57 protein-coding genes and 3 pseudogenes are annotated in these 57,671 nt (G+C 38.0%); 40 read left to right on the top strand and 20 right to left on the bottom strand.

What is annotated here, in order from left to right; all coding sequences use genetic code 11:
• Nucleotides 1–811 precede the first annotated feature (811 nt).
• Nucleotides 812–1,216 carry a MerR family transcriptional regulator gene (locus CUU66_RS17485; RefSeq protein ID WP_101644500.1) on the bottom strand — a complete coding sequence of 135 codons (405 nt, stop codon included), beginning with the start codon at nt 1,214–1,216 and terminating at the stop codon, nt 812–814.
• Nucleotides 1,217–1,426: 210 nt separating this feature from the next.
• Here CUU66_RS17485 and CUU66_RS17480 point away from each other — a divergent pair, with 210 nt between their 5' ends.
• A complete protein-coding gene (locus tag CUU66_RS17480) occupies nt 1,427–2,467 on the top strand; it encodes an NAD(P)-dependent alcohol dehydrogenase (RefSeq protein WP_101644499.1) in 1,041 nt (346 codons plus the stop codon).
• Nucleotides 2,468–2,655: 188 nt separating this feature from the next.
• Here CUU66_RS17480 and CUU66_RS17475 read toward each other — a convergent pair whose 3' ends face one another.
• Complete coding sequence (locus CUU66_RS17475) at nt 2,656–3,564, bottom strand: LysR family transcriptional regulator (RefSeq protein WP_101644496.1); 909 nt, start codon at nt 3,562–3,564, stop codon at nt 2,656–2,658.
• 428 nt (nt 3,565–3,992) lie between these two features.
• On the opposite strand from CUU66_RS17475, the gene CUU66_RS17470 reads away from it, so the two are divergent.
• The 5 genes from CUU66_RS17470 (at nt 3,993) to CUU66_RS17450 (ending at nt 7,208) form a co-directional block, all read left to right on the top strand.
• Entirely contained in the window at nt 3,993–5,165 is a 1,173-nt protein-coding gene (locus CUU66_RS17470) for an MFS transporter (protein ID WP_101644494.1), read from the top strand.
• A gap of 180 nt (nt 5,166–5,345) precedes the next feature.
• Nucleotides 5,346–5,540, top strand: coding sequence for a hypothetical protein (locus CUU66_RS17465; protein WP_257968053.1), 195 nt, complete (start codon nt 5,346–5,348; stop codon nt 5,538–5,540).
• Nucleotides 5,541–5,595: 55 nt separating this feature from the next.
• Nucleotides 5,596–5,961, top strand: a complete 366-nt coding sequence (locus CUU66_RS17460; protein ID WP_101644493.1) for an HPr family phosphocarrier protein — start codon at nt 5,596–5,598, stop codon at nt 5,959–5,961.
• A gap of 271 nt (nt 5,962–6,232) precedes the next feature.
• Complete coding sequence (locus CUU66_RS17455) at nt 6,233–6,643, top strand: NUDIX hydrolase (RefSeq protein ID WP_101644491.1); 411 nt, start codon at nt 6,233–6,235, stop codon at nt 6,641–6,643.
• Nucleotides 6,644–6,947: 304 nt separating this feature from the next.
• Nucleotides 6,948–7,208 carry a hypothetical protein gene (locus tag CUU66_RS17450; RefSeq protein ID WP_101644490.1) on the top strand — a complete coding sequence of 87 codons (261 nt, stop codon included), beginning with the start codon at nt 6,948–6,950 and terminating at the stop codon, nt 7,206–7,208.
• 476 nt (nt 7,209–7,684) lie between these two features.
• Here CUU66_RS17450 and CUU66_RS17445 read toward each other — a convergent pair whose 3' ends face one another.
• Nucleotides 7,685–8,056, bottom strand: a complete 372-nt coding sequence (locus CUU66_RS17445) for a VOC family protein (RefSeq protein WP_101644488.1) — start codon at nt 8,054–8,056, stop codon at nt 7,685–7,687.
• Between the two features lie 310 nt (nt 8,057–8,366).
• Here CUU66_RS17445 and CUU66_RS17440 point away from each other — a divergent pair, with 310 nt between their 5' ends.
• Nucleotides 8,367–8,741, top strand: a complete 375-nt coding sequence (locus CUU66_RS17440) for a MaoC/PaaZ C-terminal domain-containing protein (protein ID WP_101644486.1) — start codon at nt 8,367–8,369, stop codon at nt 8,739–8,741.
• A 273-nt stretch (nt 8,742–9,014) separates the two neighbouring features.
• Nucleotides 9,015–9,959 carry a bile acid:sodium symporter family protein gene (locus CUU66_RS17435; RefSeq protein WP_101644484.1) on the top strand — a complete coding sequence of 315 codons (945 nt, stop codon included), beginning with the start codon at nt 9,015–9,017 and terminating at the stop codon, nt 9,957–9,959.
• Between the two features lie 371 nt (nt 9,960–10,330).
• On the opposite strand, the gene CUU66_RS17430 is transcribed toward CUU66_RS17435, so the two are convergent.
• The 4 genes from CUU66_RS17430 to CUU66_RS17415 all read right to left on the bottom strand — a co-directional run bounded on the left by CUU66_RS17430 (nt 10,331) and on the right by CUU66_RS17415 (nt 12,647).
• Nucleotides 10,331–11,152: an STAS domain-containing protein gene (locus CUU66_RS17430; RefSeq protein ID WP_101644482.1), complete on the bottom strand. Its 822-nt coding sequence runs from the start codon at nt 11,150–11,152 to the stop codon at nt 10,331–10,333.
• Nucleotides 11,153–11,336: 184 nt separating this feature from the next.
• Nucleotides 11,337–11,813: a DMT family transporter gene (locus CUU66_RS17425; RefSeq protein WP_101644480.1), complete on the bottom strand. Its 477-nt coding sequence runs from the start codon at nt 11,811–11,813 to the stop codon at nt 11,337–11,339.
• A gap of 12 nt (nt 11,814–11,825) precedes the next feature.
• Nucleotides 11,826–12,254, bottom strand: a complete 429-nt coding sequence (locus CUU66_RS17420; protein WP_101644478.1) for a DMT family transporter — start codon at nt 12,252–12,254, stop codon at nt 11,826–11,828.
• Between the two features lie 78 nt (nt 12,255–12,332).
• Nucleotides 12,333–12,647 carry an ArsR/SmtB family transcription factor gene (locus CUU66_RS17415; RefSeq protein ID WP_101644477.1) on the bottom strand — a complete coding sequence of 105 codons (315 nt, stop codon included), beginning with the start codon at nt 12,645–12,647 and terminating at the stop codon, nt 12,333–12,335.
• 577 nt (nt 12,648–13,224) lie between these two features.
• Here CUU66_RS17415 and CUU66_RS17410 point away from each other — a divergent pair.
• The 5 genes from CUU66_RS17410 (at nt 13,225) to pdxR (ending at nt 17,063) form a co-directional block, all read left to right on the top strand.
• Nucleotides 13,225–13,566: a hypothetical protein gene (locus tag CUU66_RS17410; protein WP_101644476.1), complete on the top strand. Its 342-nt coding sequence runs from the start codon at nt 13,225–13,227 to the stop codon at nt 13,564–13,566.
• A 200-nt stretch (nt 13,567–13,766) separates the two neighbouring features.
• Entirely contained in the window at nt 13,767–14,171 is a 405-nt protein-coding gene (locus CUU66_RS17405) for a VOC family protein (protein WP_257968052.1), read from the top strand.
• Nucleotides 14,172–14,697: 526 nt separating this feature from the next.
• Nucleotides 14,698–15,096 (top strand): VOC family protein, encoded by a 399-nt coding sequence (locus tag CUU66_RS17400; RefSeq protein ID WP_101644474.1) that lies wholly within the window; start codon nt 14,698–14,700, stop codon nt 15,094–15,096.
• Nucleotides 15,097–15,335: 239 nt separating this feature from the next.
• Nucleotides 15,336–15,530, top strand: coding sequence for a hypothetical protein (locus tag CUU66_RS17395; RefSeq protein WP_101644473.1), 195 nt, complete (start codon nt 15,336–15,338; stop codon nt 15,528–15,530).
• 96 nt (nt 15,531–15,626) lie between these two features.
• The gene (gene pdxR, locus CUU66_RS17390; protein WP_101644517.1) at nt 15,627–17,063 is read left to right on the top strand and encodes a MocR-like pyridoxine biosynthesis transcription factor PdxR; all 1,437 of its coding nucleotides are present in this window, start codon (nt 15,627–15,629) and stop codon (nt 17,061–17,063) included.
• A 300-nt stretch (nt 17,064–17,363) separates the two neighbouring features.
• Here pdxR and CUU66_RS17385 read toward each other — a convergent pair whose 3' ends face one another.
• Nucleotides 17,364–17,831: a YfmQ family protein gene (locus CUU66_RS17385; protein WP_101644472.1), complete on the bottom strand. Its 468-nt coding sequence runs from the start codon at nt 17,829–17,831 to the stop codon at nt 17,364–17,366.
• 1,729 nt (nt 17,832–19,560) lie between these two features.
• Between CUU66_RS17385 and CUU66_RS17375 the strand changes: the two genes are divergently transcribed.
• The 6 genes from CUU66_RS17375 (at nt 19,561) to CUU66_RS17345 (ending at nt 24,156) form a co-directional block, all read left to right on the top strand.
• Entirely contained in the window at nt 19,561–20,349 is a 789-nt protein-coding gene (locus CUU66_RS17375) for a class I SAM-dependent methyltransferase (protein WP_257968051.1), read from the top strand.
• 562 nt (nt 20,350–20,911) lie between these two features.
• Nucleotides 20,912–21,379, top strand: a complete 468-nt coding sequence (locus tag CUU66_RS17365) for a GNAT family N-acetyltransferase (RefSeq protein WP_101644468.1) — start codon at nt 20,912–20,914, stop codon at nt 21,377–21,379.
• Between the two features lie 144 nt (nt 21,380–21,523).
• A complete protein-coding gene (locus CUU66_RS17360; RefSeq protein ID WP_101644467.1) occupies nt 21,524–21,778 on the top strand; it encodes a hypothetical protein in 255 nt (84 codons plus the stop codon).
• A gap of 459 nt (nt 21,779–22,237) precedes the next feature.
• Entirely contained in the window at nt 22,238–22,630 is a 393-nt protein-coding gene (locus CUU66_RS25470; protein ID WP_101644465.1) for a DUF3231 family protein, read from the top strand.
• Nucleotides 22,602–22,970 carry a DUF3231 family protein gene (locus CUU66_RS17350; protein WP_101644463.1) on the top strand — a complete coding sequence of 123 codons (369 nt, stop codon included), beginning with the start codon at nt 22,602–22,604 and terminating at the stop codon, nt 22,968–22,970. Before CUU66_RS25470 ends, CUU66_RS17350 begins: the two co-directional genes overlap by 29 nt.
• Before the next feature lie 625 nt (nt 22,971–23,595).
• Complete coding sequence (locus tag CUU66_RS17345; RefSeq protein ID WP_180955340.1) at nt 23,596–24,156, top strand: GNAT family N-acetyltransferase; 561 nt, start codon at nt 23,596–23,598, stop codon at nt 24,154–24,156.
• A 61-nt stretch (nt 24,157–24,217) separates the two neighbouring features.
• On the opposite strand, the gene CUU66_RS17340 is transcribed toward CUU66_RS17345, so the two are convergent.
• A complete protein-coding gene (locus CUU66_RS17340) occupies nt 24,218–24,610 on the bottom strand; it encodes a DoxX family protein (RefSeq protein ID WP_101644459.1) in 393 nt (130 codons plus the stop codon).
• A 418-nt stretch (nt 24,611–25,028) separates the two neighbouring features.
• Here CUU66_RS17340 and CUU66_RS17335 point away from each other — a divergent pair, with 418 nt between their 5' ends.
• Together CUU66_RS17335 and CUU66_RS17330 are read left to right on the top strand one after the other, a co-directional pair.
• The gene (locus tag CUU66_RS17335) at nt 25,029–26,030 is read left to right on the top strand and encodes a DUF3231 family protein (protein ID WP_101644456.1); all 1,002 of its coding nucleotides are present in this window, start codon (nt 25,029–25,031) and stop codon (nt 26,028–26,030) included.
• Nucleotides 26,031–26,932: 902 nt separating this feature from the next.
• Nucleotides 26,933–27,604, top strand: a complete 672-nt coding sequence (locus CUU66_RS17330; protein ID WP_101644454.1) for a 5'-methylthioadenosine/S-adenosylhomocysteine nucleosidase family protein — start codon at nt 26,933–26,935, stop codon at nt 27,602–27,604.
• Between the two features lie 242 nt (nt 27,605–27,846).
• Here the strand turns inward: CUU66_RS17330 and CUU66_RS17325 are convergent, their stop codons facing one another.
• The 3 genes from CUU66_RS17325 to CUU66_RS17310 form a co-directional block, all read right to left on the bottom strand.
• A complete protein-coding gene (locus CUU66_RS17325) occupies nt 27,847–29,253 on the bottom strand; it encodes a PQQ-dependent sugar dehydrogenase (RefSeq protein ID WP_101644451.1) in 1,407 nt (468 codons plus the stop codon).
• A gap of 1,236 nt (nt 29,254–30,489) precedes the next feature.
• Nucleotides 30,490–31,350: a VanW family protein gene (locus tag CUU66_RS17315; protein WP_257968050.1), complete on the bottom strand. Its 861-nt coding sequence runs from the start codon at nt 31,348–31,350 to the stop codon at nt 30,490–30,492.
• 638 nt (nt 31,351–31,988) lie between these two features.
• Complete coding sequence (locus tag CUU66_RS17310; protein ID WP_101644447.1) at nt 31,989–32,552, bottom strand: hypothetical protein; 564 nt, start codon at nt 32,550–32,552, stop codon at nt 31,989–31,991.
• A gap of 429 nt (nt 32,553–32,981) precedes the next feature.
• Here CUU66_RS17310 and CUU66_RS25010 point away from each other — a divergent pair, with 429 nt between their 5' ends.
• Together CUU66_RS25010 and CUU66_RS17305 are read left to right on the top strand one after the other, a co-directional pair.
• On the top strand, nt 32,982–33,104 hold the full coding sequence (locus CUU66_RS25010; protein WP_257968049.1) for a hypothetical protein: 123 nt from the start codon (nt 32,982–32,984) through the stop codon (nt 33,102–33,104).
• 6 nt (nt 33,105–33,110) lie between these two features.
• Nucleotides 33,111–33,701 (top strand): alpha/beta fold hydrolase, encoded by a 591-nt coding sequence (locus CUU66_RS17305; RefSeq protein ID WP_257968048.1) that lies wholly within the window; start codon nt 33,111–33,113, stop codon nt 33,699–33,701.
• A 315-nt stretch (nt 33,702–34,016) separates the two neighbouring features.
• Here CUU66_RS17305 and CUU66_RS17300 read toward each other — a convergent pair whose 3' ends face one another.
• A complete protein-coding gene (locus tag CUU66_RS17300) occupies nt 34,017–34,295 on the bottom strand; it encodes a hypothetical protein (protein WP_101644445.1) in 279 nt (92 codons plus the stop codon).
• A 283-nt stretch (nt 34,296–34,578) separates the two neighbouring features.
• On the opposite strand from CUU66_RS17300, the gene CUU66_RS17295 reads away from it, so the two are divergent.
• The 6 genes and pseudogenes from CUU66_RS17295 to CUU66_RS17270 all read left to right on the top strand — a co-directional run bounded on the left by CUU66_RS17295 (nt 34,579) and on the right by CUU66_RS17270 (nt 39,486).
• On the top strand, nt 34,579–35,226 hold the full coding sequence (locus CUU66_RS17295; RefSeq protein ID WP_101644443.1) for a pentapeptide repeat-containing protein: 648 nt from the start codon (nt 34,579–34,581) through the stop codon (nt 35,224–35,226).
• A 351-nt stretch (nt 35,227–35,577) separates the two neighbouring features.
• Nucleotides 35,578–35,814, top strand: a complete 237-nt coding sequence (locus CUU66_RS17290; RefSeq protein ID WP_101644441.1) for a hypothetical protein — start codon at nt 35,578–35,580, stop codon at nt 35,812–35,814.
• A gap of 229 nt (nt 35,815–36,043) precedes the next feature.
• Nucleotides 36,044–37,243 (top strand): annotated as a pseudogene (locus tag CUU66_RS17285) (IS256 family transposase).
• A gap of 731 nt (nt 37,244–37,974) precedes the next feature.
• Nucleotides 37,975–38,319, top strand: coding sequence for a n-acetylglutamate synthase (locus CUU66_RS17280; RefSeq protein ID WP_180955339.1), 345 nt, complete (start codon nt 37,975–37,977; stop codon nt 38,317–38,319).
• Between the two features lie 249 nt (nt 38,320–38,568).
• Complete coding sequence (locus tag CUU66_RS17275; protein WP_101644438.1) at nt 38,569–39,042, top strand: DinB family protein; 474 nt, start codon at nt 38,569–38,571, stop codon at nt 39,040–39,042.
• 66 nt (nt 39,043–39,108) lie between these two features.
• Complete coding sequence (locus tag CUU66_RS17270; RefSeq protein WP_101644437.1) at nt 39,109–39,486, top strand: hypothetical protein; 378 nt, start codon at nt 39,109–39,111, stop codon at nt 39,484–39,486.
• Between the two features lie 245 nt (nt 39,487–39,731).
• On the opposite strand, the gene CUU66_RS17265 is transcribed toward CUU66_RS17270, so the two are convergent.
• A complete protein-coding gene (locus CUU66_RS17265) occupies nt 39,732–40,370 on the bottom strand; it encodes a dienelactone hydrolase family protein (RefSeq protein WP_101644435.1) in 639 nt (212 codons plus the stop codon).
• Nucleotides 40,371–40,751: 381 nt separating this feature from the next.
• Between CUU66_RS17265 and CUU66_RS17260 the strand changes: the two genes are divergently transcribed.
• Both CUU66_RS17260 and CUU66_RS17255 read left to right on the top strand, forming a co-directional pair.
• Nucleotides 40,752–41,372: a DUF2441 domain-containing protein gene (locus CUU66_RS17260; protein WP_101644432.1), complete on the top strand. Its 621-nt coding sequence runs from the start codon at nt 40,752–40,754 to the stop codon at nt 41,370–41,372.
• A gap of 63 nt (nt 41,373–41,435) precedes the next feature.
• Nucleotides 41,436–43,079, top strand: coding sequence for a catalase (locus CUU66_RS17255; RefSeq protein ID WP_101644430.1), 1,644 nt, complete (start codon nt 41,436–41,438; stop codon nt 43,077–43,079).
• Nucleotides 43,080–43,214: 135 nt separating this feature from the next.
• On the opposite strand, the gene CUU66_RS17250 is transcribed toward CUU66_RS17255, so the two are convergent.
• The gene (locus tag CUU66_RS17250; protein WP_101644428.1) at nt 43,215–43,643 is read right to left on the bottom strand and encodes an NUDIX hydrolase; all 429 of its coding nucleotides are present in this window, start codon (nt 43,641–43,643) and stop codon (nt 43,215–43,217) included.
• A gap of 804 nt (nt 43,644–44,447) precedes the next feature.
• On the opposite strand from CUU66_RS17250, the gene CUU66_RS17245 reads away from it, so the two are divergent.
• The 3 genes and pseudogenes from CUU66_RS17245 to CUU66_RS25005 form a co-directional block, all read left to right on the top strand.
• The gene (locus CUU66_RS17245) at nt 44,448–45,335 is read left to right on the top strand and encodes a DMT family transporter (protein WP_101644426.1); all 888 of its coding nucleotides are present in this window, start codon (nt 44,448–44,450) and stop codon (nt 45,333–45,335) included.
• A gap of 199 nt (nt 45,336–45,534) precedes the next feature.
• Nucleotides 45,535–45,909: a hypothetical protein gene (locus CUU66_RS17240; protein ID WP_101644424.1), complete on the top strand. Its 375-nt coding sequence runs from the start codon at nt 45,535–45,537 to the stop codon at nt 45,907–45,909.
• 111 nt (nt 45,910–46,020) lie between these two features.
• Nucleotides 46,021–46,171, top strand: a pseudogene (locus CUU66_RS25005) (GntR family transcriptional regulator); the annotation flags it as partial.
• Nucleotides 46,172–46,220: 49 nt separating this feature from the next.
• On the opposite strand, the gene CUU66_RS17235 reads toward CUU66_RS25005, so the two are convergent.
• Nucleotides 46,221–47,216: an MBL fold metallo-hydrolase gene (locus CUU66_RS17235; RefSeq protein WP_101644422.1), complete on the bottom strand. Its 996-nt coding sequence runs from the start codon at nt 47,214–47,216 to the stop codon at nt 46,221–46,223.
• 263 nt (nt 47,217–47,479) lie between these two features.
• On the opposite strand from CUU66_RS17235, the gene CUU66_RS17230 reads away from it, so the two are divergent.
• Entirely contained in the window at nt 47,480–48,031 is a 552-nt protein-coding gene (locus tag CUU66_RS17230) for a 2'-5' RNA ligase family protein (protein ID WP_101644419.1), read from the top strand.
• Nucleotides 48,032–48,045: 14 nt separating this feature from the next.
• A complete protein-coding gene (locus CUU66_RS17225) occupies nt 48,046–48,543 on the top strand; it encodes an NUDIX hydrolase (RefSeq protein ID WP_101644417.1) in 498 nt (165 codons plus the stop codon).
• A gap of 688 nt (nt 48,544–49,231) precedes the next feature.
• On the opposite strand, the gene CUU66_RS25000 is transcribed toward CUU66_RS17225, so the two are convergent.
• A complete protein-coding gene (locus CUU66_RS25000) occupies nt 49,232–49,360 on the bottom strand; it encodes a hypothetical protein (protein WP_257968047.1) in 129 nt (42 codons plus the stop codon).
• Nucleotides 49,361–49,664: 304 nt separating this feature from the next.
• Between CUU66_RS25000 and CUU66_RS17215 the strand changes: the two genes are divergently transcribed.
• Entirely contained in the window at nt 49,665–49,982 is a 318-nt protein-coding gene (locus CUU66_RS17215; RefSeq protein WP_101644413.1) for a hypothetical protein, read from the top strand.
• Nucleotides 49,983–50,855: 873 nt separating this feature from the next.
• Here the strand turns inward: CUU66_RS17215 and CUU66_RS17210 are convergent.
• On the bottom strand, nt 50,856–51,152 hold the full coding sequence (locus CUU66_RS17210) for a putative quinol monooxygenase (protein WP_101644412.1): 297 nt from the start codon (nt 51,150–51,152) through the stop codon (nt 50,856–50,858).
• A 36-nt stretch (nt 51,153–51,188) separates the two neighbouring features.
• On the bottom strand, nt 51,189–51,824 hold the full coding sequence (locus CUU66_RS17205; RefSeq protein ID WP_101644410.1) for a nitroreductase family protein: 636 nt from the start codon (nt 51,822–51,824) through the stop codon (nt 51,189–51,191).
• A 423-nt stretch (nt 51,825–52,247) separates the two neighbouring features.
• Between CUU66_RS17205 and CUU66_RS17200 the strand changes: the two genes are divergently transcribed.
• Together CUU66_RS17200 and CUU66_RS24995 are read left to right on the top strand one after the other, a co-directional pair.
• A complete protein-coding gene (locus CUU66_RS17200; RefSeq protein ID WP_101644408.1) occupies nt 52,248–53,249 on the top strand; it encodes an LLM class flavin-dependent oxidoreductase in 1,002 nt (333 codons plus the stop codon).
• A gap of 406 nt (nt 53,250–53,655) precedes the next feature.
• Nucleotides 53,656–54,145, top strand: a pseudogene (locus CUU66_RS24995) (hypothetical protein).
• 796 nt (nt 54,146–54,941) lie between these two features.
• Here CUU66_RS24995 and CUU66_RS17190 read toward each other — a convergent pair.
• Nucleotides 54,942–55,781: a patatin-like phospholipase family protein gene (locus CUU66_RS17190; RefSeq protein WP_101644406.1), complete on the bottom strand. Its 840-nt coding sequence runs from the start codon at nt 55,779–55,781 to the stop codon at nt 54,942–54,944.
• 397 nt (nt 55,782–56,178) lie between these two features.
• Here CUU66_RS17190 and CUU66_RS17185 point away from each other — a divergent pair, with 397 nt between their 5' ends.
• The gene (locus tag CUU66_RS17185) at nt 56,179–56,958 is read left to right on the top strand and encodes a YoaK family protein (protein WP_257968046.1); all 780 of its coding nucleotides are present in this window, start codon (nt 56,179–56,181) and stop codon (nt 56,956–56,958) included.
• Nucleotides 56,959–57,671 lie beyond the last annotated feature (713 nt).

Below are 57,671 nucleotides of genomic sequence, written 5' to 3'. Positions count from 1 at the left end.
AGGTATTGTCCAGCTCCGGACTGACACCGCGGGTCTAGCCAATCGCCATCAAAAGGCAAAAGCGGCCTTTTTCTGTCGCTCATCTTATGCCTGGCTAACGCACGAAGCACAGGATGTGCGAGCCAGGCGGGGCCACAGGACGTGGCGTTACGAGCGTGGTAAGGGCGACTAAGCTTCTGTCTTCGCTGTCGCTTGCCAATCAGCAAGTCTTCTTTATCAGGTGTCTGACTTTCTCTTAGATGTGGCTTTTAACCAGACTCTTCACCACAGTTCTTATAAAAGAACTACCTTGAAAGTCACCGTCATGCGCCTTTCTATCAAGGGAGACCCCACAGGCGTCAACGCCGAGGAGGCTCCCGGACCGCCCCTAAGGTCCGCGAGTGCCTGCTAGCTGCAATCAACAGCCATGTTTAACAGAGCTATTAAAAAATAAAGGAGCGTATTAAGGCCGCTTTATTACTTTTTTGCTACTGGAATTAAAGGGACGGAAACGGGGCACAAAATGTCTACTGTATGGGTTTTTCTAAAAAGTCAATGGAATAGAATTAGTCAACACTTTAATATCTGGTACAAAACGGCAGGGGAGTCTTTTTAACACTTGAAAAAGGATCATTAGAACTATGGGTACGTTAATGTAACAATGGAAGGCTGCTGCGGCAGCCTATTTTCTTTGTTTCTTAGGAGATCAGGGCCGGTGTAGGATATAAAATTTTAGTTCAAGTGAATGTTGAGGAGGCATTAAAATTCAGGAGGCTGCCACGACAAAAGAGCAGCCTGAACTTAAGTCAACAGCCATGGCGGCTTTCTGTAATTAAAAATTACCTATTTTATCGTTTTTATGTATATTTTCCGTTCCTGCATTTAATGCAGTCATGTAATAATCGCATTTATGATTTATGAGTGCCATTGTCTTATTTAGTTCTGCCAGTTGTGCTTCTACTGCAGCTTTTCGCTCCAAAAACATGTCATATCTTTGCTGCAAGGTTGAATCGCCCTCAGAACACCATTCAATGAACCCCTTAATGTCCTTTATAGGCATCCCGGTAGATTTAAGACATTGAATGATTTTTAATGCATCAATATCAGAATCTTTAAATAAACGGGTGCCACTGGGAGTCCGTTCTACAAAAGGCATGAGGCCCTCTTTGTCGTAGTACCGCAGGGCATATACTGTAAGATTTAATTCTTTTGCAACTTCGCTGATAGAATACGTCACCGTTATTTATCTCCATTTCTTATGAGATAGACTTCGAGTTATCTCTATGTTTTGAAAGAATTCTCTCATGCTGGCTTCGTAATGTCAAAAATTTATATCAGGTTAATTTATGGATAGGTTATCACTTGACCTAGAGTTAACTATAGGGATTATTCTAGTTTTGAAAGAGAAAAAGGTTCTCTTAAAATATCAAAATTGGAGGTTTCAACGATGGTAACAGCTAAAGCACGAGCAGTTGATGGGCCGGACAAACCGTTTCGATCTGCTGAAATTCAAAGACGCGACCTTGATTTGCAGGATGTTCTAATTGAAATTAAATATGCAGGCATATGCCATTCTGACATCCATACTGCTCACGGTGAATGGGGTCCCGTGAACTATCCTCTTGTCCCTGGACATGAGATTGCGGGAATTGTTACAGATATTGGAGCCAAGGTAACAAAGTATAAAGTGGGTGACCGAGTTGGCGTTGGTTGTATGGTTGACTCCTGTGGAGAATGTGAGAACTGCCGTAAAGGAGAGGAGCAATACTGCCTAAAGGGAAATGTCCCTACCTACGCTGGTGTTGACAAATACGGTGAGCCTACTCAAGGTGGCTATTCTACTCATATTGTTGTAACTGAGGACTTTGTAGTTAGAATTCCAGATAATATTGAGCTTGATGCTGCAGCACCATTACTTTGTGCAGGCATTACGACCTACTCTCCATTAAACCATTGGGGGGCTGGACCAGGTAAGAAAGTAGCGGTTGTTGGTATGGGAGGTCTTGGACATATGGCTGTCAAGATTGCACACGCCATGGGTGCAGAAGTGACTGTCCTGTCACAAACCTTGAATAAAAAGGAAGATGGTTTGCAATTCGGAGCAGACAGCTACTATGCCACAAGCGACCCAGAAACATTTCAGAAACTGGCCAGATCCTTTGACGTAATTATTAACACCGTAAGTGCCAAGATTGACATTGATGCGTATTTCTCACTGCTCACTCTGGATGGTACTCTAGTTAATGTCGGTGCACCTGCAGAACCATTGTCACTAAATGTGTTCTCTCTCATTGGTCATCGCCGTTCATTTGCAGGTTCAATGATTGGCGGCATCCGTGAGACACAGGAGATGCTCGAGTTCTGTGCAGAACATAACATTGTTCCTAAGATTGAAGTCATCTCTGCTGATCAAATTGATGAAGCCTATGAACGCGTATTAGCTTCGGATGTGAAGTATCGATTCGTGATTGACACTAGCACAATTTGAGCTCCGTAAAAATGAAATGTATTCGAGGATGTCCCAAAAGCCGGTCTTTTGGGACATCCTTATATATAAGCTTCAAAGTATGATGAAGTACAAGATAAAATCAGCACCAAAACTATTCAGCCAATGCTGCAGCAATCATTCTTCTCTCAAATTTGAAGTAGTGTATGACTGGCCGTCAGAGTCAGAGGCTATTGTCCATATAAAGAATTTGAGAATTTCTCCTGAATTACTCTTAAAAACATATCCGCAGCAGCGGAAAAAACTTGATGCTTTTTCCAAACGATATTTAAGCCAGATTCAATTCTTGGCTTTAGCGGTCTAAAACAAAGATTACTGTCACTAGACGTATCCACTATTTTGTCAATGGTTACTGCATAACCAATTCCTTCATCCACCATAATGGCTGCATTATAGGCAAGATTGTATGTAGTCACGATGTTTAATTTATCAAATTCTTCACCAAACCAAGCCGTAAATTCATTTTTAGAAAATGTCTGTTTCATAGCCTGGCGTGAACAGATTAGCGGCACATTTAATAAATCCGCTGCTTGAATGGTATCTTTGCAGGCAAGAGGACTATCTTTCCTCATAACAATCCCCCACACATCTTTGGCTGGGATGTTCACATAATTGTATTTGGATAAATCTGCTGGTTGAATTAAAATACCAAAATCAAGCAACCCTTTGTCAAGCCGTTCAGTCACGTCATCTTCATTTCCGCTGTAGAGATGATACCTTATATTTGGATAATGTATCTGTAATTCTTTTGCTGCCCGTGCAATCAGTCTCATAGAGTCTGTTTCACCGCCACCTATGTAAACATCACCACTTATTGTTTCTTCCATGGAACTAAATTCTGCCTGTAATTTATCGATCATTTCAACGATTTCTTCTGCTCTCTTCCGCAGGTGCATTCCTTCTTCTGTGAGATTGATACTGTGACTGCTGCGTATAAATAGTTTTTTACCCAACTCCTCCTCAAGGTCCTTTAGTTGTCTCGACAAAGTTGGCTGTGTAACATGCAAAAAATCAGCGGCACCCGTGATGCTTCCTTCTCTTGCAACAGTTAGAAAATATCGCAATACTCTAAATTCCATATGGCACTCCTTCTTTTTTATTCTTTAGTGTATCTTACCTAGAAATACCTTTCAAGCATATCTTGATATAAGATATAGGTATTTGTTATATGAGGAAATGATAATTAGAATAAATAAAGAGTCAAACAGTAAGAAAGGATGTTATTTAATATGTCTACTATTCAAGATAAAGTGGCTGTCATTATGGAGGCATCAAGTGGAATTGGTGAGGCGGCTGCCAAGAAAATACGGGAATGGACCCGAGAACCTCTAGCGTGAGATCGGTTTAAATGTAAGTGATGCAGCGGATGCGTAGCTTATGCCATTAGTACACCCGATACGGTGAATATAAGTGAAATCTCACTGGTCCCAGCGCGGCAAGCGTAATGAAGAACAGAAAAATATCCCCATATTATAGGGGCATTTTACTGAAGATAGGAGTTGTTTTTTTGGCTAAAAGAAATAATTTACAGATTTTCATATTAACCATTGGAGTTTTCGGCATCTTAAATACCGAAATGGGGGTGATTGGGTTATTGCCTTCCATTGCTGATCACTTTAATGTCACTATATCAAAAGCAGGATGGCTGGTGAGTCTTTTTGCTCTTACAGTTGCTGTATCTGGACCAACGCTGCCGTTATTGTTTTCCGGGATACACCGTAAGAAGGTCATGTTACTTGTATTGGGAGTTTTCGTTTTGGGAAACATTGTATCCATATTTACATCTAACTTTACCATTCTACTAATTGCTCGTATCATTCCAGCCTTATTTCATCCAATTTATTGTTCTTTGGCATTTACAGTAGCTGCCTCCTCAGTAAGTAAAGAAGAAGCTCCAAAAGCTGTATCTAAAGTATTTATAGGAGTATCTGCTGGTATGGTAGCCGGTGTACCGATCGCGAGTTTTATTGATAGTGCCGTTTCATATGAAAGTGCGATGGCATTCTTTGCTATTGTTAATGCTATTGTATTCATAGCTACATTCATTTTTGTACCGTCGATGCCTGTGGAAGAAAGACTTTCTTATGGTACACAACTTTCCGTTTTAAAAAAACCTATAATATGGCTTTCCATCGTGACGGTCATTTTATTAAACTCAGCTATATTTGGGGTTTATAGTTATTTTGCTGAATATCTCAAAACAGTAACGAATATGGCTCCGGATACCACCAGTTTAACGTTATTCATCTTCGGCGGAGCCAATATTATTGGAAACATTGTTGCAGGAAAGTTACTCACCCATAGTCCCAACAAATCTATAGTTTCTTTTCCTTTGTTATTGGGTGCTGTTTACATCACTTTATTCTTTACGGGACAATTTACCGTACCTATGACAATAATAACTTTAATCTGGGGAATATTGGCTGGAGGAATAATAGCAAATATTAATCAATATTTGATTGCTTCTTCAGCTCCAGAAGCCCCTGATTTTGCCAATGGATTATTTATTTCATCCTGTAACATAGGAACAACAATGGGTGCAGCTGCAGGCGGGTTATTTATATCAGAAATGGGAACACAATACGTCGTATTAGTGGGAATTCTTTCATTGTTACTAAGTTTGGTCACTATTTTACTTAGAATTTACATGCTTACCCCTACACGACAGCTTTCTAGATAAGGAATGAATTGAACATTCTTTCAGAGCTCCCTCATTATTTTAAATTGATATTTCCTGTCTCTTTTCTAAAAGATTGTTATGTTCTAATAAGTTTTGGAATATGGGTCGATTAGCGAAATGTCATATCCTGGAGCAGGAGCTTATTAATTATTTAAACTTGCCCTAAATGGATTGACACGGTTGTTCGCAGCCGAAATCAATGGGGATATCAAATTAAATGCGGTCGATCCGGGATGGGTAAGCTCAGATATGGGTGGACCATCTGCTTCAATAACACCAAGGCAGGCAGCCGAGTCTATCCTATGGTTAGCTGACATTGGACCTGAAGGACCTTCTGGAGGGTTCTTTAGAAAAGGGGAACAAATTCCTTGGTAAACGAATTTGATCAAGATATTCCTTCCTGGAAAAACTCATAAGGGAGCGGAAGAAAGTGATTAAAAAGCGACTTGAAATTACTGCAGTTACTGGATTTGCACGGCCAGCATGTATGATTGTAAGTAATGCTTCTAAGTTCAAATCAACAATATCCCTTAATTACAAGGGTGTTTCTGTAAACTTGGGAAATTCTCCTCATTCTATTATGGAACTTATGTCATTAAAGATTAAACCTGGAACTTATGTGGAGATAACTGCAACTGGATGTGACGAACGTGCTGCTATTCAAACGTTAGTAAATTCTTTGATTAGAAACCTATATATTGAGCGGGAAAAGCGAGGAGATAGTGGGACTTTCTCTAAAAAAGTATGTTCTTCTTGTTATGAAGCTGTATTTATGGACGAAGCATCAAGGTCATAACGAATTTTATGTGTCCCATAGAGAAACCCGTATGCGAAAGGGATTAGGAAAACCTCAAAATTTAACTATTTTACTATTTTAGACCGTAAAAATCTTTTTTTTATATATATTTGTAAAAAGGGAATTCTTGTTCTTCAAAAAAGGTACGTAACTACCATTGGCAGCTTAGGCGTCTTTCTTTTTAGTAAAAGCGGGAAGAGCAGTAGGAGGTAAAAGGAAAATCATGACGAATTAGTAAGTATCCTATGTAGATAAATGAGAGGTCTAAGCCGTGCCAAAAACACCGAAACATATTCTTTCAGCAGCAGCAATCGTATTAAATAATAAAAATGAAATCTTGTTAATAAAGGGTCCGAGAAGAGGGTGGGAAATGCCTGGAGGGCAGGTTGAAGAAGGGGAGTCGTTGAGGGACGCCGCAATTAGAGAGACAAAAGAGGAAAGTGGAATTGATATTAAAATTATAAGATTTTGTGGTGTATTTCAAAATGTAAATGAATCTATATGTAACACATTGTTTTTTGGAAGGCCTGTTGGAGGGGAGTTAACGTGTTCACCTGAGAGTTTAGAAGTAGGTTTCTACCCAATTGAAAAGGCTTTGAAAATGGTAACATGGAAAAATTTCAGGCAAAGAATCGAGCTTTGTTTAAATGAAGAAAGCCAGTCATTTTATATTGATTTTTAGGATCGTGTATCTATAACTAGAAGGACGTTGTTGAAAAAGAATAGCAATTAAGATATAAACACAATTGCTGGTATGGGAGTGACAAGTGAAAAAAACATGTAGACCTATTTTATTAAACAGAGAAAAGGCTGCTGAGACAGCCTTTTTTGCTATACTAAGAATTTAGTAAACAGTATGATTAATTTGGGTGTTCTTACCTTTTCCTCTGGTAAGAGGTATACAGGTAAGGCTGCTTATAGTTATTCAAGACATAAAGAGGGAATTTTAAAAATAAAGAGAATGTATATAAAAAGGGGGAAAGTGTATGTCGTTTAAACAAAGGGTATTTGCTGATTTAGAGAAAGGCAACATCTATACCGAGCAGGATATTTATAACTTCTGTGTAAGTAATGGAGAGGCAATTGTACTGTCTGAAGAAACTTCAGAATTTAATCCTTCTAACCAAACAATAATGCATTTTGTAAAGGACAAAACCCTAGCCTTTCTACATTCTGGGGATAGCAATAACTTTCCCGCAAAAAGAAACGTTATTTACTGTGTGAAGCGTATTGATAATCGGACATAAATGTTAAACACTTTCAAGAAACTAAGTTGCTTTGACACTCTTTTGTACATGAAGCAAGTAAGGGATGATTAGTGTAAGAAGTTTGTTTTACAGCGAAACCGTTTTTATTTTGACCTGATTCAGTAATTGACCAAAAAGAGAAGGAATACTTTCATTTACCAGGTTTTATCTAGGGAGAAGGTCTAAGTTACGTGACTAATAGCTAAATGTAAAATGATTAGTAGAAAACAAACAAGCAGCCACTTGTTCTCCAGACATAATGCCCTTACCTTTCTCAGCTTCAACAGTTTAGTGAATACTGATGTCCCTAGAGAAATTGCACCATCTTATGTTTAGAATGAATAGGAGTTTAGGATATTTAAGCCTTTCGCCCAATTTAGTAATCCACTTATAATTGGGGAAAGGCTCTTTATAACGAAAATTTTCGTATGTATCTTGCTTGTTGATAGTTATAGGAAGTTCCGTTATCTCTTCTTTTATCGATGTTGATCTACCAGAATTTGATTCCCGTCTGGGTCTTCAATGAAAAAATGTGCTGGCCCATTAGTTGCTTCGTCGGCTTCAGAGGGTATTTTTATTCCTTCAGCCTTAAGTTGTTTTTGAATTTCCCGAATATCTGTAAACATTTCGAGATTTTCGGCATTTTCATTCCAACCTGGATTAAAGGTTAGAATGTTCTTATCAAACATTCCTTGGAATAACCCTATAATACAATTTTCATTCTTCATAATAAGCCAATTTTTGGTTATGTCACCACCTAAAGATTGAAATCCTAGTTTTTCGTAGAATGACTTGGAAATAGCAATGTCTTTTACGTTTAAACTTACAGAAAATGCACCTAGTTTCATTTGTTCTTCTCCTTTTTATAATAAATGTGGGAAAAAACTTTATTTCATTTTACTATAAATGGGCGTTCGGAAACTACCGGGTTTTTCCACTTGCGTGTAGGTAACGTTATTCCGAGAACCCTAACAATCCATTAAATGAAGTCGCCAATGACCCTGCAATACTTTATCAAGAGCCCTGCACTGATTAGTTCCGACTCCTAATGAATAAAGACTAGAATTACAGAACATGAAACAAATTGGTGTTAAAAGTGTTTATGGAACAAGAGCATTTGATTATATGTCACTTATATGAAATATAGGGGGATTAAAGTTGTCTTTAAAAGCAGGCGATATTATTGTATTTGAACGGACTTTCACAATAGAAGATGTGGAATTGTTTACTAGGATTTCGGGTGACGAAGGATATCACCATGTAACTCCTGATGAGCAGGGAAGACTGGTAGTACAGGGATTGCTAACCGCTACATTGCCGACAAAAATAGGCGGCGATAACAACGTACTCGCTCGTACCATGAATTTTGAATTTTTAAGACCAGTATTTACTGGTGATACAATTGTTTGTGAAGTAACCATTGAGCAATTCGAAAAACAAGATCAAAGGACACGTATTACTGCCACCTTCTTAAGCAAAAATCAACATGGGAAAGATGTGCTGACTGGGAATTTTTCAGGAGTAATTTTATAATATCTTTTAAACTCTTTTGTTTCTCCAAAGTATTTTAGTGTTTAGTAATTTCTCCTCCAACTGATCCGTTAGTACGTGAAGTGGTATTAGCTCCTAGTTGTACATCCCTATCAATCACAAAGGACAAAAAAGAATCGTCAATACGGTTCTTTTTTGTTTCAACATGGTTGGAGATTACTGAAAATACTTTATTCGATCAAACAATCAGGACATTCTTTACGACAGGTGTATAATTTACTAGAGTTCATTAAATTTGGGAGAAGGAATAGAAGAATGTTAAACAGTTTTAATAAACGGCTCCAATCGATGATGCCGATTTTGACTCCGTTAAGTATAGTTGCTGGTGTATCATTGCAAGATATCGGCGGTCAGCTGTTATTTATCGTTCCCTGGTTATTTGCCTTTATGACATTCGTCAGCAGTTTGAGCATGAATGTGAAAGATCTTAAAAATTTTTCAAAAGATCCAGCGGCTATTTTGTTAAGTATCGCATTTTTGCATATTATCATGCCTGTTTTGGCATATATTGTTTCGAATTCCATCTTCGACAATCATTTACTGACAATTGGTTATGTAATTTCCGCAGCCATTCCAACTGGTGTGACAAGCGTTATTTGGGTAAGTATATGCGGAGGAAATCTACCACTCTGCTTATCGATTATTTTATTTGATACTCTTCTTTCACCACTCATTATGCCCGCATTACTACATATTGTTGTTGGAGAAACCATTGGAATAGAAACATCATCGCTTATATCCGATTTGGTTTGGATGATCGTTTTACCTTCGGTAGCGGGCATACTGTTAAATCAACTTACCAAAGGAAAAATACAGGTGACACTTGGCAGAAACCTTGGACCTTTCTCTAAGCTCAGCTTATTTGCGGTTATCCTGATTAACAGCAGTGCCATTGCTCCTTTTCTAAAGGAAATTACATGGGAGCTTTGTAGTGTAATTTTTGTTGTATTGGTGCTCGCGTTGTCTGGTTATGCCCTGGCTCTAATCGGCGGACGTCTAATATGGAAAGACAAGGGCATTGTTACAACCTTCGTTTTTATCGGAGGCATGCGGAATATTGCTCTTGGTGTTATTGTGGCAACTACTTATTTCCCTGCCAAAGTAGCTATGCCGGTCGTGTTTGGTATGTTATTTCAACAGATCTTAGCATCCATGTTTAGTAAAATCATAGAAAAAAGCCAACTAAGGTATGTAACATAGTTTGTATCATTATAAGAAAGCCGGTTGCCTTCAGAGAGATTATATTAATTAAATAGACTATGTCAGTGGCACTTTTTTCAGTATTGTTTAAATGGCGTACTACTAATAGAATACCTTTACTCTAACGAATGGAAGCTACGGTATTCAACTTTATTTAAATTTGTTTATTTTACATATTCTATACATTAATCTAATTATAGTAAAAATCTAGATTATTTTGGAAAAAGGCTAAGCGGTACCTTATTACATGTTGTTTGGAGGGAGTGTTTAAATGTTATTTTGCTGAGGGCAGGCGTTTGGTGTAGGCTGTTTTATGCTGCTTATATTTAAATAGCAGCAAAAAACAGGCCGCTGTAAACGGCCTGTTTTAGTCAAAGATAATGCTTTAGAGTGTCCTGGAGTGTACCTTTTGTTTCTGCATCTTCTTCAAACCGGACTCCAGAATGGACCATTTTTCTTACAAGATCAGGACGTAGACCAGTAAGAACCGTTTTGCAGCCCATCATTTTCACCCCAGCCAATACCTTTTCAAAATTATTTATGACATCTCGTTCCATCATGGCTATACCTGAGAGATCAATAACCAGTGTATGAATTCTTGAGTCAGATATATCATTTAGAACTTTTTCCTCAATGATTTCAATCCTATAGGAGTCGACTGTCCCAATTAGCGGCAAAACTGAAACTTGATCGTTTACAGGAATAATAGGAACTGACAAATGCTCGACCATTTCTCTCTGTTTAAAGTACATGGTATCTTTATATTTTGTATAGCTAAGAAAAAAGTTGTTAAGAAACTTGTCAATCTGGTCGTTTACGATTTTTTCCATTTCGTAAAATTCTGCACGTTGATTTGTAATACCTTTTTCCTCGTCTAGAATAGCTACAAAATGCCATAGTGTTCTTCTGATCGCCTGTACCCACTCTAATTTTAACTCGAGTGTTAATGCGTTCTCCGCCCATGCAATGCCTTCCTGTTTCGCAAATGCAATTAACTCTTCATCCTTTTGATCAACTGCATAATAAATCAATATCCTGGCATTTTTTAACAAATCGATATTTCCTTGGCGTAAAATATCAGTAATTCTTGCAGATGCATTTACTGCTTCGGAAAGCAATTTATCCTCAAACGTTTCCCCGTTTTCTTTAATAAAAGACTTAATTTCGCTGCTCAAAAAATGTATTGTTTTCATAGTCGTTACTCCCTTTTGAAGTATAATTCTCGTTACTTCATAACTGTACATTTATTATAATGTTGTTATGCTGACAATAGCAATTTTATAACGGCCTTAAAGAAGGGTATTGCAATAAATGGAAAAAACATTATTAAAGAGACCTGCTAAATTGTCAAAAGGGAGGAGAACGTTTTAGTATGTGTTATTTAGATATCCTGTGCTTGGGTTTTTCGTTTGAGCGTTTATTCCCTTTATAGATAAAATAAAGGGAAATAATCATAAATACTAATGCGAAAGCACGTTTAACGTCTAATTCTATGATTAAACTATTGAACCATCCAAAATGATCAATAATTACACCAACTACAAGCTGACCAGCTATACCAGCAATATTGGTTGCGATAACCCCAATTCTAGGTACGGCCATAACAGTCAGAAGCAAATACATTGTACCCAAAAGTGCTGCACTTAACTGCCATTTGGGTGCTTCTAATAGTGCAAGCACATTCCCCCTGCCAAAAAATAAAATGAAAATGGTAAGAAACATTGTTCCAGTTAGAAAGGTTAAAAATGTTGTTTCAATTGTTCCAGCTTTTCTGCTAAAAGTACCATTGATTGATGATTGTGCACTCAATGTGATACCGCCAATCAGCGTAAATAGAATCATAAATAGACCCACAATAAAGCCCCCCTAGTTTATTAGTATAAGTGCGACAATCATTGAAATAACTGCAAAAATCTTTTCTTTGTTGATCCTAGTCTTCTTACTGCCAAGCCATCCAAAATGTTCAATCACCATACTCATTACTAATTGGCCGATAATGACAGCAACCATTGCTATGCCAACACCAACGAATGGGACACTTACAACAATGGAGGTTAAATAAACAACACCCAAGACACCTCCAAGTAATGACCATTTTGGTGCTTCAATTGTATATGAGATCTTTCCTTTTCCAAAAAAGAGCCACAATAGCCCCATGATGATAGAACCCATAAAGAAGTTATAAAAACTTGTTTCTATTTGTCCGATTGTTTTTCCTAGTTCAGCATAGATAGCTCCTTCAAAGCTAAGAGCTGTTCCAGCTAATAGAGCTAGTAAATATGATATAAATCGCATAGGTTGGATCTCCTTTTTATATAATTAGATATCTAGAAAAATAGATATAAACGGCAAAAAAACAGAAATCAACCTAAATTAGATCTCTGTTTTAAAATACTTTGCAAACTGTTGAATGAAATCTTCATTACGTCTGTAATACGTCCATTGTCCGTGACGAATTGATTCAAGCAGACCAGCTTTTTGCATTAAATTTAAGTAGCTAGAAACGGTAGATTGAGAAACATTGGCTTTTTCTTGAATATCCCCAACACACACTCCACCTTTATAACTTACCTCCTTCGGCAGGTGGGCACCTTGTTTGGGGAAATGATTCTCTGGTTCCTTTAACCACTTTAGAATATTCAGTCGTGTTTCGTTGGATAACGCTTTGAATACATTAATAGGTTCCATAGGCGTAATTGTATATCTGGATTTCTCGATATGTCAAGTGGGGGAAAAGAATTAAGTACAGATAGTTAATGTTCCAGAAACGGAATCTGAAAAGGGTAAATAAGGGTTACTAAGGTAACTCTCTTTTTATAAGGCTGTTTTTGCAAACTTTGTTGCTATTGAACAAGAGGTTGATTGTATCGCAAGGCATGCTCGCTTTCCGCGGGGCGGGCGGTGAGCCTCCTCGGCTTCGCCTGCGGGGTCTCACCTGTCCCGCTGCTCCCGCAGGAGTCTCGCACCTTACGCTCCAATCGACCTGACTGAACAATAGGGTGCCGTAAAAAACTTATTAAAAAACAACAATCTGTTAGAATTGAGCCTTTTATTAAAAAAGGGGAAATTTAACAAGACTAACAAAGCAGATCGATAAACGAAGGAAATACGAGGAAAGTGAGAGAATAATATTAAAAATGAAGCCTTTATATATTTTGTCATTCAACTAAATTGGAGGGTTGAACAATCATGTTCATTAGCTGATTTAGCATTTATAAAAGGCTGCGTTAATGTTGAATTTAGTTAGGAACAAAGGAGGGGTAAAGTGAAGAGATTTACAAGGGATACATTAAAGTCGATGAAGTTTTTAGGTATAGGAATGGTACTTCTACTGGTGGTCGGATTAATTACATGGCAGTCGGTTGACAGGTACAAAGAAGTTCAACAAATTGAGTCGAAATTGGGTTTTGATATTACAGTGGTAAATAGACAATCACACGAGGCATGGTGGGCAGCAACGAGAACGTATTTAGTGAAACCGTTGGCAGATGGAAAGGAAAGCAGTATGGAATACCTCTTTTACTTGAACAAGGAAAACAAGATTGAACAATGGGCTCAGGTCAAAAATGGAAAGACAATGAAACCAATTATCACAGAAACCGAATGAGCGGGAGGAGATGTCAAGTAGGACATCTTTTCCTTAGCCGCCATAATCATGACATCGCAGCAAAAGTACATAAGATTTAAGAATTTCGGCAGCCATTTCTGTTTTACCAAAGGGAAAGGTTAATTAAATAGATTGGACGAAGGTAAAGAGTTGTCCGGCCTTCAATGGTAAGCTGGACAACAATAAAAGGAGTATGTAAAATGATCCCAAAGATCCACAGTTCTTTAAAGGTATTACTGGTATCAGATTTAGAAATGTCTATGATGTTTTATAAAGATGTTATGGGGTGTGAAGTAACAGAATGGTGGGCTATCCGTGATGGCTTTTCTGGTTTAGGCATCAAGCTGATTCAAGCGGATACAACGGGTGAGGTAAGACCTAATAGGATTTCTACGGAGAATAATAGCCCAGTTCCGGATATTTATTGTTATGTTGAAAATTGGTACGTACTGGATGAACTGTATAAAGAGTTGAAAAGTAAAGGTGCGAAAGTAGTTATTGAACCTTGGATCGACCAGGGGGGAAGGCCTTGGAAAGAGTTTGCTATTGTTGACCCTGACAATTATTGTATTGCATTTGGTGGTACAAACTCTCAGGCAGGCTAGATAAAAAGTGGACTAAGGCATTAACTCGGCAGAAATTATGTGGTTGTTAGGGTTCTACTACCTACAAAACCTAAAGGGAAAAGGATAGAATGTGGTTATAAAGTAAGGCTTACGGGTATATACTAAAATACAACCAGATTTTGCAAAGGAAAAGCCCCATCTCTTAATTGAGAGGGGCATTTTCTAGTTTTTCATTAATTCCCTTATCTTTTTTCTCATTCAATTGGATTTTCCAAAGCATCATTAGCCTCATTTTCAGAAGACTCCTGGTGTCAACAGGGAAAATGACATACCTGTATTCAATTTAACTTAGTCAAATGTATGAAATGAACGGGTGCTTTACTTAAATACAGCTGCCATTTTCGGCGGCTTTTTCTAATTGTGCTGACAGGGAAATTTAGTCGAAGAAGATTGACCAGGATTGAATTATTTATTTTGTACAGTCATTATATAATTAAAGTCACCTTACCTATATTCATATATTAATAGGAGGCTTTAATTAAGTGACTAAAGGAGAGAGATATCGATGGGAAAAGTTACACCGTTCTTAATGTTTCAAGATGGTAAAGCAGAAGAAGCGATGAATTATTACATATCAATCATTGATGATTCGGAAATTACAAGTATTGTTCGATATGGAGCGAATGAAGCTGGGGACGAAGGAACTGTAATGCAGGCTGCTTTTTCATTAAAAGGGCAAGAATTTATGTGCATTGACAGCAATGTGAAGCATCAGTTTTCCTTTACTCCGTCTTTCTCTATTTATGTAACTTGTAATACTGAAGAAGAAATTAACACCTTGTATCAGAAACTGATAGAGGGTGGACAAGCACTTATGCCAATTGGTGATTATGGTTTTAGTCAGAGGTTTGGCTGGCTGAATGATCGGTTTGGAGTATCGTGGCAGCTAAATCTTCCGTCGTAAAAGTTTAAGTGTTTTGATTAAACAATTTCTACATTATGTGCAAGTGATTACTTCAGTCAGGGCCATACCAATTTTAATTTGATTTGCGAAGTAATGACTTATGAATTTATTTAGGTTCATACAAGTGGATGGTCAATTTTATGATGAAGTGGATGGGAAACGCATGCTGCCTTATTAGTATAATATATATTAATTTCTCCGATAGGTAACTATCGAATATATATTAGCAGGGGTGCACAATGGGTTTTGCAATAATTTTGGTCGTAATGATCTCAGTATTTTCCCTAATAGCTACTATCTTGCTGGCTGGTAAGGGAGATGAAGGATACAGCAATGCTGTTAAACGTAACACGTCCAATCTAACTTTGATTTATATCATAGTCATTTTCCTCTCTATAATTGCAGTCGGAGTATATGTTAGATGGTTTGCATAAAATAAAAATATTAGCATTTCAACCTATCGTCCGAGGGCCGGTAGGTTGTTTTTAATCAACAAGGAAACGGTCTAAAAAATGTTAGAAGGTGAATATGTGGACTGGAAACCTGATAGAAGCAGGAAGAAGGCTGTCTATAGGCAGCTGGCCGAATATATTGAAAGTGGAATTGCAAACGGAACCTTTCCTCCCGATAAGCCCCTTCCTTCAGAAAGACAATTAGCGAAAGAATTAGAGATAAACAGAAGTACAGTAGTAGCTGCTTATGATGAACTTGAATCAAATGGACTTATTGAAAGAAAAAGAGGCAGCGGTACCATAATCAGTAAGGATATATGGGGCATCACAAAAAAGCGTGTTCCGAGCTGGAATCGGTATATTGAGGCGGGATCTTTCTTGCCGAATTTACCAGTGATGCAGAGGATTAGAAAAGAAACTGAGGTTCAAAAAATTATTAACTTAGCAAGCGGAGAGCTGTCGGAAGATTTATTTCCTCTTAATGCTCTTCAAGAAATGATATCAACCAGGACATTCAACGGCCGCCTTGGGTACGATCATCCTCAAGGCAGCGGACCTCTTAGGAATACAATCACAGAACACGTAAAGAGGTTCCGGGGAATCGAGGCGAATTCTTCCTCCATTCTTATTACTTCCGGGGCTCAACAGGCACTGCATCTAATAGTTCAATGCCTCTTAAAGCCCGGAGATGCTATTGCCTTAGAGGAACCATCTTATCACTACAGCCTCCCTGTTTTTCAATCTGCAGGGTTGAGACCCTATTACTTACCGGTTGATAAGGAGGGAATGAATCCTGAAGATCTTTTGGAATTGTACAAAAAACATCGAATTCGTATGATATTCCTAAACCCGTCTTTCCAAAACCCCACTGGGACATACCTCAATCATAACCGCCGTAAACGGATACTAGAAATATCCTCCGAGTATGGGATCCCTGTGGTTGAAGACGACCCTTACAGCTTGACATCTTTTACAGGCAAACCAGCATCTCCGTTAAAATCTTTCGATCATCATGGGAATGTTTTATATATCAGTTCTTTATCTAAAATAGTTGCTTCGGGATTACGAATTGGCTGGATTATTGGACCTGCACCGGTTATTGAGAGATTGTCTGACGCCAAACAGCAAGTAGATTTTGGACATGCGAGTTTTACTCAATGGATTGCAAACGAATTCTTGCAATCAGAATACTTTGATGTTCATATACATCATTTAGTGGAGCAGCTGCGGATTCGCAGAGATCAAATTGTTACAAGCTTAAATTCCTATTTGCCAGAACAAGTAGAATTCCATTTGCCGGAAGGCGGCATTCACCTATGGTGTAAGGTACTAGGAGAGTATAATGAAGCACACTTGCTGGAAAACTCGATAAAAAATGGTGTGATTTATGTACCTGGATCAACCATGGGCATACGTAAAGGCTATATTCGTTTTACTTTTGCGAGAGAAAACGAAGGGAATATAGATGAGGGTATTAAAAGATTCCGGAATGCAATCTCGGATTTAAAATATTGAAATGGGCTAGGAATCATGTAGCAAAACATGATTCTTTACTAGGTTAAAATGGATGGCTACATTAATTGCGGATTGTGCCTATGGAATCTTTTCATTCCTCTAATAAGGTACTTCGTAATAGAACAAAATCCCCTTGGATTAAGACCAGGGGATTTTTAAAAAACCTTTTTTAAGTTCTCTAAATGAATATCGTATCATTGTACTAATAATTTTACTTTTACTTCTTGGAACAAGCTTATATCAATTTTGACATGAATTTTAAGATGATAACAACCAAAACGCAGGTTATTAAATGGCATATCAGGCCTTTTCTTTTATTATATTTCCACTAAGTTCCTTAGATGATATAGTAAATTTTTGCAGATAATCTGAACTAAGGCGATAAGAAACAACTTTCTCCTTGTACTGCTTGACGACATCGACATGGTCATCGTAATTAAAAACAAAGAGATGTACATCATTTTTTCTTTTTTTGACTTTGACAACAAAAGGAATAACATTCGTCTCTGGATGTAAAAATAACTGTTCATTGCCTTGAAAGATAAAGTATTCTTTTAAAAATACAGCTTCATTAAAATAGTCAATAAATCTGTCTTTTTCTTCCTCTTCTAAGTGCTTTCCGTTAAAAGCAATAGTAACATCCTCTGAATCAAGTTTTGGATGAAGTGTAAATTTATCTAAAACCCAAGCCACAAGTGCACTTGGAGGACTATTAAAAAACTTAAAAATTACAGCAGCCGCTATCGAAATGACAACCGTCCATGTCATATCATTCAACTCCTAACACAATACTGTCTGGTTACTAATTTATCATTTTTTGCATTCATACTGGGATTAAGAATACCACAACATATAATAAGGTATTTTTAATTATAACGAACCATCCAATTCCCGAGAAGTTTAACCAACCACTTGTGCAGAGCTTCTCCTGTCCATACTAAATCATACTATCGAATCACACAAATCTTTTCGGATCTGCAACTTTCCCTTGTGCTGAAGATACTAATGAAATAATTGTATCTACAAAGATTGGGAAAGTCCTGTTGTACTGAAAAAATCTTGCCAGATAATGAAACCTTCAACTTACGCGTGCGGTAGTGAAGATGCCCATTGCCCATAACTGAGGAACAAATCGCAAACAAAAAAACCTCAAATTCAATTTGAGGTTAAATGGTAATTATTTATTGCCTTATCAATAGCTGTAAGTGTAGATTCTATACTACTATATGTGTCAATAACAAGTGTCTGGATAGTCGTTACTTCAAAGCCATTGTTTTTATAACAAACACTTAATACCGGAAGTTGATTATTGTCGTTAAAAGTTAATGAAATTTCACAGTCTGAATATTGTTTTAAGGTTCTTAACATGGTTCTTGTATGGTCTAAGGACATAGTGTCTTAGCCTCCCTTCCATTATGGGGGGAGGTGACTAATAAAAGTCGCATAGTTCCCAACATATAAAATTTATCTCTCTACAACAGTAACATAAATATTTATATGAATACATAAGAGATTCTGTCGGATATTGGTAAACTAACGCACCGAGGGTTAATCTAGACATAAAAAGTTGGTGGAATTTTAGGAGAAACATAATTTAAACCCATTAGCCAAGGTGTAAGAATGGTTTCAATGACTTACCTTAAGGATCATACCCATTTTTGTTAAACTCATGGGGTATTACTTGTACATCCGGCTGCTATTATTGTTGGTCTTAATCTTATTATTTTAGTTCTTTTCTTGCAAATTTTTATTGCCAGATACGAGCATGTCACGAAGATTAAACGGATGTATGGTATTGGACAAGCCTATATTGATTAACGCAAAAAAATAGCTGAAGCTTTTTTGTTTTTAACCAATTCTTATGTACAAGCTCTGATACCATGCATGAGTATCTTTCAATGCTTTCCTCATTCCAAAGATGCGGATTGAAACTTTTTTAAAGGGCACAATATACAAAAAAATGGATAAGGTGGTTATCGGAATGGAGTTCGCAAATTGGTATGCCCCTCTACAGTTGGCAGCAGTGATAGGTTTATCCTTTGGGGGAGTAGGATTGTTAATTTGGAGACAATTTAGAAAAGATAAAGCGAGTAAATAACCTTAGACTTTAAAAGCAATCAGTAGAAAACATCTAATATATAATTATAAGTAATACATTTGAGCCCCAAAATAACAGACTATTACAATGACAATCACCATTAGTATTATACAGCCGCAGCCCATAGGTTTATCTTCTTGATGATAGGAATGTTGTTTCATGACAGCCTCCGAAACCTCCTAGATTGGTTGGTTTGTAATTATACCCTTTTAATCTCTTAATCTAATCTACTATATTCATGTGAAATGACATTTTTGGACTAACAGGGATGCATTGGTTTTAAAAAGGGCTGCCGCGGCAGCCATCTTTGCTACTGGAGAGGGGCTGGTTATTAAGATATAACTTAAATAACTGAGATAGAGCTGACTTTGTCCAGCTAGGAAGGTTTGTGGAGGTGGAATGAAGAATAAGTTACAGAGTGGAGGGGATCATGTGATGATTGAAATTTTAAAACAAAATAAAAAAAGCTGGGATATCATAGCTCATCATTTTAATGGAAAGGATGCATTGCCTAGTTATGGGCCGTTTGCCCAAACGGAAGAAGAACTAAATCTGTTTGATGAATTGGCAAATAAAAAGGTGCTGGATATTGGTTGTGGAAGCGGACATTCTCTACTTTATATGAGCGGGAAAGATGCTGGCGAATTATGGGGAGTTGACTTATCAGAGACTCAAATCAAGACGGCAAAAGAAACGTTAAAGCACTTGGAAACTCACTTATACTGTGCACCGATGGAAAAAGACATTGGTCTGCCTAAGTCATATTTTGACATAGTCTATTCTATATATGCGATCGGGTGGACAACGGATCTGTCATCTACCTTTGAATTAATTTATTCTTATTTAAATCCAGGGGGGTATTTTGTATTTAGTTGGGACCACCCTTTATACGCCCATTTGATAAGTCAAGATGGTCAAATCTACCTGAATGGATGTTACCAGAATGAAGGATCAACAACATACCATAAGTTCAAAGGCGAAGAGGCTCCTGTAGTCATCCCTAAAAGAAAAATGAGTACATATATAAACGAATTAATAAAAGCAGGGTTCATTATTGACTCTGTTTTGGAGAGTGATGTATCTGTTCATTTTGATTCCATAAAAGAGGAACCGTCTGATCGTTATTATTCATTATACAAAGCGAGGAAGTTCCCGACCACAATGATCATTAAAGCCAGAAAAATGTGAATTAGGATCACACTAGATCTTCAATTGAGCGCATTAAAAGATAAAAAACGTGTGGTGCCAGTATTTCCGATAATGATAAGAAAGTAGACAAGTCAATACTAACTGCCGGCCCAACCATTATTTATGGTCATTTGTTTATTTCATGTCATTGATTATGATTGCAGCCTCTATCAGGCAGTTACTTTTGCATGAGATTCATCATTCATTTGTCCAATATTTAGTCTTCGGTTCTGTATTGCTTTATTTCCTCTCTACTACTTTTGTTTTCCACCAATGCTAGAGGATGAGCGCCACAGGTTGAAAACATATCATCTAGGATTGTTTTTAGCGGTTTTAACAGTCCTTTTCATTCTTAGTGCGATTGTCACAGTACCATTATAGGAGAATTAACTTTCTTTTTTATCATTTATGCCATTTTAACAATCAATCATTATTCTTTTTACGGATCGGTGCGAGTATGCAATTTCTGCTTTCCCAGGGGTATCTGTACAATGCCCTTATTTAACTGGTGATTTACTAGAGGACCAATGATGGAGATAATAGTTATGGGGAGGAATTATACATGAATATAAGGCTCGCTGAAGCCCAAGACATTAACCAATTAATAAGAATGAGATGGGATTTTACAATTGAACATTCAGTAAGTGCAAAAATCGAACAGTTCCAATTTAAGGATTTTGAAAAGGAGTGCCAATCTTTTTTACAGAATGCACTTAATAATGGTCAATGGTTTATCTGGATTGCAGAGGAAAATGGAAAAATAGTTTCACACATATACATTGAATTAATACAAAAAGTACCACGCCCTGGTAGAAAAACACATCCATTTGCTTATATGACGAACGTATATACCATTAAAGAGTGTAGAAATAAGGGTATTGGAAGTAAACTGCTTACAAAAATAAATGAGTGGATAAAAGAAGAAGAATATGAATTTATTATTGTGTGGCCAAGTGATGATAGTATTAATTATTATAAGAAAAATGGTTATGTTCATAGTTCAGAACCTATGGAATATTTCCCGTCTTGAAGTAACCGGTGCGTTAGTTGAGGAAGCCACGGGGAGTACTGCTGCTTTTTCTGGTTTTACATGTATGAATGATAGGTAAACGAAGGGCCATGATATTGATTTTAAATCTAGAATTATATAAGAATGTGGCTGTGGGGGGGTTAAGTGAGAAAATATGCTTTCCTTAAAGAAAAGGTAAATAATATTTGTAAGGTTATGATTTATCATTCAACCGATGGAATCTATGTGTTTTTATATAACACTCTAGGGGATAAGGCTTGCTTTGCAGATGGCTGCTTCGAGAATATGCTAGAAGCAGAAGAATTTTGTAAGGACCTTGGAGTTAAGGATGGGGACTGGTTTTATATCGATGATCCGCTGAAAGGCTGCCAGCACGATATCATTTTCTGTAAACGTTAGTTGTAAAAGGATAAATTGTTTCTGTTAATCCTGTTTGATCCAACGTCAGCAGGTTAAAATAAAGGCTCTTTTCTAAAAGATTTTTGTTTTTAATAAGTTCCGTGAACCGGATCTATTGTTAAACAGGTTGTTTGAGACATTGATCCAATCAGGGGAAAAAGTTTTTGTAAAATTGATAACCAACAACTCTGGGGGTCAGCGAATTGAAGCATTCGTTCGACCTTTAAATACGTTAATTTAAGATCAAGTTCCCTAACTTGGACAGTTTTTTAGTCAGTCTGGTGTTATAAAGGAAATGACTAAATTTCATTGATATGGAAACGACCTTTGTCCTCTGTAACTACCTCTTACATAAAGCCTTCTTTTCAATTTATTTCTCATGAAGAAACTTGGTAGAATATGACCATTCTAATTGGAAGAAATAGTATTTATAAAATGCTATAAGGAGTTACAAGAAAAATGAGTAATAATCGACTGACTTCCACAGAAATTTCCAATCTCTGGACACACTATCTAAGGGAAACCTTACAGATCTGTGTAATCAAATATATGCTTAGTAACATTAAGGACCCTCAAATTTTAGACATTTTTAACATGGCTCAAAAAATGTCTGAAAAACATACTGACATGTTACAGAGTATTTTTAAAAAGGAGAATTTTCCGAATCCAAAGGGATTTACAGATCGGGACGTAAATTTGAACGCACCACGTTTGTTCAGTGATCTTTATTGTCTTTACTATATTCATACTCTTACTATGCATGGGGCTCAGGCATACAATATTGCATTCAGTGTCTCGATCAGACAGGATATAAGAGAGTTTTATTACCAATGTTGTACAAAACTTTATTGATGAAAGCATCAAAATCAAAAATAATCATATATCTGCCTATTCAAAATTTCTTATAAAAGAAGACCTCCATACACCAAGGTCTTTAGATAATGAAGTCACCGATTCCACAATCGCTCCATTTTCAGAAAAATTAATGGTCTTTCATACTGGATTCTTGATGACCGCGGCAATTTCTTATTATGGGACCGCTGCTGTTGCCTGTATGAGGGGAGATCTTACTTTGAGTTGTGAAAAGTCAATAATGGCTGATTTCAAGGTATATGGGGCCTTTGGTAAACTGGTAATCAAGAAAAATTGGCTGGAGGAGCCGCCAGCTGCCAATGACAGACAGCTTCTATAGATACGATAAAACATACATTATTTACAATAAAAAGAGTATTGAAAAAAATGTCTATTTCCTTTAATCCAGGCTAACTAAACATTCTATTTTACAAAACAAATTGCGTTCATTCATGAACATGGCGAATTCGGCCATATAACCATTAGCATCCCCGTTTCCATTACGCCTTTGACTAAGCTAGTCCATAACACCTGAACTAACAGGTGCTGAGTGAAAAGAGAGCTGTATGTAAAATCCTTTTGGTTCAATAAGGAGCTGTGCCTTTAAGACCAGTTATATGATATCTACTCCGTCTATTTACATAAACTAACGGATGGATTCAGGTGAACAAGGCAGTGCTGCTAAGGCAGCCTTTTTTGCTTTTTACGGAGAAACGTTGTACTTACAGTGTTATTTGAAAAGAACGAACCAAAAATTATAATACTCTGTACAGGTGGCAAAAGCTCCGGAACGGTGATACTGGATCCAAGTGGATGAAAATATGACCTTCAACAAAAATTTAATTCAATAACGGTAGATACCAAAATTGAGCTTGTTAATTTCACATTAATGAGTCAGGGAGCCAAGAAAATTGCATGGATTGGGGTATTAATTGGGAACAACAGGTTAGATGGGAGAATCTATTATGAAAATTAAAACCATTGATACTTGGGACGATGAACTTTGGAAGGACGCCAGTCCCCTCTATTTGCAGGCATTTGGAGATAAGGGGGCTAAGCCGGTTAAAATCATTAAAAAAATGATAGCACAGGGAATTGCCGAGCTTCATGTGGGATATAACGAGTCGGCAGCGGTTGTTATGGCTCTTACAGGAAAGCTAGTATCTTACCGTGTAATGATTATTGACTATTTGGCTGTATCAGAAAAAGAGCGAGGCCAAGGACTAGGGTACCACTTTGTCGATTACTTACGACAGAGAGCACTTGCGGAGGGGTACCAGAAATTGATTATTGAGGCCGAGTCCGAAGAAACACCAGTCAATAGACAGCGTATCCACTTTTGGCAGTCTTGCGGCTTTATTCTCACTGAGTATGTCCATCACTACATCTGGGTGCCGGAGCCCTACCGTGCCATGTACCAACCAATCATTTCTGATTCAAGGGAGGTAACGGGAGAAGAACTGTTTGGGTATATCAATACCTTTCACCGGCTATCGTTTCGTGGAGGTGGAAGGGAGGAGGGGTGAAGCAGACTAGGCTGCTGGGGCAGCCCTGACTCTGTTTACCTAGTAGAGAAGTTAGTTTGCACTAGAATGGGTTTACCGAAAAAGCACCGGGTCCTATTAACGCTAAACCGATAGAAACGATAATTAAAAAAAGATTGTATTCGAATCCTCCGGCGGTAACTGAGAAACCTTTTGGTCCATGTACTTTTACAATAGACCCTATCATTACTGCAACGACCAAAATGGCAGCTACCGGTAAAAATAAACCTAAAACAAATAAAATTCCTGACAATAGCTCGGCAGCACCACTAAATGCAGCGATTGGTTTTCCTGGTTTAATACCAATTGATTCAAACCAGCCTCCTGTCCCTGCGATGCCATGACCTCCAAACCAGCCAAACAGCTTTTGAGCCCCATAATAAATAAATACAAATCCAAGCATCAAACGAATTAGAAGTAAACCTAAATCTGCCATGAAAACATCTCCATTTTAAAACGTATTTTAAAAAATTCACCCTAATCTTTTTTTTTCCTATCACAAAAATTTAATACAATAAACAAAATCGGCTATTTGTCAGGTTATTTATTGTTAGATAAGTTTTAATTAAATGTACCTAATCTGATAGAATGTGAACGGAGTACCACCTTTTTATGTAATTCAGCTTCGCAGACGCGATGCAAACTCTTCGGTGTTTTACAAGAAGAAATGAAGTTTTGATCTGTAATCAGCTAACCATTGCATTACTTCAGTAAATTTGGAAACAAATAGTGCGTTGGCGAACTAGACCTAATTACTTCTTGAAAGAAAGGGAAATCCTTTAATTTTGCTGGGTAACAGGAATATCCCTTGTGACTTTACTAATAATAAAGGAAAAACAAGGGTGTGAAATCCTATGCAGCATCATCCCGCACTAACAGCATCTGAAGTAGCTGCTTTGTGGAATGCTTACATGCAGAATACAATGGCATCTTGTATTATCCAGCATTTTTCTTCAGTTAACGAAGATGAAGATAACACTGAGCTAATCCAAAAAGCACTTTATACCTGTAATTTTGTTGTAAACGGTGTGAAAAAAATCTTTGAAGCTGAAAATCATGCCGTTCCTATCGGCTTTTCAGATAAAGATGTAAACCTAAAGGTTCCTCGTGTTTATTCCGACCTTTTTACTTTAAGGTATATTAAATATATGGCTGCATTTGGTACATCTGCTGCAGCTGCTATCCTGGAACTTTTAGCAAGAAATGATGTACGGCAATTCTTTACTGAAACATCCATACTTTTTATCAATCTTTATAACGATGGAACAGATTTACTGTTGAAAAAGGGAGCATTCATACGTTCTCCAACTATGCCTCCGATGAATAAAACGGAATTTTTACAAAATGAATCGTTTTTATCTGGATTATTGGGTAGACATCGTCCTTTGACAGCCATTGAATTATCTCATATATGTAAAAACACCGAGACCAATTCCATAGGTCGAACATTTCTGATTGGCTTTGCACAGACCGCACAATTACCTGAAGTAAGAAAATATATGGATAGGGGATCGGCGTTAGCTGAAAAGCAGGAAACCGTATTTCGAGATATTTTATTAGATGATGGGATGCCGCTGCCTAGTACCTGGGATTCCACAATATCAAAATCAACGGACTCCCCTTTTTCTGATAAGTTGATGATGTTTCATACTGCCCAGCTTAATATGATAAGTGTTACTGCATATGGGGCAGCTATTGCAGGAAGTATGCGGATGGATTTAGGTGCTCATTACACTAGATTGATGACCGAGATTCTTCAATATTCAAACGATGGGGTTAAGTTTATGATTGAAAAAGGATGGATGGAGCAGCCGCCACAAAATGTTGATCGAGAAGCATTGAAAAATAGACACTAATCCTCTGAAAAAAGGTTTTAATGAATAAGCATTACTTAAACCTTAAAATTGGGAAGGGCATTTTATTTGAGTGTGCCACTTCAATGTCTTAAATAATCGTTATTTCAACAACCGGGTGTGTTTGTGTAACAAGGATGGCTGCTTTAATGTCTTTTCTTTCGTCCTATTCCGGCATAATATTTTAACATGAAAAAGGACCCCATCGAAATATTGAATGGGATCTTCAAGTAGAGGGAGTATCGAGTATGTCTATACTTTAGCTCCTATTCCTTATTTATTCTTAACTTTTGTGCAATGATTCAGATTACATATCTTCGATTTTTGTTGTAAATAAAGGCTCTTTTCTAAAAGATTGTTGATATATAATAAGTTTTGTTACGTCACCCTATTGTTCAGTTAGGTCGATTGGAGCGTAAGGTGCAAGACTCCCTCGGAAAGCGAGCATGCCTTACGCTCTAATCACCTTAATAGCAACAAAGTTTGCGAAAACAGCCTAAATAAGAGATTTTCAGCCTGTCCGAGGGAGAATAGCAATATAAATAGCAAGCTAATTCATATCCGAATTAGCTTGCTATTTATATTGCTTTTTTCTGTTTTGTACTCCAAAAGAGAACACGTTAGTACAATAACTATTATCACGCTGAGAATTGGTATGCGAATTCTCTTGGTAAATGACTTACCAATTTTGGCGAAAAAGGATTAGACGACGGTTAAATCGAATATATAATTAGATTAAAAGTATGCTGTTCTTATTCAATAAAGGTAGCAGGTTAGAAAAAAAGGGATACTTACATATTAATAACCAATTGTTGAGGAGCAGAGTAAACAAGGATAGGATAAACATGAAATTCAGACCGTGTATAGATAATAGTGACAAATTATATTTGTAGGGTGATAAATCGATGATAGGAATAAGTTTAGCAACGAAGTGGGAATATGAAGCGTCATTGGAATATTTCGGCATAAAAGATAATGAACGTTTCGGTTATCCTTATGGCGAGTATTTCATAGGAACAATTGATGATACCGAACTTGTTTTTTATAGTACAGGTGTAAGAAAAGTAAATGGTGTCGGTGGTAATCAGTATATGATTTTTACATTTAATTTAACTAAAGTCATTGTTGCTGGAACATGTGCAGGAATAGATGGTAAGTTCAGGAATTTAGATATTTTTGTACCCGATAAAGCTGTTCAATATGATTGCACAGTAAAAGAAATCGAGCCTCTTATTAAACAATCCTTCATAGTAGATATTGATTTATCCAAATATGGAAATGATTTTTTTACGGGAACAATTGGCACCGCTGATAAAGCCGTAGTTATGTGGAAGGACTATTTAGAACTTATGGAAAACGAAATAACAATAGCCGATACAGAAGCGGGTGCAATTGCTTACATTTGTAAGAAGAACGATGTTGAATGCATTATTATTAAAGGGATATCTGATTTTCCAACAGATGAAAGAAACTCTGATAAATTCCAATCAAACATTGACCAGATTAATGTCTATCTAGAAAACACCCCCAAAGTTATGAACAAAATATTTGGCGAATATTTAAAAAGATTTATTTAAAAAAATGTTATTGAAGTAAAAGGGGGAATTACAAAGAATGAGCTCTGTCCAATTGCAATCAATAACAAAGGAAAAAGCACTGCGATTTGCAGTGCTTTTTCCTTTGTTAATTTATATCCGTTCTATATGTTATTTAACTTTTTGTACTCCAAAAGAGAACCCGTTACTTTGAATTGTTTTATTTGTTCATCTCTTTCTTGGATGGTACTATCAAATTCAACGTTGTAATTTGCAGCTGCGAATTACGGAACAATTTCAAAAACAGTACCTTGGTTAAAATCAGTCACTTTCATAGAGCCATAAACCCCTAAGTATAGTCTGCTTTGATCCAGATTCGTTCCCAAATTAACATAATAAGCAGATTGAGGACCAAAATTAAAATCGGTTTCAATCACACCAAAATCCTCTAGATTACTATCTCTGCTTACCATGCTATAGGCTAAAACCCCTCTAACCGGTGCATGTGATACATCCTTCCTGGCCAGATCGCTAAACACAACACTACCCGTTAAACCAGGAATTCCACTTCCCATATAGACTTGCACACCTGTAAGTGCAGTTCCTCCAAACTTATCGGGGCGGGGATCTTTATGAAAGTAACTTGTTAGAGGCTGAAGACGCCTTACTGAGGTTTCTATCGCTTCATTGTAATAAGCCATTGTTATCTCGTCCAAATCCGGATTGGCAGAGCAGCTCCGAATAATCGAAGTAGGAAAAGCACCTTCCCACCCTCGCCAGCCAAGATTAATAAATCCTGTTAGGTCAGGTTCAGATTTAGAAGCATGAGAAAGCTGGGTAACCGGTAGTGGTTTATAACGAATGAATGAAAAAATCGACTCCGCCAAATCCTGGCCGACGTTTCCGACATATTTGATATACTGATTTTGAAACCTTTGAAATGAAATGCCTGGTATATTGCGTACCCCTTTGGCAATTACTGTGAGCGTTTCCTGTATAGTTGAAGGAAGTTCAGTGAAACGTGTAACGACAGGTGGATTATAAATAAATGTATTCTTATTCACATCAATTTCAATGATTTTACCAGCAATTTCAATATCGTCCTGGCTTAAATTAAATGGATCATACCCTGATCCGCCGTCGCCGGTTGTTAAAACAAGTTTTCCTGTTTCAGGAGAAAAGTTTAAACTATTGACACCATTATGATTCATAAACGGTCTTCTTAAGTTAAGTAAAGTCCTTCGTTTTTGCGGCTGCCCTTTCGATAAAATCCATTCTTCAACTGTATCAATATGGTCATATTGAGTTTCTCTATTTAGCCACCTTAGATGTAAAGTTCTGGGATCACACGGGTTAGGATTAAATGGTTCAGGAAGGGCACCTGGACCTTGTGTCCCAGCTGCTGAATAATGAAGATAAAACAGACCGTTATATTGAAATTCGGGATGGAACGCCAGCCCCAGCAAACCCCGTTCATCATAGCCTCCACTAGAGGCGCCTAGTTTTATGATTCGAGGGCGAATATCTAAAAAAGTCCTGATACCTCCGTTTCCTATGTAAAAGATCTCACCTACCTGGGTTGCAATAAATAAGCTTTCAATGGATTCACGCGGCAGTATAGTTGTTTTCACCACAGTGGGTAAATTTATCTTGCTTATAATGGGCCGTAAACGAACCTTAAGTTTTTTCAACTAACTTTACACTCCTTCTTATTTGTTTTCTTGTAGATAAGATTATGATTAGAACTGCTCTATGAGTACCAAATTTAGGCCGGCGGTCTGTTGTCTGTCCTGCTTACGTTAATGTGAGAGAAAAATCTCGTCTATGGACGATCTTCTTTTTTTGCTAGTAATCATAATGGATAGTACCAAATTCTCTTTCTAGTCATCTATTTAAAAAGGCAGCAGCCAAAGACGTAAAACGCCTTTTGCTGCTGCCTTTTAACACTACTTCTTTAATTAGACTGTACGATTTACTTGATTATCCGGAGAGGTTTTCATCAATCGGTTTAGAATGGTTCTGCAGAATTCTACCCACGCCCAGCAGTATATAAAACTTGAGAGCAATGCAATTATGATTCCTATATAGTTGAAATTTGTAAGAGCGGGACCAAGGATCGGGAATTTAAATAAGTAAATAAGTATCAAAATACCGGATAGTAAAGATGCTGCAGAAAAGAAAACTATAAAAAATCTTTTCTTAAAAAAATGAAAAGTTAATCCAAGTGATATTCCCAATAACCCAGTAGTGAAAGGAAAGACAATTAATTCACTAGGTTGGATAATCACCAGTAAAAAAATAGTCAAAAAATATGAGAGAAAACCGTGTGTCTTTGAAATGATCATTGCCATAAAAATGGGTAATGTTGTAAATATGCTAATGCCATATCCAATGGTGGGAAAAAAACCACCAGCTGATTGAAAAATTGCAGCAAAACAGCTTAGAACAGATGGGCTGACGAGCTTCCCTGTGGAAGATAGATTAGTCAGAACAAAAGGATATTGATTTATTCCTCGCAGTGGTACGAACCAGTAACGTACAGTCCAGAACATCTCATTCACCTCTTGAACATTACTTTTTATCTTTTCTTAGGTATATGGCTAAACAGCCTTAATATGCTTAGAATGGCATTGTCTTTTTAAGATGCAAAGGGGGGTCGTGAGTTGAATGACATATGGCAGCTACGGCTGTTTTAAGCCACATTCAACTATGCTCTGATCCTATAGGAACTAAAAAGGCTGCCGTAGCAGCCATAATCATTAAATGAACGGCCCCGTTAGCTTAAAGACATGTATTCATTAAAAAAATGATTCCTTGGTCTTTCTATTTTATTAGTGAAAGGTAATCTATTTTGCCCGCCAAATGAACTCTTTTACTTTTCACCTGAGCGGATCGCGTTTCCGGGTCCATGATATTCATAAGAAAGGTTATGGATTGTTCTCTGAGATGACTGATTCAGAAGAATAAATTCTCACGAGTACATTGCCATTGGATATTTTAGCTTTGATTAGAATGGGCTGATTGAGATTGTTTTTAAAAACAAAATCTGGACCATACCAGCTGACAGTCGCATCACGGCCAGGGGGAACGTAAGGAACTTTCCTGGAATGCGAAAAACGTTCAACAATCTGAACACCTGTATGATCAACCGCATTGAATAAAGTCGATGAGACTTGACAAATTCCTCCGCCGATGTCTTCCGCCAATTCGCCCTTTACAATGACGGGAGCACGCATATAACCTTTGGATGCGGTTCTTTTTCCAACCACTTTATTGAAGGAAAATGATTCGCCTGGAAACACCACTACATTATCGATCGCTTTTACTGCAAGTGTCATGTTATGAGTTCGGGCCTGATTTATACTGTTAAAAAAAGTAGCATATCGTCCTATTTGCCTGGCATTTATCTCGGATAGTAACTCTGAATCCACTTTTGGGTAAATGGGAAGAACAGGCACAGAGTTAGTTAAAGAGTGATTGGAATAAAAGAAGGTATACATCAGTTCTATTAATTTTTGACGGTCTATTTGCCAGCCGACCTTTTCAGGCTCAATTCCGCCATGCTCATTTACAATAGCATTTTTGGCTGGGATGTAGAACTTAGAATCAAATTCTTCAATTAAAAGACTCAGCTTATCGAGATCTATTAAATCGAATCCAGGAAAATCGTCTGTAATATCAGCCCGTTCAATAACCGCTTCAGTTTGCCCATGTTTTAATGTTAAGTGATATTGGCTGCCTGGATTTATGAACATCATCACAGCGGCAATTCCCATTAATTTCAGCATAAATTCACCTCATTCACTAGTATGTGCAAATGAGCAAAATAAGTTATTTACCAAAAAAATCAAAATGTAAAAATGAAGAATGGACAAACCTGGATTCAATGGAAATTGTACAAAACAGAGAATAGGGTTATTTAATAACGAAATAGTAATAACAGAAGAGCACGCAGTATTAGGAAAAGCTCTTTTAAATAAAGAAGTTTCTGAAATGATAGCGAGGATTATTTAAAAGAAGTATAGATGCCCTTTAAACAGAAGAAAGGCCTGGAGGATAAGTAGCCCTCCGGACCTTTTCTGTCATTTCTTTTTAGTTATGAAACTAAATACCTCTTCTTATAATATGGTTATGGGATCACAATCAAATAATGGTTTTTGTTCTTATAGGCATTTTAGGCTGCATTAAAAATGTGTAAGGAAGAATACTGTCCATAATCATTCAAGGAATAACTTAATTTTTTTGAGTTTATGTATGTTAGTTTCCTCAGATTAAACTCAGGTAATAACCTCTTCACCCATAAAATTTAAAGGTTTTAAGAAATGGTACACTTTCTCCTCCATTTTCTCATTATTAATTCGTCCTTTATAAAATCAATTTTTACATGTCATTTCTTAAAGGAGGAAATTAATGCAATTATTTTTATTTAACCAAAAAGAGAGGTAAGAATTCCCTTTCCTGCTTTCTTATGTGTCTCAGCAGCTTTTTGCTCTAATAATAGCTGATTAGCCTCAGCTTGAGCTTTTTTGCTTTCCAGCAGCAGCTTTTTAGCCTCAAGAGTGACCCTTAGAGACTGAGTCAGCAAATCATTTTTCTCGTCAAGCCTTTGGTCAACGTACTTATGTTGTTCGTCTAAACGGATTAATAGCAGTTGATTCATTTCTTTTACCTGTTCCATTTCAGCTTTCAGTTCCTTTACCGTCTCATATAAGAACGTAGACGGATGTTCAGGAAGCGGAAGCTGTTCGCTTTCCGTATTGGAAGAGGACATCCCGTCATCCCTGTTTTTTGAAGCAATCTCGGCAGCTGCATTGCTAATAAAAAGGTTTTTATATTGAACTAAGATTTTGAATTGGCTTAATACAAAAAGGTCTTTATCCGTAAACATTCTTTTATTGTGGTCTGTTCGTATAATGTTATAGTTCTGTTCTTTCTCAAGAGCTAAACACCACGTTCTTAGGGTGCTGTCTCCTATTTTTAATTTTTCCACCACTTCTTTTGATGAGATAGGTGTTTAGTTTCATCCAATTTCGTTCCTCCGTTCTCCTGTTCATTAACTGTTATTGTAGTCCAAACTTCCCTTGGTGGTAGCGAACAGGGTTTCGGTCCTGCTTTATACTGCAAGAGATGTTTTAAACCTTGTTTCAACATGGTCAACCAGTGGACCTTTAATTACATTTACCCTCACCTTCTAAATATAAAAGTCAAACTTTCCACTTTCTCAAAGGTAAATATTTCTTTATAGATTGAACCTCATTACCAGCCTAAAGAAGGATTTGTAATGTATTGGGAGAATTTATCTTTAAATTAGTTGTGGGAGGTAATATTGATGCGAAATTTATAAGGTACATATTAAAGGATGACAAATTAATAACAGTACAAACACTTTCATAAGTGGTGTGCCAATAGGAGGATTTGTATGTACTTACATACTAAGATAGTGGGAGAGGCAAACAGCGAAAACATCATTTTTCTGCATACTGGATTACAAACCGGGGACAGTGACTTTCTATATCAAACAGATTATTTTAAAGAGAAATAAAAAATATTGCTCCCAGATTTAAGAGGACACGGTAAGTCTTTTAGCGATGACTTTAGCAATTATTTTGAAGCTGCGGCTTCTGATGTAAAAGATACCATGGATAAGATTGATCTAGAAAGTGCTCATATCGTTGGATGTTCACTAGGCGGATTAATTGCCTTATTTTTTGCCAAGATGTATGGAAAAAGAGCCAAGAGTCTAACAATCTCAGGAGTCATACCGGAAAAACCTGAAAATTGGTCAGAGCTACAATTAATAGATAATGAGAGTATTTCTAATTTGTTGGAAAATGAAGAAGCAGTTAAACACTTTAATGAAAAACATATGTCAGATTGGAAGCGTTTTTTGTTAATTGGACAGAGTGAGGACTGGTATCCTTTTGATGTGACAAAAAATGTATCAGATTTAAAAATGCCAACTTTATTCTTAGTAGGAGAAGGCTATAATCATGAGGTAAAGGGAGCTTTAACTTATCCTGCGATGAATAAAAATATTCACTTAGCTATCATTCCTTTTGCTTCACATTTAGTACATATTGAGCAGCCTCATTTATACAGTATGATATTAGAGAGATTTTTGACAGAGATCCATTCATAAGACCAACATTCATTCTATTAAGATGCTTTTTAGAGAATTACTAAGTATGATTTAAGAGGAAAAATGATAAAAGAAGACTCTTTTCAGAGCCTCCTTATTTATAGGGGAAGTGTATTGTTGGAATCATGTGCCATGAGTATTTTATATAAGTCTATACTTTCTATTAAAAGTGGATCTGTAACTGACTTCTTTTCCTAAAAGGGTATCTTTTCTAAAGATTTAGTCTGTTTTTGGCATGTCATTTTCTTATTCTAATTATGAGATTCTTTATTAATTATTTAACTGAAGCAAAAAAACATTTAATTCATCAACTGATTAAAATTTATACGCATACCCATAGCAAATCGGTCCGTTACCAGTATGCTCTCTCTTGGGGAATTCTAGGAAAGATGTATTATGATTCAACCCTGTAGATTTTTGTTTTAGTTCTTTATTTTCTTCGACTGTTTTAGGATTTAAAACAATAGTAATTTCTTTATTTGGAAGTAAATAAATTACCTCATCGTTTACAATATTTTTAAATTCAACAGCTTTTGATGTTTCCTTCATCGTTTTAAAATTGCTTAAACCGAAAGTATTTTGTACGTTTCCCATATTAATTCACCTCTTATACTATTGTAACCCTAATCTATTATAAGGTATAAATTAAATCAATATCTCGTTGAGTAATGGAAATGGTGCAAGAAGAGATAATGGCAAAATAAGCTGAGTTAGAGAACAGTCCCTGAAATCGTATGAATTCAATTTATTCTCCAATCATGCGTACAATAAGACTTGGATTGCACACAATACTATTAAAAAATAAAGACTTATAAACCTTTTTATTTTGTTGTAAATTTTGTTTAGCAAGGAGTTACAGAAACTGTAGAGGTGTATGATGTCAAAAATGATAAAGATAGAAAAGCCAAAAATGCCAGCCGAGTTCAAAGGCGTAGACTTCCATGATGTTTTTTATGAAGAAGAGCCTGAATTAGTAAACTGTTCAGTCAAAAACTCCCAAGTGGACAATGAGTTCATAGAGAGGCTTATCTTATCAAAAGTTATTTTTAAAAATGTCACCTTTATTAATAGCAGCTTTATGAACATAGATATGACTGATGTTGTGTTCGAGAATTGCAATTTATCCAATGTGCGTTTGTGTGGAGGAAATATACATAGAGTCGAGTTCAAAGGCTGCAAACTCTTGGGCTTAGATCTGTCAGAAGCAAGCCTGGGAAACGTTCTTTTTGAAGACTGCGATTTAAATTTAAGTAATTTTGCAGATGCCCGTTTAAAACAGGTGAATTTTGAAAAGGTATCTTTGGAAAGTGCTAATTTTTTTAACTCCAAGTTTAATAAAATTGGTCTCAATCTATGCGATATTAATGATGTTGATTTTACACATACGATATTAAAAGGGATTGATATAAGTACTTGTTCATTTGAGCAAATCAATGTGGCTGTCGAGAGTTTGGCTGGATGTGAAGTTTCTCCAATTCAAGCAATCGGATTTTCGAAATTATTAGGATTAAGGATTAAAGAATAGTCCACTGTATAAGGATCAATGAAAAAATCCCACGCTCTGAGGCAAGGAAGTCAGAAGGTTAAGAGTAACAGATAAAATTGTTTTTCGAAAACATATATTTCTTGTTAGCCGATTGGTTTTAAATTAATCGGCTTTAACTATGAGTCATTGATTCATCTTTAATTACTTCTTTAACAACAACAAAGGCAGCCGTTTTGAATTTGAATGGTCATCTACTTTGTTGAAGAAACCTAGTACTGGCCGGTGGTGAGTTAGAGGCCGTTCAGGGCCGGCTTCGAGACGCAGAGCGGTGGCTGGATGCGTCGACGGGGAAGAAACCGGATGACCTATTGGCTGGGATGGTTGTCATAAATGAAGAAGAATTTGGGCGGTCTGCAGAATACAATCGCCGTGTACCGTGCAGCGTATGCCCAAGCTATCGGTGATGTAACCGCCACGATAAACTCCGCGCAGGCACCCTGCCACGCTGGGGGGAAGCCTGCTTACCTTTCGTGGGCGAGTAAACGGTTGGAAACTGAAAGGAATGAACAGCGGCTTCGGCGCTCATCTTTTTCTACTTTTGGGCAGCTTATTCAAATAATTTCATAGAAATTGGTGGCACTACAAGAATAAAAAACGGATTTAAGTGATGGATTGATTATGCGTGATAAAACATTAATTAGGGTGATGAGTAAATAGTGGTTTAGACCGGACCGCGAAACCTGGCTTATTTTTTGGATAATTTTCTATCCTTCATTACCCGAATGAAGGACTTTTCTCGAGAACGTATTTTATTTTGTGTAAATGGTTATAATTCCCAATGAGGAGATGATCATTTATGCATAAGGATATGACAATTAAGGACTTAGCGAGAGAATGTAAGACAGTAGAAGATATGCAGTTTATGTTGAAGGATTTGTTCCGGGAAACTCTTCAACTAGTGTTTGAAGCAGAGATTGAGGACCACCTTGGCTATGCCAAGAATCATATTTCTGGCAATAACACAGGCAATAGCCGAAACGGTTATATGAAAAAGACTATTAAAACCAAGTTTGGAAACACCACCTTGGATATTCCCAGGGATCGAAAAGGCGATTATGAACCCCAGATTATCAAGAAGTATGAAACGTCCATTAATGGCTTGGAAGATCAAATTCTGGCTCTCTATTCAAAAGGAATGTCTACGCGGGATATTGAAGATCATATGCAGGATATTTATGGTATTCATGTATCCCCAACCATGGTAAGTAAGGTAACGGATAAGATTTTACCTCTTGTGTATGACTGGCAAGCCCGTCCGTTGGACGCTGTCTATCCAATCGTTTATTTAGATGCCATTCATTTTAAAGTGCGCCATGAGAATCGGATTATTAGCAAGGCTGCTTATACTGTTTTGGGAATAAATACGGATGGTGTAAAGGATATTTTAGGCATTTGGATTGGCGAGAATGAGAGCGCAAGCTTTTGGCTGAGTGTCTGTTCGGACTTGAAAAGCAGAGGGGTCGAAGACATCCTCATTGCTTGTAAAGACGGGCTTTCTGGCTTTTCTGATGCCATAAGTGCTACTTTTCCTCAAACCCACATTCAATTATGTGTGATCCATCAATTACGAGCGAATATGAAATATGTAGCTACTAAGGATCGTCCTGGGTTTATGGGGGATTTGAAGAAAGTATATAAAGCTGCCACACTGGAACAGGCTGAGTCAAACTTCGCAAAGTTGAAAGAACTATGGGAGAAAAAATATCCTACCGTTATTAAATCATGGGAAGAAAATTGGCTTGAACTCACAGCTTTCTTCCACTACCCACCGATCATTAGAAAGATGATTTATACAACAAATACAGTCGAGGGTTTTCATAGATAGCTTAGAAAGGTTACAAAAACCAAGAATGCTTATCCAACGGATAATGCCTTGAGAAAGATTGTCTATCTAGCCACTATTGGAGTAACAGATAAATGGACTAAACCTATACCAGATTGGCTAGAATGTAAGGCACAGTTTGATATTATTTTTGAGGGTCGCCTTGGGAATTAAGCACCGTCAATTTAACTGGGTGACGTGTGTTGGGACTACGTCCCAAGAGTTTTACGCTTTGGTTCTCCCAAAAGAAGTCAAAAAAAAGAGAAGAGAACTCCTCTCTTCTTTTGTTCAGAACCCTGTCAGGTGCTCGGGGTGCTCTCCAGCATTGCCCTATCCCCCTGATAGGTAAGAGCCACTAAACATTATGAGTGTTTACAAGATGAATTATTCATTTACACAAAATATTTTATATTCCCCTTTTCTCCAGCTCAAATTCCACATTTCGTCCTTCATCACCCGAATGAAGGACCTTTCTCCAGCTCAAATTTCTCATTTCGTCCTTCATCACCTGTATGAAGGACCTTTCTCCAGCTCAAATTTCTCATTTCGTCCTTCATCACCTGTATGAAGGACTTTTCTCCTGCTCAAATTCCTCATTTCGTCCTTCATCACCTGTATGAAGGACTTTTCTCCTGCTCAAATTCCTCATTTCGTCCTTCATCACCCGAATGAAGGACTTTTCTCCAATTCCATTCCTACTTTTTTAGGTAGAAACTGCAATTGTATAAGCTAATGGTATCAATATCATTTATTACCTTATTTAATAGTAGTTCTTTTTTTCAACTTTCAGGATAAGCTGCCTATTTTTAATAACTAAAAGGAGGGAATAAATCCACGTGTCTAGAATTGTTATAGCTGAAAGAGGAAGGAATTAGAATAAGACTAACGACATTTAGGAGGATAAAATGGCAGTGAACTATAATGGACGGAAATTCGTTTCAGTTGAAAATACATCAAACGGAGAGGTGTCTTCGAAAACGTTTTTTGATTATAGTCAGGAAGGAAATATCTTAACAGCGACATATAGTGGTGGTGAAGTCTTAAGAGGAACACTGATTGGCATAGTAGAGGATAATGGGAATTTACATTTTAGATATAACCATGTTAACGCACGAAACGAAATAAGAGGCGGTGAATGTTATTCTATCCCAAAAATACTGCCAGATGGAAGAATAAGATTATATGAAAGGTGGAAATGGGCGGATATTGACCAAAGTGAAGGTGAATCCGTGGTTGAAGAAGTTAAATAATCTCCTGATAATCTACTGATCAACCTGATGTGTGAGTTAACTGAAGAATGAATGGCTGTATTGCAGCTTTTTGTTAGCTCTTAATAACAGGGGAGTTGTTTGAACGTTTGGTTACTTGAATGGATTAGTAATAAAGCCAAAAGTATTTTGTTATCTTCAAGCAGCATGAAAGTAAAGATATATATTCCTTAGGGCTTGTGTGGTAGACGAAGTAAATGTAAAAATTGGACTAATAAGGAGAGAGAGCAGATGGATGTATTGGTGAGTCAATATGATTGGATCCAACGCACAAGGGAATCAATACTGGGTTATTGCGAAAGTTTGTCACCTGCAGAATATGTTAAAGAGCTTGACTCTTTTGGTGGAGATTCTATTCTCAGTCTACAGGTACATGTAGCAAATTGTTATCAGATATGGCTAGGGGAGCGTGCCCTTGGAAAAACACTTCCTGAAGTAACAACTGAAATCGTTAACGACATACAGGCAATGCGCGGGGTCTTTAGTAAAACGGATGACCTGGTACATGCATTTCTAAATGAGTTTAAAGGCAGGTGGGACCAAAACATACAACTGACACTGAAGAGCGGCCATACCATGGAACCAACCGCATTATGGCTTATAACGCACACCGTCACCCACGAATTTCACCATAAAGGACAAATTGTAAAAATAGGCAGACAGCTCGGGTATGTCCCGCCGGATACGGATCTTATTGAACCTTAATAGAAAAAAATAAGTAGAGTGTAGAAACCGACGAAATCTAACTCGAAATACCAAAGAGGAGACGGAATGATTAAACTTATATGGATGAATTTACTTCCTGTGGGGGTCATTCATTCTTTACTTTTTTCCTTGCAATATAAGAGCTCTAATGATTTTGCTTCCTTTACCCAATTCGCATTTACACTCCTTACGCCATTTATATTACTTGGAATAAATTATCGAATTGCGCTAAGAAAAACAAATTCTTATTTTATTTCTAATTTTTTTCTTGTTCTTATTGGCAGCGTATTGGGGGTGGTTTTGGATTCTTATGAAGCTTTTCGAAGTTCGGATTACGAATCTTATGCAATCGCTTTGCTGGTTCTAAAATTCAACATCATTGTAAGTATAATCGGAAGTGTCATATGCTCTATCTTTTTAATAGTAAAAAATCGTAAGAAATGATCACTTGTTTAATAAATAAACTTTTTGTCTGGTACTTAGTTCACTGACATTGGGGACCGGCTTGATCTTCTATTTGGCTTTTACAAACGGGTCAAACTGTTTCTATGTTATAGGTTCTAACATTTAGAAGAGGTGTCGGCCATATAGTTCCTGCATATACTTTTTGTGCTTTACTAAACCGGCCGGTTATTGATCATGAATGAAAAAAGGTGAACCCTCTTTAAAGATGGAGCACCGCTGCTCTTTTAGAATTGTTCTATTTCCTGAATAACTTGTTTAAGAATTTCTATGGTTTCAATGGTATTATCCACTTCAAGGCGATGTGTCGCACCCTCAAAAAATTTTAAGTCTATCCGTTCGTTCTCTCGTAATTGATTAAATCGTTCTTGGTTAAAAAAGGGATCATTATCTCCAATGAAGCACAGTCCGGGACTTATACTTTTCAGCATAGCATTAAATACATAGTCCTGTGTTAATAGAGGAGTAAGCCATACAGCTTTAGCATGTATAAATGGTTCGTTACTTAATACGGCACTCATAGCAATTGTACCTAAAGAATTCCCTATAAAATAGAAATCCTTATATGTATTTTTTTTTTGAAGGAAATGTTCCAGGACCTTTCTTACATCGTGAATCAGTGCTCGATCAAATTCTTCGTCACTCAGTGTAGAGTAAAAATCGGTACGGTAATTTACTTGTAAAACATCAAATGATCTCTCTAAAAATGCAAGAGTAGGATAATATAAGAGTGGAAAATTGACTGTATATCCTCCCCCTGGGAACATTACGACTAATGTATCAGCCTTATCTTTCTTGCTCAATAAAGAGTAGGGCACCATTTCATCTTTATATCCTTTTACACTGTCAGCTGTGATATTAATCAAATTCGTCACACCTTTTTGTTTTATCCTTAATTATAAACAAAAATGTTAATACTTGGTATAACTTATGATAAGTTTTTTGGGTGTTGTTAAACTTGCAGATTAGTAAGATAAGCATGCGAAAAGGGTGCTGATATTCTACCAAATATTTTAAATACTATGAAGGAGAAAAAGATATCATTTTACAAGACGGCGGACGCTGGCTGTCTTCCGGCCTAGGTGTAGGCGAAAAACCTAAATAAAAAGGGAATGGACCAAATTCATCCACTGTTTTTTATATCGTATAGACTTCAGCAGTCAACATATTTCCGGCGAGGAAGACGATTATTTAAGGGTGCTTTAAATAGTGGAAATAGATGGATCATGACTAACAGGAGACAGACTATGAAAGAGAACGAATTGTTTGCTTATCACATTGTCACTCGGGAAAAAATGTTTCTTGGCCAGATAATTAATATGGACAAAGATCAAAACAATACCTTATATCGCTTCTTTTTTGAAAGGGAACATGTGAATTCCAGCGGGGAAGACTTCCTGCAAATTTTACAACGTCATTATACAAATGAAGGCTTGAACTTGAACAAAGAAAATGCAAGTGTAGCTGTTAAGTATGTAGACCAAACCATAAGAGCTATTAGAGAAGTGATAGTAGAAATGGTTAGATTACAGGAATATCCTGAATACCCTTCAAGGTTGTCATGTTTATACGCTGCAAAAAGCTATGATGACGCCATGAGATGGAAAGAGGTTTTTGAATCATATAATCGAAAAGTTTTACAGATTGTTAAACTCAGAATTAAAGGGAATACTTTTGAGGGTGATGGAAGCCTTTTACCAAAGGAAGATGGTGCGCCTTTCTACCGGAAGATTGAACAAGCTAGAGAATATTGGAAGGGTAATGTGAAAAACGGCCTTCCAGAGATTTTGATAAACGGGAAAATGGAAGTGGTAGAAATTATTGATGAGGCGCAAATCATCGAGCATCCAAATAAACAGGACCATTAATTTTCCTTACCAAGGTTTTAAAAATGGAAGAACTGGGTAGTTATTTCTGTGGAGGTGTAAAATTTGGAAGAAAAAAAAGATTTCAATGCTGGACAAGATGAAAAACGAGATACGTTGACAACGCGGCAGGGCCACCCTGTTACGGATAATCAAAACATCCGTACTATTGGCAATAGGGGTCCGGCCACACTTGAAAATTATCATTTTATTGAAAAGATTTCCCATTTTGATCGGGAAGAGGTACCGGAGCGTGTGGTACACGCAAGAGGAACTGGGGCATTTGGATATTTTGAAACATATGGAAAAGCTGGAGATGAACCGGTCGAAAAGTATACACGCGCAAAAGTATTTTCGGGTGCTGGGAAAAGAACACCCCTGATGGTCCGTTTCTCCACCGTGGCTGGATCAAAAGATTCGCCGGAAACTGCCCGAGACCCGCGTGGATTTGCGGTGAAAATGTACACAGAGGATGGGAACTGGGATCTAGTTGGGAACAATCTGAAAATTTTCTTTATCCGGGATGCAATGAAGTTCCCTGATATGATCCACGCTTTTAAAGCAGATCCAGCTTCGAACGTACCCAATCCTGAGCGGATGTTTGACTTCGTTTCCCGTACTCCTGAGGCTACACATATGATTACGTTTCTATTCTCTCCATATGGTATCCCAGCTACATACCGCCATATGCAAGGTTCAGGTGTAAACACTTATAAATGGGTTAATGAAAAAGGTGAAGCCGTGCTGGTGAAGTATCACTGGGAGCCGAAGCAGGGGATCCGTAATTTAACTCAAGAAGAGGCAGACTCTATCCAAGCGAAAAATGTCGGGCATGCAACACAAGATTTGTATGAAGCCATTGAGCGCGGGGAATATCCGGAATGGGAGCTGTTCGTGCAGATTATGGAAGATGGTTACCATCCGGAACTCGACTTTGACCCTCTAGATGATACGAAACTTTGGCCGGAGGATCAGTTCCCTTGGCTGCCAGTAGGCCGTATGGTTCTTGATCGGAATCCAGTGGATTTCCATGCGGAGATCGAGCAAGCCGCCTTCGGTACCGGGGTTCTTGTCGATGGAATGGATTTCTCTGATGATAAGATGCTGCAAGGGCGTACCTTCTCCTACTCCGATACACAACGTTATCGTGTAGGTGCAAACTATCTGAAACTCCCTGTTAACGCTCCGAAAGTACCAGTTAGAACGAATCAGCATCGCGGACAAATGGATATTCGTGACCCGAAAGAGTCTGGGGAAAATCCACATATTAACTATGAGCCTTCCATGAAGGGCGGTTACCAGGAGGCAAGTTTAGAAGGTCGTCCACAGCACCGACCAACGTATAATGCTTCGGCGATGACCGAACCGATCGATCGCCCAAACAACTACGGACAAGCAGGAGATACGTACCGCAGCCTGGAGGATTGGGAGCGCGATGAATTAATTAAGAACCTATCCTCGGCACTGGCAGTTTGCGATAAACGAATCCAAGATGCCATGATTGAACATTTCACACAAGCCGATGAGGACTACGGGCGCCGTGTCCAAGAAGGTATAGAAATTAAAATGAAAGAAATAGAAGAAATGAAGACAGAAGACAAAGTTCCAGGCCGTGAAACCGGGAAAACAAAATTTGGTCAAGGTTCATTAGCCGCGAACGAAGCAGCGGAGGATGCCGTGAAGAAAAGCCACGGAGCCGACCCTTATTAATTAGGAACAAACTATCACAGAGGTCTGTTCAGACAGTCAGGAAAGCTGGCTTTTTGAACAGACCCTTTTATTTTATCCATATGCTCCGTCGTGCCTGCTAGCGAGTATGGTACCATTGTTGCAAATTACAATAATCTAATATGAAGGTATCCTTTTTAGAACTTCATCTAGAGTTTTATTCATGTTTTTCGTTACATACTTTTCTTTTTCAGAATAGGAAATATACACATATCCATCCACTTCCGGAACAGACTTTTTTGTATAGTAATGCACAAAGGTAGAAGTGCACTCCAAAGTGGAGGTGGCAGGAAGGTGATTCCTTTTGCACAGAAAAATATGGAGGCTCTTTTGACTGGTATAGGAAAAGATACCAAGATCAACAAGGTCCTCAACTGGTATAACCAAACCTGTTTCCTCCTGTACTTCACGAATGCAGGCAGCAGCTGCATCTTCTCCTTCATTAATGAGACCCTTTGGCAGGTCATAGTATTTTCTTCCTGTGGCATGACACCCCAGAAATTTTTCGCCATCTGTTAAAAACAATGCTGCAGAAACTTGCTTCATCTAAATCACCTCTGTTGTATGATTACCCTATGTACTTTTCCTTCGTCAGCAGGTGACTATCAGGATGAATTGAATCGAACATCATAAATGAAATCTGGTTGATTGAGATTATTTCAGATTTATTTCTTGATAGTTGTAAGGAATTTTACAAATTATCAGTATGGTCCCGTACTGGGTAACACCTTGAGATAAGTTGAAAAATATACTTTTAGCTGCTTCAAAGACCGCCTGAGTTTTTCCAACTGCTGAAATCAGCATATAGGTCTAACTATAAGCATATGACCAAATAGATAAGCATATAACCACAAAAATAAGCATAGAAATTTTGAGATAAGCATAAAACAGCTGAACATAAGCATAAAACTCAAAAAGATAAGCATAAAACGCTAAAAGATAAGCATAGAAAGGGAAAACACAAGCATAAAATTTTCCACACCGTTGATTTTCTGTACCTTTTAGAGTATAGCAGCTCTATATTTTCTATCTACCTGTCTTTTGGGGAAACAGAATCCATTTTAACCAAATTCTCAATAAAACTACACGGTTTAGCGAATAAATTCGTCGGGGTGACCCAAAAAATCACCTTAATAAATTTTTGCTTTCAAGGATCTGGCCACAGCCATAGTATTAATGTCTAGAAAGTAATTTGGGTATTGTAGATAGCTTTTTTTTTTGGCAAATAGGCCTTTGTGCATAAATTAGTAAGCTTTTTTTGCTAATGTACTACCCAGACCCAGAGCTGTAAATATTAACTTTGTAACAGGATGACTTTCAAGTAAATATGGGAATGGAGGGAACTAGCAGGTGAAACCGATAAGAGCGGAACTGCTTCTTTTAGTTGTTACAATATTTTGGGGTTCCTCATATCTCTTTATGAAGATGGGGCTAGATTCTTTAGGGGAGTTTAACCTAATTGCGCTCAGATTTGGTATAGCCTTTATTCTGGCGGCAGTGATCTTTTCCCGCCGCTTGCGACATATTAATCTCTATGTTATGAAATACTCCATGTTGCTTGGCTTTATTTTATTCCTTGTATTTGTAACCATAACCTTTGGGTTAAACACAACGACTACTTCAAATGCAGGGTTTCTGGTCAGTTTAACGGTTGTATTCGTTCCCCTGATTAACACATTGATCTTAAAGAAGAAAATAGAAATGAAACTAACCATCAGTATTATTCTTGCAATTACAGGTATAGCTCTTCTTACTCTACATTTCCCTGTTGCCATTACACCAGGTGATCTCCTATGTATAATAGGTGCATTCTTTTATGCCATACACATCATCGTGGTGGGACAACTGGCACAAAAAGCCGATACATTAACACTTGGTATTTTACAGTTGGGTTTTGCAGGTTTGTTTGGCTTCATTTTTGCATTCATTTTTGAGACACCTGTTATACCAAATTCAACGACTAGCTGGGTTTCTATCCTTGTTCTCAGCATTTTTTGCAGTGCAGTGGGGTTTATCCTTCAAGTTATAGCACAAAAATATACATCTCCTGCCCGAACGGGATTAATTTTTTCTTTAGAACCTGTCTTTGCTGCGTTGTTCGGATATTTATTTGCACATGAATTCATGTCAATATCAGGATATATAGGTGCTTCTCTTGTGCTTCTGAGTATTATCATTTCTACTTCAAAATTTCCATCTAATCGAACCACCTTAGAAAAGGAGTATGGAATGAAGTAGTTATGCGTGATTTTATAAAGAGTAGAGGTCTAGTTTTTACATGTAAGTATCGGTCATTTTGTTCAATAAGGAAAAAAAAGACAATCATTGTGAAAGGCAGGCACCCGATTTGCAGTTGACAGAAGACAGTAATAACATGAAACTTAAATGGACACAGTTCGTATACATATAATAACTAAGAATTAGGAGTTGAAGGTTATTGTTCCTGGCAGAGCTGGATTCAGAGGAAAGAATCGCATTTATTGAGTTAGCAGCATTGATTGCTAAGATCGATGGAGATTTATCTATTTACGAAAGTCCCATACTAACTAAGTATATAACGGAAATGGGTCTTGAAAGTTATAGATTAAGGGGTCTTGGAATTGAAAATATTCTAGAGCAATTCAAAAGTGAACGCTCAAAGAATATCGTCTTAACTGAAATTTTTCAACTTATCTTTTCTGATGGAGTTTTTCACGATGAAGAGCAAGAATCTATCCGCTTTATTAAGGAGCATTTTGGATTTGATTCCAGTGAATTTGAAAGTTTTAAAGGCTGGATTGGTAAAATAAGAGAGTTGTCTATTTCCAGCTAATGCTTGATCTGTACCTTTTCAGCCAATCTCTTTGTCATTTAATATAAAATGTAAATTTACTGTTAGATACAATGGAGAAAAACAACCCCAGACCTTCTCTGATATTGGTGAAAAGCGGAGTATTTAGGTCTAACAGAATGGTCCCCAAACCTTTATGTGGAAAGCATCTTTAACGAATAGCCAGTCCTTTGACTTTTCAAAAGTCTCGTATAACTACCGGCAATCCCAGTTTGTTATTCAAGCAAACAGTTACTTTTTATAAAACATTACTAAACCCCAGGTACCTTAGTACCTGGGGTTTAGTTAGTTTATTAGCTAACAGGTGCTTTTTCTGCAGTTCTAAGCAGGGATTGTTCTTTGATCAGATCATGTATTTTTTTCAGGTTTGACTTAAAGTATGTAGAAAAGTACCAGTCTTCATAAGCTTTCGGGACCGAAATATCGTCAATGCTTTTCTCGCTTTGAACAGCATCCTCTACCAACTTTACTATATCATTTATATACTCTTTTACCTCACGAAGTTCTTTCATGGAGCAGACCTTTCCATGTCCAGGTACAATCATTTCTACCTCGAGAAGCTCAACCCTATCCAATATAGTAAGCCACTCATAAGGGTTGGCGTGTATCATGACAGGATGATGCTTCGAGAGTACCAGATCTCCCATTATGGCAATTTTTTCTTCAGGCAGGTAGACGAATGCATCACTTTGTGTGTGACCGCCCCCATATGTTAGCAGGTGTACTGTGCGGACGCGGCCATGAATGCTCATCTGCTCGTCAAAGGTTATTGTAGGTAATGTATATGCCATATTCGGCAGGGAGTCCATATACAACCTGTCACTGGCATTTTCCCATTGTAATTCTCTTTTTAGCTTTTTGTCCGTTTCTTGTTGTAGGTTTTTTTCGACTTCGGCGATAGCCTGATAAATTGGTTCTGGGTTTGACAACTGCTGGGCCAATCTGCTTTTTCCAAAAGTATTCATAATTTCGCGTGTAGCAAAAGTGGAGATGATTTGCGCATCAGGTGTAAACACTTGGTTCCCGCTCGTATGGTCACTGTGCCAATGTGTGTTGATTACATAGGAAACGGGGCTTTCCGTGAGGAACGTTGCAGCTTCACGCAAATCCTCTGCAGCTTCTATTGTGGTGAAGGTATCCACTACAAGTGTTGAATCCCCTAAGTCAATGATTGCTGCATTCCCAACAGAGCCAGTTCCAGGTACCGAGATTGCGGCGAATACACCCTCAGCAACTTGTTTCAGCCGGAAATGTTTAGATCCCTTGAATATTTTCATTCGATTATTCATTATCTGCTTGTCCTCCCCAGTCCATTTTACATTTATCATACCATGGAAAACCATACCACTATAATAGTTTGTTAGGGTTTTTTTAAGAGAACAGGAACTCTTGAACAGAATTTTTGCATAAGAAAAGTCGGGGGATTTAAATATCCCAACTTTTGATTAAAGAAGATCCTCAGATAAAAAATCGTATGAAGCTGTTTCTCTTAATTTAAAATATTGGAAATGGTGTGATAAAATGTGGAGAACGTTATTCGAGGAGAAAAAAGATGGACTTAAAAATGGATGTTGATACGTTTAGGGGAGAAGAAGGCGGGATAACTAGATCTATTTTTATATTTCCTCATTTCGAGGAGATCACATACATTGACAATATCAGAGAAAAGTACGATCCACTACACAATTTGATTGCCCCGCATATAACACTCGTATTTCCCTTTACCAGCTCGATCAGCAGTAAAAGCTTAAAACAGCATATCAGGGTTTCCCTTCGAGGGGTTGAGCCATTTCAGCTGACCATGTGTGGTATAACGGGATCCGGGAATAGCTATTTATTTTTGAATGTAAAAAAAGGAAACGATGAAATTATTAGACTTCATGATAGATTATATGGCGGATTGCTTAAAGAGCACCTATATAAGCATGTAACATTTATTCCGCATATGACCGTCGGGAGGTTAGAGAATCAGGAAGATTTTAAGTTTGCGCTTATCGAAACAGACAGGTTCAAACGATCTTTTACGACTATTGTTAATGAGATAACAGTAGAAATCATAGATGGTAAACAAAAATCGAATTTGGATTTCAAAATAAGTCTATAGGAGGTTAAATGACCATGGGGATGTCAGCTTATTACAAAAACTTACGTGAAAAGGTAGGGAATGAACTGATTTTTATGCCAAGTGTTGCATGCATTGTCCGAAATGAAGGAGGAGAGATTTTATTACAGAATAAGGGCAATGGAGAACCATGGAGCTTGCCGGCAGGAGCAATTGAGCCAGGAGAAACGCCTGCTGATGCAGCGGCACGGGAAGTACAAGAGGAGACTGGTCTGACGATTACCCCGAAGCGATTAGCTGGTGTGTTTGGAGGTAAAGAATACCGATATCAATATCCTAATGGACACCAGGTGGAATATAATATCTTTTTATTCGAATGTGAAATTAACCATGGAGAGCTTTTGCCATTAGATAACGAGACGGCAGAATTATGCTATTTCAAGCCCGAAAATATGCCTGAACTTGCTTTGCCTTATCCTAAATCCTTGTTCATTGAAACTGACAGACAGAGTGTTTATTATCAACACTCTGGAAGGTATGAAGGGGAAAGATAAAACATCTAGGATCTTTGTATGGTAGTCGCGGGAGCTTTCGTCATTGAATCAGGAATCACTTATTGCTTCAAAACGAACTGAGAATGGAAGTTTGGGAATACCAGTTGGTTTTATGAAAATTAGGGGAAACTATACATGAAACTTCCAGGAAAGAAGTTCTTGAGGTTGCTCAGGAAGATACGCATATGGGCATCTGGTTAAGCATAAAGCCAGCGGCATAAGCATAAAGCCACTTACATACGCATTGAATGAAGAGAGATAAGCATAAATGTTGAAAAGATAAGCATAAAATCAAAAAACATAAGCGTAAATCCTTTGAACATAAGCATATCCCTCATAAAGGTAAGCATAAACCATGCTGCATGATACCACTTTCCTTTACATTTAGTAAAAACCTCTGCCAATTTGCCTGTTTCCATGAGCTGGAAGCCTAGGTTTTAAAAAAAGGATAACCAAAAGTTACGGTTCAGCCCCAAAAATTGCTTTTTTCAGATGAAAGGGCGCCCAAAAATACTCCTGGTGTTTTACAGCCGCCCGAAATCAATGACAGGCAGTGGAATACACCATTCAACAAATGAAATAATAATAAAAGAACAGTCTCTTTTCCTATAAATTATGAACAATCTCCCTAACATATTGGAATTCTCGTTCCTAGAGGCCCGATGCAAAGAATCAATCCCCAAAAACCTTATTCTTTATCTTTAAGAATATCGTTAATAAATAATGCTGTGTTTCCACTGTCAAAAAAGATTGAAAACAAAAAGACAAATGGCACGGCCACTGCTAAAAATGCATATTTACCGACTTTTCTGATCAAATATACCGCTCCCTTTCTCCGGTTAAGATGCTATACGCTTCAATATACTATTAGTTTCATTTTTTATCATTCAGATAATTTAATATTTAAAAATCCTACGATTTACCAAATTTTGGTTTTTAGGTTAAGATTACTTCAAGAATACTTTTCAAATATATTCTGTTTCAATAAAAGTAAGTTATGGTTGGAAAAAATGATCTAATTTGAGCTGCAGCTATAAGTCCGGACACCTTCGCATAATTAATCGTTTTCTTTTTATTGGTAATACTAACATCCTATTACTAAGAGAATAAGGAGCGAACCGATGCCTCGGAAGCCTGCACAAACTAATGAAGACTCAGATCACGAAAAAGTTGTTACTTTGCCAAATATAGAAGGAGACAAAGATGAAATTGGCAATCTTAGTCGAATGTTGGCAGCAGTACTCGATTATCTGTCAGACGATGAAGTGGAAGAGATCGATATCGAATACATTTTGGATAAAACGGAAGGACTTCGAGAATGGTGGGATCGATATCGGGAAAGCAACAGGAAACTGATCGAGGAAGAAATCAGGGAATCTCTGGGTGAGCTGTCCCTGGAGGAGCTTCAAAGGATCCGGGAACAGATAAAAGAGAAATAAAATGTTCCTGATTAGAACTTGCCCCCAACCTTTGTTGAAGGCTGTTTTTGTAAATTTTGTTGCTATTGAACTAGAGGTTGATTTCCTCTCCAGAATGCTCGCTTTCCGCGGGACGGGCGGTAAGCCTCCTCGTCTTAGCCTGCGGAGTCTCCCCTGATCGAAAAGCGGAGGACGGTGCTTTTCAAGAAAGGATCCATCCAAAAGCTGAATGATGATCTTTTTTAAGTCTAGGCAAAACACTAAAAGAAAAGCAGACACCTGATAAAGAAGACTTGCTGATTGGCAAGCGATAGCGAAGACAGAAGCTTAGTCGCCCTTACCACGCTCGTAACGCCACGTCCTGTGGTCCTGTGGCCCCGCCTGGCTCGCACATCCTGTGCCTCGTGCGTTAGCCCGGCATAAGACGAGCGGCAGTGAAAGGCCGATTTTGCCTTTTAATGGCGATTGGCTAGACCCGCGGTGTCAGTCCGGAGCTGGGCAAACCGAAAAGCGGAAAGAGATGCCTTCCCCAATAACATTGCTTAAGGAAGCTCATGATTAGCTATCTTTTATCACAAAAAACTCTCAGGGAAGGCAGAGACCTGAAAAGCATAAGACGAGCTGGCCGTGAGAAGTGGTTTTCTTCTCATGGACTGATTGGCTTATGACTCGAGGGTCTAAAGCCTTGGAGCTGGACAATACCCGCTATTCCCGCAGGAGTCTCGCACCTTACGCTCCAACCAACCTGAATTAACAATAAGGTGATGTCACAAAACTCATTAAAAAACAACAATCTCTTAGAAAAGAGCCTTGTAATAAAAAGAGATGAGATCGCTATACGATTTCATCTCTTTTTATTATATGAAGAGCTTTGCCAATGCAGCTTCCTTCAACTTATAATGTAACAGGTTGTCCATCAAAAGATTTAACATCTAGCGGTGCAGTCAGGAACTCATTGGCTTTGCCGACAAATTCGGTAAAATGGCTGCTCTGGTTGTGGATTGCGATTGCCTGTGCATCCTTCCAGACTTCAACCATCGTGTAGATATGATCATTTTCTGTATCTTTGTACAGAATGTAAGAGACATTCCCGCTTTCTTTACGTGAAGCAGCAATAAGCGGCTGCACCTCTGTCAAAAATTCATCTTGCTTGGCTGGATTTACGTGGAATGAAGCGTGGATAATAATCATAAAAGATTCATCCTCTCATTAAGAGTTTATTAAAGCTTACTTCCATTGTGCCACTTGATCGATTGGAAGTCGAACAGATTTGTAACCTGTGTCTGCAGCTTTTCCGATGGAAATAAGCATAACTGGAACATAGCGTTCTTTATCTAAACCGAATGCTTCTGCTATTTTATCCTTTTCATATCCTCCGATAGGGTTTGTATCGTACCCATATGCACGGGCCGCAAGCATGAGCTGCATGGATACAAGGCCGCCGTCTACCAGCACAACATCTTCCATTTCTTCACGGGAAATCGTTTCAAAATAGCCTGAGAACGATTTGTAGATCCCTTCCTTAACCTCAAGCGGCATATGCCCTTCTTCGACAGCTTTGCCATAAATGTCTTCAAACTTTTCAAAGTTATTGATATCTCCGAAGACTGCGATCATTGCTGCTGAAGTTTCTACCTGGGTTTGATTAAAGCGGGCAAGCGGTGCCAGCATTGCCTTTCCTTCCGGGCTGTCGATTACAAGGAACCTCCACGGCTGCATATTAACGGAAGAGGGAGCTGTAGTGGCAAGCGTAAGAATGTCTTCCATTTCCTCTTTGCTTATTTTAACAGTAGGATCATATTTCTTTATGGAACGGCGTCCTCTAACAATTTCGCTAAAGTCGTTCGATTTTGGAGTAGTCATAGTTGTATAACTCCTTCTATTTAATGATGATTATTTTAATTTTGCTGAAGCTTATTTATACCTGAATACAATGAACAAAAATACTATTGTTTTGTATGTTTGTAAACTAAAAAGACTTAGGGACGCTGTTGGATGTGTTTTTGCGGTATAATATTTGGCTCCAGTGGAAGCCTTTGAAGGCAGAATAGATTAGGGAAGTAGTAAGCGGGGGAGTATTCAAGTATTAGTTGGAAGTGTATCAGAACTGTTTCCGGCTATTATGGGATACCGACTTTAGGTCAAAAAATATTCAGCTATTACATGGGCTTTAATAGAAATCAGAAGGCAACAGTGAGATCCAATGTAACTCTAAGCATTCTATTTTGTTTCTAAATCGCTAATTGTTACTATAGTGATATCTTGGTTTAGAAGGGACTAATTGAAATGACAAATATAAATATACCCGTTTCGGTATTAAATCTTGCTCCCATTCGTAAAGGACAGGAAGCTAAAGATGCGGTAGATTCGATGGTTGATTTAGCACAAGCTGCAGAGGAAATGGGATATAAAAGGTATTGGATTGCAGAACACCATAATTCTCCTACACTTGTAAGTTCGGCCACTTCCATTTTAATCAAGCATACTTTGGAGCATACTGAAAAAATCCGTGTTGGTTCTGGAGGGGTAATGCTGCCTAATCATTCTCCATTAGTAGTGGCAGAACAATTCGGTACAATGGCGACCATTTATCCAAACCGATTGGACTTAGGACTTGGCAGGGCACCGGGAACCGATATGATGACGGCAAGCGCGCTAAGACGTTCACAAAATGATTCTGTGTATACGTTCCCTGATGACGTCAATTCCTTGCTTACATACTTTGGACCCGATGAAAAACAAGGATATGTCAAAGCGTTTCCGGGAGTCGGTACTAATATTCCGATATATATTTTAGGGTCATCGACAGATTCAGCCTATTTAGCGGCTAAATTAGGGCTGCCATATGTATTTGCCTCACACTTTGCACCTAGGTACATGGAGGAAGCCATCTCGATTTATCGCAATCGATTCCAGCCTTCTGAATATCTGGATTCTCCATATATGATGGTTTGCTTAAATGTAATTGCCGATGAAACCGATGAAGAAGCCTTAAGAGAATCAACAACGATGCAGCAATTCTTCCTAAATGTCGTCCGAGGTTCACAATCACCATTGCAGCCACCAGTGGATAATATGGATGAAATATGGAGTGATCATGAGAAAGCAATGGCTTCTTCGATGTCAAGTGTTACGTTAATGGGCAGCAAAGAAACAGTAAAAGCACAGTTAATAAAATTTCAAGAGACGTACCATGTTGATGAAATCATGGCTGTTTCCTATATCTTTGATCCTGATAAACAAAAGCGGTCTTATCAAATCTTCAAGGAAATCGTTGATGGGAAGTGAAATGAGGCGGGCTGTGCTTTTCAAACCGGCCTTACTTTAACTCCTCCATGGCGTCAAATACTAAAGTAGGACTAAGCTTTTTGAAAAGTAATCACCTGATGAATACTTGTTGGTCGGCGAGCTTTAGCCGCAGACAGTGCTCAGTCGAACTTACGATTCTCGAAGACGCCGTGACCTATGTGTGCGTTAGGCGGGGATAAGCATAGCGGCAGTGTAAGTTCGAGAATGGACAACAGAAATAAGTGTAGAAAACAAATCTTGTGTTATAACAAGGTTTGTTTTTTTGATCTTTACGGGTGCCTGCAATCGTTTGTACAGCTTCATGGACCCCAGGACATTTACATAAATACCAAGTAATCGTAAAAACTAAATTGAAATCGATCATGTAGTGCGGGGTGTGTTTGCTATCATAAAAAAGAGGCACTTAGTATTTAATCTAACCATAATATTGATTCCTTGGTTATCGTTGTTTTTTTTAGGTAAACGGAATATTAAACGCTATTCTGCAGCGGGCGTTTTTATCGTTTTCTTTGAAATCATAAATCATTTATATGGAAATAAACGGAACTGGTGGAAGTTTTACGACAAGCAAAAATCTTTTTTTAAGGACGAACTTCCTTTCAGCATTGGCCCTTATATGCCTCTATCCATGTGGATCCTTAAGCATTCATATGGGAATTTTAAAAAAATTCGTATTACTTAATGTTATATCAGATGGTCTCTTTGCTTTTCTAATCATTGATGTTCTTAAAAAAATGAAAATCATAAGTCTAAATCGATTAAATCAACTTCAATTTTTTATTTACTTACACTATAAAGCCTATTTATTATATGGAGTGCAGTTTGTGTATGAGAAAATAAAAGGTATTTTTGGGACCATGCAGACATCCAGTTAACAGTGTCTTTATTTAGACGGAATAGGTATTGGCAAAATCAATTTGTGCACATCGCACGGTGGGTTGTTCGTTATTCGTACACATTTTTTATGGAGTTAAAGGGATCTAAATGGTTAAATCATTTACCTTTTGCTATAGTTTTATTGTGTTTACAAAATCTAAAAACACCCTGACCAGCGACACTCCTCTTTAATCAGGGAAGCGCATTTTCACCCTTTCATCCAAGTTTTTTGGTATTCACTAGCGGTTTTTCCTTCTCATGTACATATTTCCTCATTAATTAAGCAGGGTCGCATCCAATAAGGGTGCTATTAGTTACTTTTGAAGGATTTTAAACATTTTTTAAGGCTGTCTGGAAAATTTACGCTTATTTTTTTGAGGTTTATGCTTACATTTGGAAGTTTTATGCTTATGTTTTCCAGACATATGCTTAGGTTTGAGTGGTTTATGCTTATCTGTGTCTGGCCTATGCTTATAAAATCGGGGATATGCTTATCCCAGTCCTGCTTATGCTTGAAATTAAGTGTTTATGCTTATCATTTATCTGGCTGCATGTTTGCCGACAATTCATAGAGTTTGTAGCATATAGTCATTTTTCAATGCTGCTTTTTCACGGGAAAATTGATTTCAGGACAAAGCTTAATCTTACTAGATTTCCATTAAAAGACCTGAGCGTTTCGTTTTTGCTAGTGAAATGCGGCCTAGTCGGGGCTATTACATGGGTTAGCAGGATTTTCTTGCGGATTGATAGCCTCCCTTAATGAAATGTAAAACAGCTGTTATTTAATGTGGGGATTTATGGACAAACGGATAGACGGGCCTTTATCTCATCTATATTTTTCATGGTGGAATGGTAGCCCGCTTCTATACATTGGACTGCCTTTTTGAATTCGAACCCTCCGACAAAATCTGTTTGCGGCTGTATAACATAATCGGCGAATTTCAGTTCGGACTCCATCTGAAGCTTTAGGTTCAAATAAATGATTTTATGGATCAGCTTGTATGTCCCATAGGAGCTGCTAGGGATGTCTGCAATGGGAGAGATCGGATCCACTGCGATAACCCTATTTGCACCAAGAGCCCGGCAGATCCGGACAGGACAGTTGACGGTAACACCCCCATCAATTAAAGCGGCGCCCTTATGGAGGGCAGGTTTGAATAGAAATGGTATCGCAAAGCTTGCCCTTACCGCATCGGCAATGGATGCCTCTGTTTCATAGGCAAAATCACTGATGGGACTTTGGGTAAAAACGACTGGTGTTCCCTTATTTAAATCCGTTGCCACTATGCCGCAGGGGATTTGCAAGGCAGACAAGGAATCCTCATGAGTCAATGTTTGAATTAAATGTCTAAATCGATTGCCTTTTAACCAGCCTTTGAGTTTTGGCTGCAGGAATAATGCTCTTAATAAAACCGCCTTATAATCTATATCTAAATAACGGCGGCTGAGTGTCGGCACAAGTTTTTCAAGGTCACCGGGTTCATAGCCGTATGCATAAAGAGCGGCTGCCATCGCCCCGGAGCTTGTTCCGGCAATATGAGTAACCTTAATACCTGCCTCTTTTAATGCCTTCAAAACCCCCACAGCGGCACATCCTGGAATCCCTCCGCCGGCAAATGCCAATCCGGTTTCCATATTCAAACGCTCCCTTCTGATTTGCGGCAGATCAAAATAAAATGCCGGCTTTACACGTTTATCTTTGGTCTCTGCTATATTAATACCCTTAATAAACCAGACAAGTCCTTTTATGCAGCCTCAATGTACCGGGAGAGATGAAACACAGAACTCATGCCATCAGCTTGGGGTGCTGTAAATAATTCCTCTTCAAAGTTTTTTCACGAAAATAAAAAATCTTATTTATAAAATATACCCATCAAAGTTTCTAAATGACTTCCCGGTCCGAATGCTCGTATTCCAGAAAGGTCTTTTAATATGATTAACATGTAATTTCCTTATGGATAATAACGTTATGCTGCCTAATTTGTGGGTAAAAAGAGAGCAATGATAAATTTGCCGTCTTAGGAGACCATTCATGAGAACTAGGATTAGGGATAGAAGGATTTTAAATATAGCTTCGATGAGGAAGTATATATACGAAAGAAGGCGGAAACTGCCTCCGCTGACAGCCGAATCTGTGGGCCTTGGGATGTTATTGGGAGCAGTTGGGGGATTCCTTGATGCTTACACCTTTATAAGTAGAGACGGAGTATTTGCCACCTCCCAGACGGGAAACCTGGTCTTGCTTGGGATTAAGCTTGCACAGAGGCAGTGGAGCGAGGGACTTGAACATATTCCTCCAATTATTGCATTTATCCTGGGTGTCTTAACGGCTGAAGCTCTTAAACATCCTAAGATCATAAAGCTGTTTCCGTATCCGGCACGGACCGTTTTGCTTGTTGAAAGTATTGCCCTGATGATAGTGGGAACCTGGCCTCCTGAAGTACCTAACTCTACTGTGACCATTACTATTGCCTTTGCTGCCTCGGTGCAGATATCATCCTTTCGTACGCTCGTAAAATGGCCGTATAATTCTGCCATGGTAACCGGGAATCTCCGTACAGCCTCTCAGGCTGCCTACACTGCCCTTATAGGACGGGACCGCCACGCAGCATTGAAGAGCCTGGATTTTATCATCATCATTGTTTCCTTTTTAGCTGGAGCGTTCGCAGGGACATTGTCCACTCTCCGCTTTGGAACAGAGGCGATCTGGATTGCATCGGGCATTCTGATATTAGCTTTAATTATCTTACAGGCTAATCCGGAAACCTTATTGGTATACGGTAAGGATAAGAAAGATAAAAAGAAGTTTTAGGCGGCTGTTCAAGTCTCCTTTATTTCGCTTTTCGCAGGATGCGAGATTTGCTAAAGTCCACTCCAAATAGGTAGCTCGTGGTCTTTAGGGGAAACTGGAGTCGTCATTACCCAAAGCAGGTCCATATCATCCTTTTTATTTACTACACAGGCCGTCATTCTCCAGAATTCCATACGTACCATCCCTTCCGTATGGATAGCATACAGCATGCTGCATTTATAAAAAGGCTCTTTTCTAAAAAATTGTTGTTTTTTTAATAAGTTCTGTGAACAAACCCTATTGTTAAACTGGTTGATTGGAACGTAAGGTGCGAGACTCCTTGATCCAGCTGCAAGCTGAGACCCTCGAGTCATAAGCCGATCCGTCCATGGGGAGAAAAGCACTCCCCACAGCCGGCTCGTCTTATGCTTGGCTGACGCACGAAGCACAGGATGTGCGAGCCAGGCGTGGCCACAGGACGTGGCGTTCGAGCGTGGTAAGTGCGACTAAGCTTCTGTCTTCACTGTCTTTCGCCAATCAGCAAGTGTTCTTTATCGGGTCTCTGCCTGCCAATTTGTTTAGAATTTTATATCTATTGGGATTTTCACTGAGCGTTTAATATTTATATGTTGGGCAGGCACCGCTTTCCGCTTTTCTGTGCGGGAGCAGCGGGTATTGTCCAGCTCCGGACTGACACCTTCGGTCATAAGCCAATCGCCATTAAAAGGCAAAAT

This window comes from Peribacillus deserti, assembly GCF_002863585.1.
GTDB classification, from domain to species: Bacteria; Bacillota; Bacilli; order Bacillales; family DSM-1321; genus Paraperibacillus; species Paraperibacillus deserti_A.
The sequence above is the reverse complement of the archived record's forward strand: the minus strand, read 5'-3'. Positions and strand labels throughout refer to the sequence as shown.

Bases quoted from the DNA above. Each gene is read 5' to 3' on its own strand.
- CUU66_RS17480 (WP_101644499.1), top strand. From the start codon at position 1,427: ATGGTAACAGCTAAAGCACGAGCAGTTGATGGGCCGGACAAACCGTTT.
- CUU66_RS17475 (WP_101644496.1), bottom strand. From the start codon at position 3,564: ATGGAATTTAGAGTATTGCGATATTTTCTAACTGTTGCAAGAGAAGGA.
- CUU66_RS17450 (WP_101644490.1), top strand. From the start codon at position 6,948: ATGTCGTTTAAACAAAGGGTATTTGCTGATTTAGAGAAAGGCAACATC.
- CUU66_RS17445 (WP_101644488.1), bottom strand. From the start codon at position 8,056: ATGAAACTAGGTGCATTTTCTGTAAGTTTAAACGTAAAAGACATTGCT.
- CUU66_RS17435 (WP_101644484.1), top strand. From the start codon at position 9,015: ATGTTAAACAGTTTTAATAAACGGCTCCAATCGATGATGCCGATTTTG.
- CUU66_RS17430 (WP_101644482.1), bottom strand. From the start codon at position 11,152: ATGAAAACAATACATTTTTTGAGCAGCGAAATTAAGTCTTTTATTAAA.
- CUU66_RS17420 (WP_101644478.1), bottom strand. From the start codon at position 12,254: ATGCGATTTATATCATATTTACTAGCTCTATTAGCTGGAACAGCTCTT.
- CUU66_RS17415 (WP_101644477.1), bottom strand. From the start codon at position 12,647: ATGGAACCTATTAATGTATTCAAAGCGTTATCCAACGAAACACGACTG.
- CUU66_RS17405 (WP_257968052.1), top strand. From the start codon at position 13,767: ATGATCCCAAAGATCCACAGTTCTTTAAAGGTATTACTGGTATCAGAT.
- CUU66_RS17400 (WP_101644474.1), top strand. From the start codon at position 14,698: ATGGGAAAAGTTACACCGTTCTTAATGTTTCAAGATGGTAAAGCAGAA.
- CUU66_RS17395 (WP_101644473.1), top strand. From the start codon at position 15,336: ATGGGTTTTGCAATAATTTTGGTCGTAATGATCTCAGTATTTTCCCTA.
- CUU66_RS17385 (WP_101644472.1), bottom strand. From the start codon at position 17,831: ATGACATGGACGGTTGTCATTTCGATAGCGGCTGCTGTAATTTTTAAG.
- CUU66_RS17375 (WP_257968051.1), top strand. From the start codon at position 19,561: ATGAAGAATAAGTTACAGAGTGGAGGGGATCATGTGATGATTGAAATT.
- CUU66_RS17365 (WP_101644468.1), top strand. From the start codon at position 20,912: ATGAATATAAGGCTCGCTGAAGCCCAAGACATTAACCAATTAATAAGA.
- CUU66_RS25470 (WP_101644465.1), top strand. From the start codon at position 22,238: ATGAGTAATAATCGACTGACTTCCACAGAAATTTCCAATCTCTGGACA.
- CUU66_RS17345 (WP_180955340.1), top strand. From the start codon at position 23,596: ATGAAAATTAAAACCATTGATACTTGGGACGATGAACTTTGGAAGGAC.
- CUU66_RS17340 (WP_101644459.1), bottom strand. From the start codon at position 24,610: ATGGCAGATTTAGGTTTACTTCTAATTCGTTTGATGCTTGGATTTGTA.
- CUU66_RS17335 (WP_101644456.1), top strand. From the start codon at position 25,029: ATGCAGCATCATCCCGCACTAACAGCATCTGAAGTAGCTGCTTTGTGG.
- CUU66_RS17330 (WP_101644454.1), top strand. From the start codon at position 26,933: ATGATAGGAATAAGTTTAGCAACGAAGTGGGAATATGAAGCGTCATTG.
- CUU66_RS17315 (WP_257968050.1), bottom strand. From the start codon at position 31,350: ATGCTGAAATTAATGGGAATTGCCGCTGTGATGATGTTCATAAATCCA.
- CUU66_RS25010 (WP_257968049.1), top strand. From the start codon at position 32,982: ATGTACTTACATACTAAGATAGTGGGAGAGGCAAACAGCGAAAACATC.
- CUU66_RS17300 (WP_101644445.1), bottom strand. From the start codon at position 34,295: ATGGGAAACGTACAAAATACTTTCGGTTTAAGCAATTTTAAAACGATG.
- CUU66_RS17295 (WP_101644443.1), top strand. From the start codon at position 34,579: ATGTCAAAAATGATAAAGATAGAAAAGCCAAAAATGCCAGCCGAGTTC.
- CUU66_RS17290 (WP_101644441.1), top strand. From the start codon at position 35,578: ATGAAGAAGAATTTGGGCGGTCTGCAGAATACAATCGCCGTGTACCGT.
- CUU66_RS17280 (WP_180955339.1), top strand. From the start codon at position 37,975: ATGGCAGTGAACTATAATGGACGGAAATTCGTTTCAGTTGAAAATACA.
- CUU66_RS17275 (WP_101644438.1), top strand. From the start codon at position 38,569: ATGGATGTATTGGTGAGTCAATATGATTGGATCCAACGCACAAGGGAA.
- CUU66_RS17270 (WP_101644437.1), top strand. From the start codon at position 39,109: ATGATTAAACTTATATGGATGAATTTACTTCCTGTGGGGGTCATTCAT.
- CUU66_RS17260 (WP_101644432.1), top strand. From the start codon at position 40,752: ATGAAAGAGAACGAATTGTTTGCTTATCACATTGTCACTCGGGAAAAA.
- CUU66_RS17250 (WP_101644428.1), bottom strand. From the start codon at position 43,643: ATGAAGCAAGTTTCTGCAGCATTGTTTTTAACAGATGGCGAAAAATTT.
- CUU66_RS17235 (WP_101644422.1), bottom strand. From the start codon at position 47,216: ATGAATAATCGAATGAAAATATTCAAGGGATCTAAACATTTCCGGCTG.
- CUU66_RS17230 (WP_101644419.1), top strand. From the start codon at position 47,480: ATGGACTTAAAAATGGATGTTGATACGTTTAGGGGAGAAGAAGGCGGG.
- CUU66_RS17225 (WP_101644417.1), top strand. From the start codon at position 48,046: ATGGGGATGTCAGCTTATTACAAAAACTTACGTGAAAAGGTAGGGAAT.
- CUU66_RS17215 (WP_101644413.1), top strand. From the start codon at position 49,665: ATGCCTCGGAAGCCTGCACAAACTAATGAAGACTCAGATCACGAAAAA.
- CUU66_RS17210 (WP_101644412.1), bottom strand. From the start codon at position 51,152: ATGATTATTATCCACGCTTCATTCCACGTAAATCCAGCCAAGCAAGAT.
- CUU66_RS17205 (WP_101644410.1), bottom strand. From the start codon at position 51,824: ATGACTACTCCAAAATCGAACGACTTTAGCGAAATTGTTAGAGGACGC.
- CUU66_RS17200 (WP_101644408.1), top strand. From the start codon at position 52,248: ATGACAAATATAAATATACCCGTTTCGGTATTAAATCTTGCTCCCATT.
- CUU66_RS17190 (WP_101644406.1), bottom strand. From the start codon at position 55,781: ATGGAAACCGGATTGGCATTTGCCGGCGGAGGGATTCCAGGATGTGCC.
- CUU66_RS17185 (WP_257968046.1), top strand. From the start codon at position 56,179: ATGAGAACTAGGATTAGGGATAGAAGGATTTTAAATATAGCTTCGATG.